Genomic DNA, 57,671 nt, shown 5'->3' with positions numbered 1-57,671 from the left:
CACCATGGACAGGGCCATCATGACGGTCTGGTTCAGACCGAGGAAGAGCTGCGGCCGCGCCATGGGCAGGCGCGCCGACCACAGCCGCTGCAGGCCGGTCGCCCCGAGGGACCGGGACGCCTCCAGGACGGCCGGGTCCGCGCCGCGCAGGCCCAGCGTGGTCATCCGGACCATCGGGGGCGCGGCGTAGATCACGGTGGTGATGAGCGCCGACGGGGTGCCGATGCCGAAGACCAGGACGAGCGGGAGCAGGTAGGCGAAGGACGGCAGCACCTGCATGGTGTCGAGTACCGGGCGCAGGATCCGCTGGGCGGTGTCGGAGAGCCCGCCGGCCAGGCCGAGCAGCAGTCCGGCCACGCAGGCGACGGCGACGGACACCAGCATCAGGGCGAGGGTCTCGGTCGCCTGCTCCCACAGGCCGAGGAGTCCGCAGCCGGCCAGCGAGCCGAGCGCGACGAGGGCCGGGCCGGCGCCCCTGCGGCCCGCGCCGCCCGCGTACCAGGCGAGCGCGGTCGCGACGGTGAGCACGCCGGCCCAGCCGGTCGCGGTGAGCAGGTCGTGGACCCAGGCGACCGAGTCGGTGGCCGCGTTGGACAGGTGCAGCAGGAAGTACAGGAAGACGGGATGGGTCTCGCGGTTGTCGACCACCCAGTCGGCGAAGGTGTCGAGTCCGGGAGCCAGGTCGAGGCTCAGTGCCTGCGGCCAGCCGCCGTCGGCGAGCAGCGCGGCGGTGGGCAGCAGCGCCGCCAGGACCAGCAGCACGAGAGGCGTGGCGGGCCGGGTCGGCCGCCAGGCAGGGCGGCGGCCCGTCACCGCGGCCGGCGCGCGGGTGCTGTCGCCGCCGACGGGCGGGCGGGACGTCGTGGCGGCGCTCATGCGGTCACCGGGTCCGTGTCGGTACCGGTGCCGGCGTTGGTGTCGGCTTTGGTGTCGGCGTCGGCGTCGGCGTTGGTGTCGGCGTTGGTGGGCGCGGCCGCGCCTTCGGCGGTGGGCGCGCTCGGTTCCTTACGCGCGGCGGGGACGGCGGGTGCGCCGGTTCCGCTGCCTGCGGCCGTACGTGCGACGGGGCGGGCGGGGCGGCTCGCGGCGGCAGGGCGGCTTGTGCCGGCATCGCTGCCCGCGGCCGCGGGCGGCGCGGTGCGCGGACCGGCCTGCGGGGCGGCGTCCGGGTCGGCCTCCGGCGTCGTGTCCGGGGCCGCGTGGTCCGGTTCCAGGCCCGCCACCACGGCCAGGAGCCGTGCGTGGTCCACGACTCCGAGCAGTTCGCCGTCCGCCTCGATCCGGGCCGGTACGCCGTCCCGGGCGACGGCGGCGATGCCGTCGGCGACCGTCGTGTCCGGAGCGAGCACCGCGCCCCGGTCCGCCTCGTCGCCGACGGCCGGGCGCATCGCCCGGGACACCGGGACGATCTGCTCGCGCGGCACGTCGCGGACGAAGTCGCGGACGTAGTCGTCGGCGGGCCGGGTGACGATCTCCTCGGGCGTGCCGAGCTGCACGATGGCGCCGTCCCGCATGAGGGCGATGCGGTCGCCGAGCTTCAGCGCCTCCGCGAGGTCGTGGGTGATGAACACCATCGTGCGGCCCTCCTCCTGGTGGAGCCGGGCCACCTCCTCCTGCATGTCGCGGCGGATCAGCGGGTCGAGGGCGCTGAACGGCTCGTCGAACAGCAGGACTTCGGGGTCGGTCGCGAGCGCGCGGGCCAGGCCCACCCGCTGCTGCTGGCCGCCGGAGAGCTGGTGCGGGCGGCGGTCCTCGAGGCCGGCCAGGCCGACCTTGGCGACGACCTCGCGGGCCTTCGCCCGCCGCTCGGCCTTCGCCACGCCCTGGATCTCCAGACCGTAGGCGACGTTGTCGAGGACGGTGCGGTGCGGCAGCAGGCCGAAGTGCTGGAAGACCATCGCGGCGCGGTGCCGACGCAGTTCGCGCAGCCGGGTCGCGTCCATGGCCAGGACGTCCTCGCCGTCCATGGCGAGCTCGCCCGAGGTGGGTTCGACGAGCCGGGTCAGGCAGCGCACCAGGGTCGACTTGCCGGAGCCGGAGAGGCCCATGACGACGAACACCTCGCCGCGGCGGACGTCGAAGGAGACGTCCCGGACGGCGGCCGTGCAACCGGTCCGTTCGCGGATCTCGGCGGTCGACAGGGCGGTCAGGGCAGGGTCGCCGGGCACGCGGGCGGCCTTGGGACCGAAGACCTTCCAGAGGCCGCGTACGGAGAAGACGGGATGGTGATCGTGACCGTCCATCAGGCGGCCTCCTTCGGGTTGCCGTCGCTGACGAGGAGGTCGGCGCACTTCTCCCCCACCATCAGGACGGCGATCATCGGGTTGACGGCGGGAATGGTGGGGAAGACGGAGGCGTCGGCGATCCGTATGCCCTCCAGACCGCGCACGGTCAGGTCGGGGGCCACGACGGCGAGGGCGTCGTCCTCGGCGCCGATCCGGCAGGTGCCGGCCGGGTGGTACACGGTGTGCGCCACCTTGCGGGCGTACTCGCTCAGTTCCTCGTCGCCGGTGACCTCGGGGCCGGGGCAGACCTCGCGGCCGAGCCAGGACGCCAGCGGCTCGGTCGCGGCGATCTTCCGGGCGATCCTGATGCCGTCGACGAGGGTGCGGGCGTCGTGGTCGTCCTCGTCGGTGAAGTAGCGGAAGTCCAGGGCCGGTTTGACCTCGGGGTCGGCGCTGGTCAGGTACAGCCGGCCGCGGCTGCGCGGCTTGGGGATGTTCGGCGTCATCGACACGCCGTGCGCGGGCCGTTCGTAGCCCAGCCGCTCCGGGTTGTCGGTGAACGGGATCTGGTAGAAGTGGAACATCAGGTCGGGTCCGGCCGACGCGGGGTCGCGGCGCACGAACAGTCCGGCGTCGCTGTCCATCGCGGAGTTCTCGGGAATCGGGCCGTGGGTCTCCCAGACGATCACCGATTCCGGGTGGTCGAGCAGGTTCTCGCCGACGCCCGGAAGGTCGTGGCGGACCTCGATGCCGAGTCCGGCCAGCTGCTCGCGCGGGCCTATGCCGGAGTGGAGCAGCAGCCGCGGGGTGTCCACCGCTCCGGCGCAGACGACCACCTCGCGTGAGGCCCGGACGACGAGTTCCCCGCCGTCCTTGGTGCGCACCCGTACGCCGGTGGCGCGGGCGCCGTCGAACTCCAGCCGGTGGGCCCAGGTCTCGAGCAGCAGGTGGAGGTTGGGTCGGTCGAGGAAGGGGTGCAGGTACGCCACGGAGGCGGAGGAGCGCTTGTTGTCCTCCGGGTGGTACGCGAGGTCGAAGAAGCCGACGCCCTCGTGGAAGGGTTCGCGGTTGAAGCCCTCGACCCGGGGCACGCCGAGGGCGTCCTGCGCCGCGTCCACGAAGTCGCGGGCGATGGCGTTGCGGTCCTTCTCGTCCACCGGGACGATGTTGTTCAGGAGCTTGCCGAAGTACGGGTCCATCGACGCGGCGTCCCAGCCGGCGGCGCCGCGCCCGGCCCATTCGTCCCAGTCGGACGGCAGCGGCTTGAACGCGATCAGCGTGTTGTGCGAGGAGCAGCCGCCGAGGACGCGGGCCCGGCTGTGCCGGATGTGGGAGTTGCCGCGGGGCTGTTCGGTGGTGGGGTAGTCGTAGTCCAGTTCGCCGCCGAGCAGGCCCATCCAGCGGCGCAGGGTGAGGACGTCGGGGCGGTCGACGTCGGAGGGACCGCCCTCGATGACGGCGACGGTGACGTCCGGGTCCTCGGTGAGGCGGGAGGCGATCACCGAACCGGCGGTGCCTCCGCCGACGATGACGTAGTCGTAGAGGTGGCCGTCGTCGCGCATGTGGTCGTCGTCGCGCATGTGGTCGTCTTCGTGGACGTGGTCGTCGATGTGGTCGGTCATGCGGGTGTTCACTCCAAGGGGCGTTGGCTCGTGCGGGGGCCGCGGGTCCGCGTGGTGGTGCGGGCGAGCACGTCGCGGCCGGAGTCCGCCGGGGCGGCCGGGTCGTCCAGGTGTGCCGGTCGGCCGGTCAGCCGGAGAACCACCGCACCGGGCGGGGCGCCAGGTTCTGGTAGACGTGCTTGGTCTCGCGGTACTCGGCGAGGCCGGAGGGGCCGAGCTCGCGTCCCACGCCCGACTTGCCGAACCCGCCCCATTCGGCCTGCGGGAGGTAGGGGTGGAAGTCGTTGATCCACACGGTGCCGTGACGCAGCCGACCGGCCACCCGGCGGGCGCGGGCCGCGTCCGCGGTCCAGACGGCTCCCGCGAGCCCGTACTCGGTGTCGTTGGCGAGCGCGACCGCCTCCTCCTCGGTGCGGAAGGTCTCCACGGTCAGCACGGGCCCGAAGATCTCCTCGCGGATCACGCGCATGCCGCGGTGGCAGCGGTCGAGGACGGTGGGCTCGTAGAAGTACCCGCCGGCGGGCCTGGTGGCGGAGGGCTCGGGGCGGCGGCCGCCGTTGCGGAGCACGGCTCCCTCGGCGAGCGCGGACGCGACGTACTCCTCGGTGCGCTCCAGCTGGGCCCGCGAGACCAGGGGTCCGCACTCGACGCCCTTCTCCGTGCCGCGGCCCAGCCTGATCCGGGCGGCGCGGCGGCCGAGTTCGGCGACGAAGCGTTCCCGTACCGACTCCTCGACGATCAGCCGGGAACCGGCCGAGCAGACCTGACCGCTGTGGATGAACGCGGCGTTGAGGGCCTGGTCGACGGCGGTGTCGAAGCCCTCGGCCGTCCTGCAGGCGTCGGCGAAGACCACGTTCGGGTTCTTTCCGCCGAGTTCGAGGGCGACCTTCTTCACGCCGGGCGCCGCGGCCTGCGCCACCTTCACTCCGCTGGTGAGACCACCGGTGAAGGAGACCAGGTCGACGTCGGGGTGTTCGGCGAGCCGGGCACCGACCGTGTGGCCGGGGCCGGTCACCAGGTTCGCGACACCGTTCGGGAGTCCGGCCTCGACGAGCAGCGCGATCAGCGCGACGGTGCTGAGCGGGGTGATCTCGCTCGGCTTGAGCACGAAGGTGTTGCCGGCGGCCAGGGCCGGTGCGATCTTCCAACTCGCCTGGAGCAGGGGGTAGTTCCAGGGAGTGATCATCGCGCACACGCCCACCGGTTCGTGCACGACGACACTGTGCACGGTGTCGCTGCCGGCGTCGACGACACGGCCCTGCCCCTCGGCCACCGCCAGGTCGGCGAAGTAGCGGAAGGCGTCCGCGACGCAGTCGACGTCGATGCGTCCCTCTTCGAGGGTCTTGCCCGCGTCGCGGCTCTCCAGCAGGGCGAGTTCTTCACGGTCGCGAACCAGAAGCCCGGCGGCGCGGCGCAGCAGCGCGGCCCGCTCGGCCACGGGCGTACCGGGCCAGGCGCCCGAGTCGAAGGCGGTGCGGGCGGCGGCGACGGCGGCGTCGGCATCCGCCGCGCCACCCTCGGCCACCACGGCGAAGGGGCGCCCGTCCGCCGGGTCGAGGACTTCCCGCGTCTCGCCGCTCAGCGCACCGCGCCACGTGCCGTCCGCGTGAATGGTCGTTCGTGTCAACAACAGTCAAGGCTTTCTTCTTCGGGCGGATCCGTTCCGCCGACCCGGCGTTCCCCCGTCCGGGCTTCCGCGTGCCGTTCACACCGCCGGGGCCCCTCGGTCGCCATCAGCGGTCGGCCGGAGGGTAGTTACTGGTCATGCGGGCCGAAGTTACCCACCAGAAAGCGAAATCGCATGACCCGAAAGCCTTGCGCGGGGCACACCGGGCTGTTATCGCCGCGGGCGCCTCCGACCCCCGCAAAGTGACAAGCTCAACAAGATGTTTGAGCAAATGCGGACAAAGGATCGGAAATGGCCAGTTAATAACGAACACATAACACCTTTGCATGATGCCAGGTTCGCAATCGGAACGTTATGCCATCGACGGCAACCCGTGGGTTTGACCGCACGGGAAGTGGACATGACGACGGCGCCGAAGGAACGTCGTCCTCCGGCGCCGCCGTCGGGAGACGGCGCCTACGCGTGCGCGGTCTGGGTAGCGAGCCCGGCGGACCGCGGCCGCGCGCGGCGCGAGGTACCTCCCAGGCACACGCACGGCCGGGCCGAGGCGGTTCCGCGCCCGGGCCGTGCGGGCGGTACCAGGGTCCGTATGCGAGAGCAGGACGAGCGCACCTGCCCGGCGGCGGGCCCTCGTGGACGCGCTCGCCGCCTTCTCCGCGGCCGGCGGCGAACCGGCCCCCGCCGAGGACGGCCTCGGCCCGCACCCGCCGGGAGGGTCGGATCCCGTGGAAGGCGTGCGGTAGACCGTACGACCCGCGGCCGGCATGCCGGGAAGCCCGGCTCCGGCGGAGCCGGCGCCGCCCCCTTACGTGCCGCCAACGTTTCGCTAACGCCGTTGTCCTTAGCGGGGGTTGCTACGGTCGCTGACCTCAACCAGCAACCCGCTTGTCACGTGCCCGGTCCCGCTTCCACGGGCGGGGCCGGGAGGTCAGCCGCGTGTCACGTCAGATGCTCACCGTCCGCGCCGACGGCGCAGGAGACTGCCGCACCATCGGGGAGGCCGTCGCCCGGGCACGTACCGGTGCCGTCGTCAGCATCCAGCCCGGACGGTACGAGGAGGCCCTGGTCGTGTCGGCCGCCATCACCCTCGTCGCGGCGGAGGGGCGCGGGACGGTCGAGGTCGCTCCGCGGCGCGGTGTCGCGCTGACCTTCACCGGGGACGCGCTGATGGTCAGCGGGCTCGTGCTGCGCGGCCACGACGACGAGCTGCCCGTGGTGGACGCGCCGCGCGGGCAGGTCGCCATGGACCGGTGCGACGTCCGCGGCTCGGCCTGGGCGGCGCTGTTCGCGCGGGGCAGTGGTTCGCTGGCGCTGCGGCAGTGCCACGTCGGCAATCCGGCGGGGGCCGGCGTGGTGTCCACCTCCGCGGCGGAGAGCTTCCTGGAGGACTGCACCGTCGAGCACGTGGGCACCTCGGCGGTGGTGGCCGGTGAGCAGGGACGCGTCAGACTGCGCGGCTGCCGGCTGCGTGACGCCCGCGGGAACGGCGTGCTGACGAACGGGGCGGCCTCCGTGCGGCTGGAGGACTGCGAGATCACGGGGACCGACAAGCCGGGTGTGGCCGTCGAGGAGGACAGCACGGTCGCCTTCACGCGGGGAACCGTCCGCGAAGCGGTCGTGGGGGTGCTCGTGCACAGCACCAGGGCCGCCGTCCTGGAGGACGTCACCGTCGTGGAGACCAGCGGTCACGGGTTCGTCGTGGGCGCGGGCAGCGCACCCACGCTGACCCGGTGCCGCACCGAACGGACCGCAGGTCACGGCCTGCTGGTGACCGAACGGGGGCGCGGCACCTTCGGCGACTGCGAGTTCACCGGGGCGAAGGACTCCGCGATCCGCGTCACCGGTTACGCGTCGCCGTCCTTCCACGGGACCCTCGTGCGCGACGGGCAGGGCATCGGCGTGCTCGTGGAGGAGGATTCCACGCCGGAGTTCGACCGGCTCCGGGTCCTCGACACCAAGGGCGACGGCGTCGTGGTGCGTGCGGGAGCCCGCCCCGTGGTGCGGCGGGCGACCGTGGCGCGCGCCGGGGAGCGCGGCGTGGTGGTCGCCAAGGACGCGCGCGGGCGTCTGGAGGACTGTGTCGTCGAGGAGTCCGGCGGTTCCGCGGTGCACGTGTCCGGGCACGGCACGCTGTTCGTGGGCGGCGGGCGGCTGCGTGCCTCCGGTGCCACGGCGGCCCACGTCGGCCCCCTGGGCACGCTCATGCTGCGTGACACCGAGGTGGAGAAGCCGGGTGGTGCGGGCGTCCACGTCGAAGGGGACGGCGAGCTGTCGGCCACGCGGACCCGGGTCACCGGGGCGGCCGAGCACGGCGTCCTCCTCGCTTCCGGGGCCAGGGCGGCGCTGAACGGCTGTGAGGTCACGGGCTCCGGTGGTGACGGCGTCCGCGTCGAGGGGGCCGACGGCGTCTCGCTGGCCGGATGTGCCGTCCGGGACAACCAGGGCAGTGGTCTGCGCCACACGGTGCCCGGTGAGGGACTGTCCGTCGACGGTCTGACGAGTACGGACAACGGCGCCGCGGACGCGTGGGGAAGCGCCGAGGCGGCCCAGGAGGCGGGCGGCCGGCGGCTGCCCGCGGGCGCCGTGCCGCAGCCCGACGAGAACACCGGTCCGGTCGACGAGCTGCGGTCCCTGATCGGCCTCGAGGACGTGAAGCAGCAGGTACTGACCCTGATCAACCTGAACCGGCTCGCCCAGCAGCGCGCCCGGCTCGGCATGCCCGCCCCGCCCACCAGCCGCCATCTGGTCTTCGCGGGCCCTCCGGGCACGGGCAAGACGACCGTGGCCCGTCTGTACGGCTCGATCCTGGCCCAGCTCGGGGTGCTGCGCTCGGGCCACCTGGTGGAGGTCTCGCGTGCCGATCTGGTGGCGCAGATCGTCGGCGGAACGGCCATCAAGACCACGGAGACGTTCACCAGGGCGCTGGGCGGCGTGCTGTTCGTCGACGAGGCGTACACGCTCCTGTCGGACGGTGGCGGTTCGGGCGCGGACTTCGGACGCGAGGCCATCGACACCCTGGTGAAGCTGATGGAGGACCACCGCGAGGACGTCGTGGTCATCGCGGCCGGCTATCCCGCCGAGATGGACGGCTTCCTCGCCTCCAACCCGGGCCTCGCCTCGCGCTTCACCCGCACCGTCCGGTTCACCGACTACACCTCCGAGGAACTGGTCACGATCGTCGAGCGGATGTGCGCCGGCCACCGCTACGAGCTCGACGCCGCCGCCCGCACCGCGCTGCGCGCGCGCTTCGAGGCCATTCCCCGCGACGCCGTGTTCGGCAACGGCCGGACCGCGCGCAAGGTCTTCGAGGAGATGGTCGACCGGCAGGCTTCCCGCCTCGCCACGCTCGCGGACGTGCGCGAGCAGGACCTGTCCCTGTTCGTCCCCGACGACGTCGGCGCCCCGGCCGCGGCCGCCGGCGAGGGCACCGAAGGAGACCCGCTCCAGCGGCTGGAGTCACTGGTGGGCCTGGCGAACGTCAAGCGCGAGGTGGGCGATCTGGTCAACCTGCTCGCCGCCGCCCGCCGCAGGGCCGCTGCGGGACTGCCCGCCCCGCGCCTGGGCAACCACCTCGTCTTCGCCGGCCCGCCCGGCACCGGCAAGACGACCGTGGCCCGCCTGTACGGGGAGTTGCTGGCCTCGCTCGGTGTGCTGCCCCGCGGTCAGCTGGTGGAGGTGTCGCGCGCGGATCTGGTGGGCCGGTACATCGGCCACACGGCGCGGCTCACCAAGGAGGTCTTCGAACGGGCCCTGGGTGGGGTGCTGTTCATCGACGAGGCGTACACCCTGACGCCTCCCGGCGGCGGTGCGTCGTCCGACTTCGGGCAGGAGGCGGTGGACACGCTGCTGAAGCTCATGGAGGATCACCGCGACGACGTGGTGGTGATCGCCGCCGGCTACACCGACGAGATGAACCGGTTCCTCGGGTCCAATCCCGGACTGGAGTCCCGCTTCGCCCGCCATGTGGAGTTTCCCGACTACTCCTCCGCCGAGCTGGTCACCATCGTCCGCCGGCATGCCGCCGACAACGGGTACGACTGTGCCGAGGGCACCGAGGAGGCGCTCCTGGCGCACTTCGACGCGCTGCCGCGCGGCCGGGCCTTCGGCAACGCCCGCCTGGCCCGCCAGACCCTGGAGCGGATGATGACCCGGCAGGCCGGCCGGCTGAGCACGGTGGCCGCGCCGAGTCTGGACGACCTGCGGCTGCTGCTGCCGCAGGACCTGTCCGTCTGATTTGGGACCCGCGACCGGCAGGTCGCGGCCGGTTCCCCGCCCCTTCCACGGAACGAGGTGCGCCGTCCATGCGCCGCCGTACACCCCTCTTCGTCTGCGCCCTGGCAGTGGCCGCGGCGACGGTCGTGCCCGCGCAGGCCGCCGGCGCCGCGGACCCGCCCGTCGCGCTGCCGGGCATGCCCGAGCGGCTGGCTCCCGACCAGAAGTGCACGTCGTTCGCCGGCCGTCCGCTCGCGGACGCGCCGTGGACACGGCGGGCCCTGGGGCTCGACCAGGTGTGGCAGCTGTCGCAGGGGCAGGGCGTGACGGTCGCCGTGGTCGCCACCGGCGTCAGCGAGACGGTCTCCGTGCTCAAGGGGCGCGTCCGCGCACTGGGCGACGCCCGCGGCGACTGCGTCGGCAGGGGCTCCTTCCTCGCGGGCATCGCCGCCGGGGCCACCGCACCGGGGCAGGGCTTCTCCGGTGTCGCGCCGCAGGCACGGATCCTGGCCGTACGCGGCACGGGAACCCGGGGCGAGGCGGATCCCGGCCGGATGGCCGACGGGGTCCGGGCGGCGGCGCAGGGCGGCGCGGACGTCATCGTCGCCGGCGCGCCCCTCGACGGGGCCGACCCGCGGGTACGGTCGGCGATGGCCGCCGCGGCGCGGGCGGACGCGCTCGTCGTCGTACCGGCGGCCGCGGACGGCGGCGGGGCGGCTCCGCCCGCTCCCGCACCGCCGCCGCAGGCCCTGGCCGTGGTGGCCACCGGTCCCGACGGTGCCCTCGCCGACCGTGCGCCCGGCTTCACCCGGGCCGATCTGAGCGCCCCGGGCGTCGCCCTGGTGGGCCCGGGTCCGCACGGCGACGGCAAGTGGACGGGCTCGGGTGCCTCGTTGGCCGCCTCCGTCACGGCGGGAACGGCGGCCCTGGTGCGCGCCTACCACCCGGAGCTCGACGCGCGGCAGGTACGGGAGCGCTTGCTGAGGACGGCGTATCCCGGCGACCTTCCCGCCCTGGACCCGTACGGGGCGGTCGCGGGCAGCGCACCGGAAGCCGGGCCGGCGCCCGCGGTGGAGACCCGAGCGGTACGCCTGCGCGGGGCCGACGCCACCGGCGCGGCAGCCCGGACCGCGGCGCTGCTCGTCGCGGTCGGATCGGCGGGGGCGGTTCTCGCGGTGGCCTTCCTGGCAGCGGTCGTCCCGCGCGGCCGGCGGCGGGGCTGGCGCGCGGGGCGGTTCGGGGACCAGGCGGCGGGCGGGTCCTGAGGACCGCTCCGGGGCGGACCGCTCCCGGGCGGACCACTCCGGCGCTGAGCACTCCGGGCGCGGGACCGCACCGGCCGCCGGGCACGGGACCGCACCGGACGCCTGGCGGGACGGGCCCGGCACGGTGGCCGGGACCCGGCCGGCGCCGGTTGCCCGGGCCGGCCGGTCGCGGCCTGTCGGGAGAACCGGCGCCGGCCACTGTCTAGAGGGTGTCGTCCGTCTCGGTCTCCCTCTCCGTCGGCAGCGCGAGCTGCATCAGCGAGGCCTTGCGCCGGGCGATGCGCAGGGCGCGGCCCGGCGGCAGGATGCGCGGGCGGACGCCGTCGAAGACGAAACCTTCGGAGCTCGGGCAGGACATGAGCAGGCCGGCCGCGTTGACCTCCTGGAGCTTGCGGGTCAGCGGATCCTGGCGGGAGGCGCCGGTCGCCGCCCGCGCCAGCACCAGGTGCAGACCGATCTCGTAGCCGAGCGGCAGGTGCGGGATCAGCGGGTCGAAGGGCCCGTCGAAGGGCGAGCCGACCATCTCGTAGTCGTCGACCAGGATGAACAGCCGCGGTCCCGTCCACCAGTCGGCGCGGCGCATCCGGGCCGGCGAGATGTCCTCGGAGGGTGTGCGGACGGCCATGGCGCGGGTGACGCCGTCGAGGAGTTCCCGCAGCGGGTCGGCCGCGACGGCGTGCCCGAGGCGGTACTCCTCGGGCACGGCCTCGATCAGTTCGCGCCGGTAGTCGACGACCAGGATGCGTGCCTCCTGAGGGGTGTGGTGGGCGACGATCTGCTCGGCGATCAGGCGCAGGGCGCTGGTCTTGCCGCTCTCGGTGTCGCCGACGATCAGCAGGTGCGGGCTCTGTGCGAAGTCGTGGACGACGGGCGCGAGTGCCGCTTCGTCGACACCCATGGGAAGCCGCAACGGGGCCTCGGCTGCCGGCAGTTCCCGGACGCCGAAGCGGGTGGGCAGCATCCGTACCGGCGGGGCGGGCGGCGCGTCCCAGTGCGCGGCGATCCGTTCGGCGAGCTCGGCGAGGGCTTCGCTGAGGTCCTCGGTGTCCTCGCACCCGTCGATCCGCGGCAGGGCCGTGAGGAAGTGCAGCTTGTCGGGGCTGAGGCCGCGCCCGGGCCGTACGGGCACGGTGGCCGCCTTCCGGGTGTCGATCGCCGAGTCCATCGAGTCGCCCATGCGCAGTTCGAGACGGTTGCCGATCTGGTCGCGCAGGGCGCTGGACAGGTCCAGCCACCGGGCGGTGCTGACCATCAGGTGGACGCCGTAGTTGAGGCCACGGGTGGCGAGGCCGCTGAAGACGGCCAGGTCGTCGAACATGTCGCTGCGGACCGTCGACCAGCCGTCCACGACCAGGAACACGTCCCCGAAGGGCTCGTCGGGGTACCGGCCGGCCGCGCGCCGCTTGCGGTAGGTGGCCATGGAGTCGATGCCCTCCTCCTGGAAGAACGCCTCGCGCCGGTCGAGCAGCGCGGTGACCTCGGCCAGGGTGCGGGAGATCTTCTCGGCGTCCAGCCGGCCGGCGACCCCGCCCACGTGCGGGATCCCCGCCAGGCCGAGGAGGGCGCCGCCGCCGAAGTCCAGGCAGTAGAACTGGACTTCGCGGGGGGTGTGGGTGAGGGCGAGCCCGGTGATGAGGGTGCGCAGCACGGTCGACTTGCCGCTCTGCGGGCCGCCGGCGACGGCGAAGTGCCCGCCCGCGCCGGAGAAGTCGACCATGAGCAGCTCGCGTACCTGCTCGAAGGGCTTGTCGACGATGCCGGCGGGCACCCGCAGCCGGCCCCGGTCGGGGGAGCCGGTGGTGGTCAGCCCGAGGTCCGGGTCGACGTCCAGCGGCGGCAGGAGGGTGTCCAGCGCGGGCGGCGTGTCCAGCGGCGGCAGCCATACCTGGTGGGCCGGCGGACCGCTGTCCTGGAGCCTGTCCAGGGCGAGGCCGAGGAGGGTCTCGTCGCCGTCGGGCTCGGGTGTGACCGGGTCGGGCACGGCGGGCAGGGCGCGTGGTACCACCCAGGCGGTGGACCAGGGCACCACCTGGCGGGCGATCCGGGCCTGCTGGACGCTGCGGCGCTTGACCTTGTAGGTGCCGGACACGTAGGCGGCGCGGAACCGGGTGAGCGCCTCGACCCCGCTCTTGAGGTAGCCGCTGCCCGGGGTGGGCGGGAGGTGGTAGGCGTCGGGTACGCCGAGGACGCCGCGTGACTCCATCGCGGAGAAGGTGCGCAGCCCGATGCGGTACGACAGATGGGACTCCAGCTGGTGCATGCGGCCCTCCTCCAGCCGCTGGGACGCGAGCAGCAGGTGGACGCCGAGGGAGCGTCCGAGGCGGCCGATCATCACGAAGAGATCCATGAAGTCGCGGTGCGCGGCCAGGAGTTCGGAGAACTCGTCGACGACGACGAACAGCGACGGCAGCGGGGCCAGCGGGGTCCCGGCGGCGCGGGCCTTCTCGTACTCGAGGACCGAGGAGTAGTTCCCTGCGCGGCGCAGCAGCTCCTGACGCCTGATCAGTTCGCCGTGCAGGGCGTCCTGCATGCGCGCGACGAGCGGGAGCTCGTCGGCGAGGTTGGTGATGACGGCCGAGGTGTGCGGCAGGCCGTCCATGCCGAGGAAGGTGGCGCCGCCCTTGAAGTCGACGAGGACGAAGTTGAGGGTCTCGGAGGAGTGGGTGAGGGCGAGGCCGAGGACGAGTGTGCGCAGGAGTTCGGACTTGCCCGAGCCGGTGGCGCCGATGAGCATGCCGTGCGGGCCCATGCCGCCCTGGGCGGACTCCTTGATGTCCAGTTCGACGGGCAGGCCGTCCTCGCCGACGGCGATGGGCACCCGGAGCCGCTCGCGGCCCTCCAGCGGGCGGTCGAAGAGGGTATGCGGGACGTGCCGGCGCAGGTCCGATATGCCCAGCAGGGAGGTCAGTTCGGTGTCGGAGGCGAAGGGTTCGGCGGCGACCGCTCCGCCGCCCAGACGGTACGGGGAGAGCCGTGCCGCCAGTGCGCGGGCGGCGAGCGGACCCAGGGTGTCGGGTCGGCCCAGGAGTCGGCTCTGTTCCTGACGGTCGCGGTCGGTGCGTACCAGATGGAGGCCGTCGTCGCTCAGGCGCAGGCGCAGTGTGCCGCGGGCGGGCTTCCAAGCGAAGTTCCCGGACAGGTCGACCACCACGGTGTTGCGGTAGCCGGGTCCGGAGAGCCGGTGTCCGCCGGGGACGGCGCCGCCGTCCACCACGATCACCGTGAACGGCTCCTCACGGCTGGGTGCGGTGTCCGGGTCGAACGGCGGGCGTTCGGTGAAGTCGGCGCCGAGCAGCTCCTCCAGCTCGACCAGTCCGGCGGCGACGGTGCGGGCGGCTCCCGCGCCGTCCCGCTGGTAGGCGTGCTGGGCGTGCGGCAGCCACTTGACCCACTCCCAGTCGGCGCGCCGCTCGTCGGACAGGCAGAGCGCCACGGTCAGTTCCTCCGGCGCGTGGAACGTGGTGAGCTGCGCCACGAGCGCGCGGACCATCGCCCGGCCGCGCTCCTCGTCTCCCTGGACGAGCACCTTCGACCAGGCACGCAGGTACAGCGCGATCGGCTGGTCGGGCAGGGTGCCGTACGCCCGGATGAAGCTGCGCAGAGCGTGCGCGGACAGCGGTTCGAGGTCCTCGACGGGCTTGGTCGACAGCGGGGCCAGCCGGGTGCCGAGCTTTTGATCGCCCCTCGCGACGCGCACCTCGGCGAAGTCCTCGTCGGAGCACCGGCGCTCCCACTGCCGGCTGGTGCCCACGAGCGCCCAGAGCGCGGCGGGGCCGGGGTGGCGCCAGGCGAGCGCCTTCTGCTGCTCGGCCACGGTGCTCCGGATCCTGCGCCGGGTCTGTGCCAGGTAGCGGAGGTAGTCGCGGCGTTCTCCCTTGAGCTTGCGCTTGCGCTCCCCCGCGCTGCGCAGGAACTGGCCGACGATCATCACCACCGACGACAGCAGCATCATGCCGATGGCGAAGTAGCTGAAGGCGGTGACCTGCCCGGGCCTGACGAACATCATCAGCATCGCGAGGGAGGTGAGTCCCATCGGCAGGTACATCCACACGGCGGAGGAGTTCGGTTCCGCCTCGGGCAGGGTGGGCGGCTCTTGGAGGCTCAGTTCGCCGTCCGGCATGTCGGGGCCGCGCCGGCGGGCAGGGCGGCGGAACAGGACAGTGCTCAACCGGATTCTCCTCGGTCGCTCGCGCGTGAGGTCCGCGCGCGGGGCGCGCTCGGGACGGCGCGCACGGGAAACAGGGGGGCGGGGTGACCGCTGCGCCAGAGGGCGCACCCGTCATGCGTACCAGGGGTCGCTAAAGAACGGGCGCCAGCCCGACGTTAGCCGTGCCTGCTCTACTGCGGCCTCCCGACCCCGGCGAAGAGGTGCTGGCCCCTGCCATGACTGACACATCGACCACCGGCCTGTGCCGGCTCACGGTCCACACCCCGCGAAGGCTCGTCGAGCTCGCCGTGCCCGCGGACGTACCGGTCGCCGACCTGCTCCCCATCCTCCTCGACCACGCCGGCGAAGGCCTCGCCGAGGAGGGCATCGAGCACGACGGCTGGGTCCTGCAGCGGCTCGGCGGCCAACCGCTGGACGACGAGTCCACCCTGGAGGCGCTCGCGCTGCGGGACGGCGAGACGCTGCACCTGCGGCCCCGCTCGCAGACGCTGCCACCGCTGCACTTCGACGACCTGGTCGACGCGGTCGCCACCACGATGCGGGAACGTCCCCACGGCTGGGCCGAGCGCACGAGCCGCCGGCTGCTGCGCACCGTCGCCGTCGTCCTGCCTGCCACCGGTCTGGTGGTGCTGGCCCTGCCCGGCGGCGCGGCGCCGCTCCGGGCGGCGGTGTCCGCGGTCGTCGCCCTGCTCGTCCTGTTCGCGGCCGGCTCGGCGAGCCGCGCCGTCGGGGACTCGGCCGCCGGTGCGGCGCTCGGTGTCCTCGCACCGCCCTACCTGGCCCTGGCGGGGGCTCTGATCCCGGTGGGCGAGCCGAGCCCGCAGGTGGTCGGCGCGCGTCTGCTGGCCGGGTCGGCCGCCGCCGCCGGAGGCGCCGTCCTCGCGGTGGCCGCGGTCGCCGCCTTCGTGCCCCTGCTGGTCGGCTCCGCCGTCGTCGCGCTCATGGGTGTCGTGTGGGGCAGTCTGATGCTGCTGCTCGACGTGCCGGCCGCGCACGCGGCGAGCATCGTCGCGGTGCCGGCGGTGGCGTTCGGCGGCCTGGTCCCCGGAATGTCGTTCCGTCTCTCCGGGCTCCGGCTCCCGGCCCTGCCGTCCAACGCCGAGCAGCTGCAGGAGGGCATCGAGCCGCATCCCCACCGGCACGTCGTGGACCGCACGGCACTCGCCGAGGAGTGGATGACCGCCCTGTACGCGGCGACCGGCCTGGTGTGCGCGGCGGTCGTGACCGGTCTCGTCGTCGACCGTCCGACCACGGCCTCGCTGATCACCACGGCCGTGCTCAGCGTGCTCCTGCTCCTGCACTCACGCGGCGTCGGCCACGCGTGGCAGCGCCCGGCGCTTCTCCTGCCGGGCCTCTACGGGCTGGTGCTGCTGTCCGTACGCCTGGCCGCGGGACTCGAGGTGGAGCAGCGTCCGGCCCTCGTCGCCGTCCTGCTCGCGTGCGCCGCGTCGGCCGCGATCGCCTCGTGGACGGTGCCGGGCCGGCGTGTGCTGCCGCACTGGGGCAGGGCGGCCGACATCCTGCACACGCTGTGCGCCGTCGCGCTGATCCCGCTGTCCCTGTGGGTCCTCGGCCTGTACGCGACGCTCCGCGGCGTCGGCGGATAGGGGCGCGGGCATGCAGTCGAAGCGAGACCAGGTCCAGGCCCACATGTTCCTGATGGGCCGGCTGACCAGTGGCATGCTGCGGGGTGATCCGGACGCGCCCGAGTCGCCCGTGGGGCGCACCAACCGCGGGCTGGTGTGGGGCATCGCCATGGGTGTCGTGCTGGTCGTGGGGTTCCTGCTGTTCGGGATGATCTCCCCGGCGGGTACGAAGACGTGGCGCCAGGACGGGGCTCTCATCGTCCAGAAGGACACCGGGACCCGCTATCTGTACCTGGGCGGCACCCTGCGCCCGATCCGCAACTACGCCTCGGCGAGGCTGCTGGCCGCGGGCCGGCTCACCCCGGTGCAGGTGTCCGCCGCCTCGCTCGCGGGCGAACGGCACGGCCCCCCGGTCGGCATACCCGGCGCGCCCGATGCCCTGCCCGCCCGCTCCGACCTGGAGCAGGGCGCCTGGCAGGTGTGCGCGGGCGAACCGGTGCGCACCGGCTCCGACGGCTCCGGACGGCGTCCGGTGACGTCACTGCGTCTGGGCGCCGACACACCCGGCCAGGCACCCGGGGCGAGCCACGGGATCCTGGTCCAGGCCCCGGACGGCACGCGGTCGTTGCTCTGGGACGACCGCCGGCTGCGCCTGGGCGGGCACGGCGCGGTGCAGGCGCTCGGGTACGGGGACAAGGCGCCGCTTCCGGTGTCGGCCGCGTTCCTGGACAGCGTCCCGGCGGGTCCCGACCTCACGCCCCCCGAGGTGCCCGGACGCGGCACGCCCGGCCCCGCGATCGGCGGCGGCCCGAGCCGTACGGGCCAGGTCTACGCCCTGACGTCGCCGGGCGCGGCACCTCAGCACTACCTGCTCGAACGCACCGGTCTGCGCCCGCTGAGCGAGCTCGGGGCGGCTCTGGTCCTGGGTGACGACCGCACGGCGAAGCTGGCCTATGCCGGGGCGACGCCGACCGTACTTCCCCTCGCCGCCGCGGAGTTGACGCGGAACCTGTCGCCACGGACGGGCGGCGATCCGGCGAACTGGCCGCGCCGGGTGCCGGCGGTACGCGTGCCCGGACCGGGCACGTCGGTGTGCGCGCGGATCCAGCCGGAGGGCACGGCTCCCCGGGTGGGCATCGTCCTCGTGCCGACGGGTACGCCCCTGCCGGCGCCCCCGCAGGGGCCGGACATCGCACCGGCGTGCCTGGCGGTGGACGGGCTGTCGGTGCGGCCGGGTGGCGGAGCGCTCGTCCAGGCGCTCGGAGCCGGCGGGTCGCCGATCGGCACCACGACGTATCTGGTGACGGACGTGGGCGTGAAGTACCGGCTGCCCGACGCCACTTCGCTGGAGCGACTGGGCCTGAAGGGCGGCCGCGCGCAGGCCGTGCCGTCGCGACTGCTCGACATGCTGGCGACGGGACCGTCGCTGGACGTACGGGTGGCGCGCGGCGAAGTGGCGGCGCGGCCCGCCGAGGCGGCGTGCCGCTGAGGGCTCGCCGACGGGCCCGTCGCGCGAGGTGTGACCCATGTCACGGAGCCGCACGGCGGACGTGCCCGCGGGCCGACAGCGCTTCGTTAGCCGGGTGTTAGGCCGAACCCGGAGACTCGGTGACCACGATGCCAGGCGGGCGCGGGCAGGTGAGCGCGCCCGCATCCCCTCTCCTCCGTCTCCGCAGGAAGGACCTCGTTCATGGCCACCCCGCCCGGGAACCTCCAGAGTTCGTCCCAGTCCGAGAACCAGAAGGGCAACACCGCCCTCACCCAGGCCAGGACGCAGATCCTGCAGTCGCAGGACCACGTGAAGACCACGATGGGTTCGCTGACGCGGACCTACGGCGGTGCGGACGGCACCGCCTACCGGCAGCTGCTCTCCGACTGGAGCGGTCAGGTGGACCTGATCGTCCGCAACATCGACCAGATGATCCAGAAGCTCCAGGAGACGAGCGCCCACCAGGCCAGCCTGCAGACGAACACCGGCGACCAGATCAGGACTGCGGGCGCCAAGAACAACGTGTTCGACCAGCTGATGGGCTGACCGGCACCGGCCCCCTCCGTACCCGTTCCCGTTCTCGTCCCGCTCCACCGAAGGAGGACCGATGTCCACTCCCGCCGGCTACGACCACGGCAACAAGACCGACGGCCAGATCTACGTCGAGTACAAGTCCGTCGACCAGGCCGCCGAGGACATGCGCCTGCAGACGGACCGCATCAAACAGTTGGTGACCGCGCTCAACGAGGAGCTGGCGGGCCTGTACGGCGCCTGGCAGGGCGCGGACGCCGCGGCGTACACCGCGATCCAGAACCAGTGGAACAGCGCGGCGAACGCACTGGGCACGATTCTGCAGAGCCACAGCGCGACCCTGAACGACATCACGGACCAGTACCGCCGGCACGAGGCCCGGACGAAGGAGAACTGGGAAGGCGTACGGATCGGCCGCTGAGCCGTCCCGCACCCCACCCCCCGACGCTCCGGACGATTGCGAGAGACCGTGGCCGACAAAGATCCCGGAACCACGCCCACGGGTGACACGAAGCTCACCCGACTGGACACGAAGACCCTGCGCCGCTTCATCGACCACGACGTCGAGACGTTCGTCCTGTGGCTGTGGACCCTCCAGGAAGCGGGCGGGCGATACCTCAAGACCGGCGACCACTACTACACCCTGGACTGGACGGGTGTCCCGTCCATGAGCGGTCTTTCCGCGCAGCTCGAGAATCCCACGCAGTACAACAGCAAGGTGACGCTGCTCCTCGGGAAGCTCACCGCTCCGGGCAAGGGCGACGGACCGATGTCGGCCCATGACTTCCTCACGTTCGTCAAGAGCGCAGCGTCGGAGCTCGCCGTCGTCGTGGACGACCAGAAGGACTTCTTCGACGACGTGAAGAGGAACCTCGAGAGCGTGATCACCACCATGACCGGCGCCCAGCAGAAGAACCTCGACCAGATCGACAGTCAGAAGTTCCTCGACCTCTTCCGGGACGTGGAGACGGACCTCACCCGGTCACGCAAGACCTGACGCCCGCCCGGACCGCGCACACCCACCCGGACCCGACCCCACCGACGAAGGAGACCGCTGCTCCATGGCCGATGCCCCCACGAACGGAAACGTCTCGGCCCAGCCTGTCTGGGAGGACATCATCAAGCAGTTCACGGGCTTCGACGGCGGAACGCGGGCCCAGGTCGCAGCCGTCGGAGGTGCCGACACCAAACAGGGAGACGGCAGCGAGTGGATGCGCATCAAGATCGAGAAGGGGACCACTTCCCGGGCCACCACGACGTGGATCCCGTACGGCGGCTTCGACGGGCGGGTGATCAAACTTTACGCGGGCGGGAAACTGAGCAAAAACGTCCTCGTGTACACGATCACGCTGACCGTGCCCTGGTCCGGGCCCGACGGTTCGCACTGGCACAACCACGGAGTCGCGAGCGCGTTCGACTGGGGCTACCGGGAGGCCATCGACCGGCTGCTCACGACGTACACGACCGCCGGCTTCGGGGGAAAATACGAACCGTCGCGGGTGGTGGCCTTCGCGGACGCACCCGACCTCACCACGCTCCCGCCCATAGCCATGGCCTTCGACCGCGTGAGCCGGTTCTTCCGGGAGCACAGTCCCAAACTGGAGCGATGGGTGAAGGACCTCGGCGGAGAGGACGCCGCCTACCGCGGCTCCGGTGCGGACGTCTTCCGTGACCTCATCAGCGGGACGAGTACGGGCTACAAGGACTTCCTGAACCTCATCGCGCTTCCCGCACCCCGGTCGGGAAGGTCCTCGCGGATCGACCCGGACTTCCGTGCCGACTCCCTGGTCGCGGACCGCATCATGGAGGCGGAGGATGCCTTCCTGTCCACCGCCCAGCGGTTGAAGGAGATCCACGAGGGGTGGATCGCCACGAATCAGTGGCTGGGAACGGCGCTCCTGGACAAGCACATCGACATCGCCGCGACCTGGCTGAACGAGAACAACATCGCGAAGATGCGGCAGACGGCCGCGGGAGTCTCCCAGGCCGGCGAAGGGTTCAGCACCCAGCATCCGCTCTACGGCGACCTCTCCGACGCGTCCGGGTGGAAGGGCGTGTCCAGGGAGGCGTGTGCGGAATGGCTCGCCGCGATCGGGACACACCTCGACGTACCCGCCAGAACCGCGGTCATCGAGTTCAACAGCAAGATGCGCGGGTTCCAGCGGCGCGCCCCCTTCGTCTTCACGGCGGGCATCACGAGTCTCACGGACGCCAACACCGCCGACAAGGCGAAGGCGGACGCGGACAAGGCGAAGGCGGACGCCGAGAAGGAGAAGGCGGCCGCGGAGAAGGAGCTGGACACGTACAAGAAGGAAGGCGGAGCCGGCGGCGGCGACATTCCGCCACTGGGCCCGAACCCCACCGGCGGTGGCATCGGCGACGGCAAGGGCGGACCGGGCGTCGGAGGCGGGAACGGCGGGCCGGGTCCCGGCGGCGGGAAGGGCGCTCCTCTCCCGCTCAAGGTCCCGCCGCTCGGCCCCAATCCCCTCGCCGGCAACGGCTCCGGCGGACTCACCGGCGCAGGCCCGGGCAGCGTCGTCCGCAACCCCGACGGCTCGACCACCGTCACGACCCCGGACGGCCGGCAGAACACGTACCCGGCCGGTGTGATCCCTCCGCCGCTCCCCCCGAACGGCATCGGCGGCAGCCTCACCCCCGGCGGCTCCCCGACGGTCGTCAAGTCCACCAAGGGACCGGACGGGTCCACCACCTCGTACAACAGCGACGGATCCCGCACGACCACCCACAAGGACGGGACCACCACCACGGTCCGTCCCGACGGGACGACGGAGACGCACAACCCGGACGGTTCCCGGACCGTCCTCAACAAGGACGGCAGCCAGACGACCACCTACCAGGACGGCACGAAGGCCACGGTCAAGCCCGACGGCACGACCACGACCCGCTACAACGACGGCACCGTCACCGTGCACAAGCCCGACGGCACGCTCACCACCACCGACGCCGAGGGCCGCAGCACCACCAGTCACCCGCAGCCCGGCCAGACCGTCCGCAATCCCGACGGCTCCAGCACGGTCTACGGCGCGGACGGCACCAGCACGACGACGTACCCCAACGGCACGAAGACCACGGTCACCGCGAACGGCACCGTCACCACCCTCGACCCGGACGGCACCAAGACCGTCTCGCACCTCGGCAAGGGCACGTCCACGGTCCAGTACGCGGACGGGGCCGTCGCCCGGGTGGAGCGTGACGGCACCGTCTCGACCACGTACAAGGACGGCAGCACCACCAAGCTGGGCCCGGACGGCACCTACACGAAGGTGGACACGAGCGGGCACCGGACGACCGAGCACCTGAACGTGACGGGCGGCGGGGGCGGGCCGCAGACCACGCACCACGCCGACGGCTCGTCGACGACGAAGTACCCGGACGGCACCGTCGACCGGCGGCTCAAGGACGGCGGCCACCAGATCACGTTCCCGGACGGCCGCACGGTGACCACCGACGCGTACGGGCGCACCACCGGAGGCAGCGGCGCGCTGCCGCCCAACAGGCCGGGCTCCACCGCCCCCGACCACACCTACGACGGCTTCCCTCATCGCGGGAAGGGCGGCGACTCGCTCCTCACGGACTACAAGGGAGGAGGTGCGGGCGCCGGCAGCCGGATTCCGCTCCTTCCGTTGAACCAGATCGGCGGGCCGGGTCTCACCTCCGGCGGGCCGGGGAACGCCGGCCTCTCCACGGGCAGCGAGCGTCGATCCCTGGCCGTGACCGAGGTCGCGGCGGCGCGCAGCAGGGCGGTGCCTCTCGCACAGGTCGAGACGGCGGTACCGATGCGTCAGCCCCACACCATGTCGAGCGGAGCGCCGATGATGCCGTACATGGGGGGCGGCATGGGCGGGGGCATGGGCGGCGCGGGCGGCAACACCCAGAGCGACGAGCGCGAGCGCTCGACCTGGGTGAGCGAGGACGAGGAGACCTGGGGCACGGACGGGGCGGGCGTGTCCGGCGCCATCGGCCGCTGAGCCCTCCGTCAGCCGGCACCACGCACGAACCACCACCCCACGAGCACCAGCACCAGCACCAGCACCAGCACCTCACACGACCACGACCACGACCACGACCACGACCACGATCCCGGCACGACCACGGACGAGGACGGCAGGACCACGGCATGAACATGGGCATGGAAGAACGACTCGCCGAGGCGCTGGCGGAGTTCGAGGAGACACGCGCCAGGCTGGCGGACGCGGCGGCGGCGGCCTCGCGCATCTCCGCCACGGTGACGGCGAAGGACCGGTCGGTGACGGTGACCATGGGCCCGCAGGGCGAGCTGACGCAGATCCGCTTCCCGACGAACGCCTACCGCGGCATGCCGCCGGCCCGGCTCTCCGCCGTCCTGATGTCCACCATCAGTCTGGCGCGCAAGCAGGCGGCGGAGCAACTTGCCGACATTTACCGTCCGTTCGGCCCGATTCCGGTCCTGTCACCGGACGCTCAGGACGGCGTCACGGAGCCGGACTGGGAGGCGATGTTCGCTCCGGCCCGCGAAGAGGGCATCCCCACGCCACCGGTCAAGCCTCCCCACCGGGGCTCGGGTGCGCTCCTCGACGAACTCGTGGAGGACGAGGAGACGGCCGCTGCCGTGCGAGAGGAGGACGACCGGCCGTGAGTGACGACGCCCTCGACGTCGACCCGGACGGCCTGGACAAGAGCGGCCGGAACATGGGCGACGTGGCCGACAAGATCAAACTCATTCGGGACGAGTACCTGGACAAGCTGACGTCGTACCACGGGTGCTGGGGCGACGGGGAGTTCGGGGAGGCGTTCGCGAAGAAGTACGTGCCCGCCGAGAAGGACCTCAAGGCGGGCGTGACCGGACTGGCCGACGGGCTGTCGGGGAGCGGCCGGAGTCAGCAGGACGCCGGCAAGAAGTTCCGGGGGCTGTCGGACGACATCGGCACCCATCTTCGGCACGGAAGGTAGAACCGCACGGTGTCCCTGGAGTTCCCGCCCGAGTGCGCCTGGCTGTTCGCGGCCCTCACCGGGGAGGTACCCCCGAACGGCGACGAGGACAAGCTGTTCGCGCTGGCCGAGGTGCACAAGGACCTCCACGGCAAGCTGACGAACGACCTGAAGCAGCAGATCTCGGAGGCGCTGGGCTACACCCATGACGCCTTCAAGGGCAACGCAGCCGAGATGTACCAGGCGGCGATGAAGAGCTTCATCGGCGAGGAGGGACTCAACTACTTCGACGCGGTCGCCGACCAGGCCAAGCTCCTCGCGGACTTCAGCCGCAAGGGCGGGACGCAGCTCCAGTACACCAAGTACATGATCATCGCCCAGCTGGTGGAACTGCTGGTGGAGGCGATCGTCGCGGCCGCCACCGCCTTCTTCTTCGGGGCCTCGCTCCAGGCGTACTTCGCCAAGGTGGCGTTCGTCAGGTGGCTGATCAAGTTCCGGCTCGGCCGGCTGGTCCTGATGCTGATCACCCATCAGATCATCAACGTCGGGATGGGCGTCGCGATGGACGTGCTCGTTCAGTGGGCCCAGCTCAACCAGGGCACCCGTGACGAGTTCGACACGAACCTCACCAAGCAGGCTGCGCTCTCCGGCATGGTCCAGGGCCTGCTCGCGGGCCCGTTCCAGTTCCTCGGCAACAAGTTCGGCCGTGGGCTGGCCAACCTGTTCGGCAAGAACAGCGGCAAGAACATCGGCAACCGGCTCGACGAGGTGTTCAAGCCCAGGAAGCCGGACCTCCCGGGTCCGAGGAAGCCGGATCTCGCCGGCCCGAAGAAGCCGTCGCCGCCCGATCCGGACGCACCCAGGACCTTCGGCGACGACATCGCGAAGAACTTCGGCGACCACCTCCCGAAGACCGCGGGTCCGAAGCGGGTCTCGGACAAGGCGGCCAAGGACTTCGTCACGTCCGTCGGCGACACGTTCGACAGGCACCTCAAGCGGGACGGCGCGCGCGAGGCCGGCGAGAACTGGGCCCGGACCCTGCTCAGGGACACCGGCAAGAAGGACCTGCCGCTCAACCTGGAGAAGAGCCTCGGACCGCTGGGCAAGGACCTGGGCCCGGACGTCACCAAGGTGCTCACCCGCGGCACCGCCGACGCCATGGGCCAGAGCATGCTCCGCCACTGGTCGCAGCTCGGCGTCCTCCACCTGGGCAAGGGCGTGTTCGACGGTGCCCACGCCGCCGTGTCCGAGGGCATGTACAACCTGATCTTCTCCGACGAGCACACCTTCAAGACCTCCGGCCTCACCTTCGGCTCCGGCATGGTCGAAGGCCGCCTCAGCCACGGCCTGGAGCTGGGCGGCGAGCGCCTGGGCAACACCATGCGCCACCAGCTCCTCAACGGCGGCATGGACACGTCGGGCGGACTGGTGTCCGGCGGTACGGACGGCTCCTCCGGGTCCGCCGCATCCGGCGGGTCCGCCGGGTCGGGCGATTCCGGCGCGTCCGCGGGGTCGGCACCGTCCGGCGCGTCCGACGGCACGCCGCGGCCCGAGACCGTCTCCGAAGACCGCTCGGACGTCGGGGATGCCGGAGACCTCGGGTCCGTCGGAGACTTCGGGGACGTCGACCTCGACGAAAGCACCACACCTGCGGGCGGCGACACGAAGGACGCGCCGACCCACGTCAACCTGCGCATGGAGTCGGACGACCTCGGCTCCGACAGCCGTACGGAGACTCCGGCCTCGGCCCCCATCGGCCCGGCGCCGATGGCGCCCGCCTCGCAGCCCGGCGGATCGCCCACCACCGCGCCGAACTCCTCGGCCTCGGCCTCGACGTCCCCGCCGGCGAGTTCCTCCGCTCCGAACCAGGCGAACTCGCCGAACGCGAGCCCGTCGAAGGCCGAGCAGCCCTCCGGCGCCCGCAAGGAAGCGTCCGCTCCCGACACCCAGGCCCCGGCCGGGCAGCCTTCCCAGAGCATCGCGACGACCAGCGGCGCGGACGGCGCTTCCTCCGGCTCCTCCTTCTCTTCCTCGCCGGTCCAGGACCTCGTCGAGCCGCCGGTCCAGCCACAGGAGAACTCCGGGCCGGAGTTCTCCACGGTGACCGAGGAGGAAGAGCTCGCCTCCCCGGCACCGGACCGGACAGCCCTCGCCACGGTCAGCGAGGGCGTCGGCGTCGACGGCAACGACTACGGCGACGACACCGACGAGGACGGTGATCTTCAGTACCTCGAGCCGTGGAACGGCGACGAGCCGCCTCTGTCGCCCCGGGAACAGGGCACGACATCCGGGGTCCACGATCCGGCGGGCGGTGAGGCCGCCTCACCGCGCACGGCCCAGGAGCACGCCCACGCGACCCCGGCCGACGAACCCGGCGCCGAGACGCGACTGGCCCCCGGCGGCCCCCTCGTCGGCCCGTCGAGCAAGGCGCCCCTCGTTACGGCCGGAACATCCGAGACGACCGAGACATCCGCAACGACCGAGACGACTGGGGTGCCCGAAACGACGGAGGTGCCCGAGAATTCCTCCCGAGTGAACCTTCTGTCGCTGCACCTGCTCCGGGACCAGTGGACGGCTCTGCTGTCCGATCCCGCGACCGCGGCGGACCTGCTCGCAGAAGTGGCCGACACCCGGCATTCCCCGGGTGGCACCTGGCACACCATGGACGTGCACACCTACCGGGAACTCCGGAGCCGACTGCCCGAGCAGGAGAGGAGCGACCTCCCGGCCGAGAGCGTCGAGGAAGCCTTCTCCGGCTACTCACGACAGAAGACCGACCAGCGTCATGACCGCGTGGAAGCCGTCGCGGCCCTTGTCCAGGACCTCCACACAGACGCGCAGAAGGGGCCGCTGAGGTCGGACGTCCAGATCCTGCTGCAGCGCCTGCTCCTGGACCACGGCCTCCCCCCGGCCCGGCTGCCCGACGCGGCCCGTACCACGACGTTCTGGACGGGCAACAAGTTGCACGTCCTGGCGGCCGAACTCGCCCTCGGCATGGCCGACGTCACGCACGTCGGAGACGCTCGCCTCACCGGCACGCTCACGGTCGCACCGGCGGCTACGCCGACCGACGCGACCCTGTCGGCACTGTTCCCGGACGCGCAGGAGAACCAGAGGACCCTGCTCCGCGAGCTTCTCGACGGCCCGCACCGCCCCGAGAGCCCCTGGCACGTCCTGGACGGCGACGCGTACCTCGCCCTGCGCACCCGCTTCGGCGGCGGCGAGTCCGGCGAGGACGATCCGAACGTGAGGACGTCCGTCAACGACGTCTTCGAGGCGCACCGGAAGGCCCTGGAGACCGCCACCACCCGGGTGGACCAGCTGAAGGCCGTCGCCGACACGGTGCTCAAGCTCCACGTGACCGGCGGCCTTCCCGGGTCTCCGGAGAGCGCGCTCACCGTCCACTCCCGGTTCGTGGTGCCCCGCATGCTCCTGGACCTCGGCATCGCTCCGGTACGCCTGCCGGACAAGCTGCACCGCGAGTCGTCCTGGCAGGCGGCGCGGAACGCCGCCATGAGGCAGAACCGCGTCCTGACCTTCGCGACCTCCGTCGCCGATGCCTTCCTGGGCACCCTTCCCCCCCAGCACAACCTGCTCGCCTCGGCCTCCTCCCAGGCCGATGCAGCAGAGGCCACCCCGACCGGCGTCCAGGGTGCCGACGACGGCGTCGGCACCCCCACGGCCGTCGCGACCGTCGACACGGCGACGCCCGCTCCGCAGGACGGGGGGCCTCGCGGCAGGGGCGGGGACGAGCCCCCCGCACCGAGGGACTGGCGCGCGGAACTGGACGCCCTCGGCACGCGCACGCACGAGGAGACCACCGCCTATCTGGTGCTCCCCGAATCACCCCCCGGACTGGTGGGCCGGGCCGACCGACTGCTGCGCACCGACGGCCGGCCGTACTCGACCCTCGTCAGGCGACTGCCGCCCGGCACGGAGCACTGGCTGGAGGTACGGGTCCCCGCCGGGCAGGCCGTCGACACCGGGACCGGCCAGCTGCTGGTCGGCAAGGACCGGCTGACGACGGTGATGCTCACCGGTCCGGCGGACGCGATCGACGCCGTCCAGCGTCTCGAACAAGGACTTCAGCCCCCGGGCTCGTCCCGGCGGCCCCTGCCGCTCGCCGTGCTGAGCCGCGTCGGGCAGGCGCTGTACGCCAATCCGGACCTCGACGAGGACCATTCCGTCGTCCGGACGGCCGTCCGCCTGGCGTACGCGGAGGCGTCGCGCGACGCCGAGCGCGCCCTCGGCGAATACCTCACCCGCCACCCGGACGTCCAGGAACAGGTGCGCACCCTGGTCCGGGCGGCCTGGGACCGGCTGCCGGCCGACAAGCGCGCCGAGCTCGGCACCGAGCGGAACACCGGCAGCGGGTCCGTCGGCGACGACCCGCGAACGCTGCAGGAGGTCGTCGAGCACGGGAACATCCGCGAGCGGATGCACCTCCTCGTCACCGGCGTCCACGGCCCTCTCATGAAGCGATTGGTGGGGCCGAAACCCACGCCGGCCATCCTCACGCGTGAGCGGAGCGGGCCGGGGGTACCGGCGAACCAGCGGATCCAGCAGGACGCCGATGTCGTCCAGAACATCCGGCGGGCACAGGAACGGTTGCGGAGGGAGCAGGCGGACAACCCCGGCCTGGAAGCGCTGCTGGCCGCCCAGGAGCACGACAGACGTACTCCGTTGCGGCCCGAGGACGCCGTTCCGCCTCTCAGCACGCGCGAGCGCGCCCACGTGGTGGAGAACGGCCGGCTGACCTGGGAACCCGGTGAGCGGCACCGGCAGATCTTGCTGATGAGCGTGAGCCAGGTGACGGCCGAGGCGACCGGTGGACTGATGAGCGCGGGCACGTCCAACACCGCGTACTTCACGCTGAAGGTCGTCCACAAGATGGCCACGACGTGGAACGTGCCCGTGGACTTCCAGCTCGTACGGCTCGCTCTGATGGCGGACATGCTGCCGGTCGGACACCACACCTTCCACGAGATCATGACGGCGTCCGAGGCGTTCGAGCAGGACGTGCTGGTCCCACCGAAACCGCCCCGTGGCGCCCCGTCGTACGTCCCCGTCCTGTCGTACACCGACAACTGGGGCAGGTTCCGTTCGCTGCCGCCGCTCACGGAGAGCCAGCTGCGAGAGGCCATGCCCGACGGAAGGTTCCCGGACGAGGTCGCCCTGGGCCTCGAAGCCCACGAACGGACGCCGGACACGGACCGCTTCCCGCTGGTCGAGCCGCCGGCCCGGCGCTCCCCCCGGCCGGACGAGCCCGCCCGGCGTGAAGAAGCCGACCGACCCGTCCGGCCGGACGAGCCCGCCCAGCCGGACGAGCCGGATGAGTCCGCCCAACCTGACCGCAGGACAGACCAGCCTGCCCAGTCCCACGGTCCTGAGCGGGACTGGGAGCACGGCGTGTGGGACGACATCGACCTCGTCATGCAACGCCTGCTCGACCGTCCCGAGGCCGTCGCCGGCACCGACCCCTCCCCCAAAGCCGACGCCTCCTCCGATCCGGCACCGGCGGCTTCCTCCCGCGCCCCCGGCACGCCGCTCCCCGGCCGCTCCGCCGGGCCCATGCGTACCCCGGGCGAGCGGGTGCCGAGGCCGGTGCGCACCGAGGAGCTGCGGGTGTTCCGTGGCACGCGCACGGCCGGGGTGAACACCGAACGCTTCGACCCGAAGGCGGGACAGAAGGGGCGCGACGGACGGTTGGTGGGCGCCGACGGAAAACTGAACGGTTCGTGGACTCAGATCCGTCACCATGTGCGCCGGGGCCGGCTTCCCGATGGCCGCACGGTGCGGCAGTTCTTCGTGACACTGCCGTTCAGGCTGATGGACGGCCTGTCGGAGGCCGACCTCGCCCAGCTGCAAGCGCGAGTCCAGACGGCTCTGGACAGCCATGTCAACGTCGGCTACCGACTCCCCGACTCGGGTGACCAGTTGCACGTCACCGTCGAGTTCCTGGAACGTCCCGACCACGGCGAGAAGGTCACGCTCACGCGTACGGCGCCCGCGGACGGCACCGACCAGGACCACTGGGGCGTCCACGACGACGACGGCGTCCTGGTCCACGAGGTCCTGCACTACCTGGGGCTTCCGGACGAGTATTCCGACGTCGGCAAGCCGATGGAGGACCGGCACCTGTTCCGCCGCCACGACGACGCGAGCGGAGTCCGCACCGACGGTCTGATGGTGGACGCGCGCCTGAGCGAACCGGCGAACCTGCCGAAGGACCATCTGTCCGTGATCGAGCGGGTGAGCGAGAACGCGGTCGTCCCCCTGCACCACGCTCCGCAGTCCACGGCGACTCCGGTCGTGGGCGAGCGCCGCGCCTCCGTGGCCGACCGGCTTCCGTCGGGCGAAGGCCGGGACCGCCAGGTCCCCACGAGCGCCGTCGGGGAGTCCAAGCCCAAGTGGGCCAAGCCACTGCCGGCCGGGGCGAAGCTGCTCAAGCACCCGAGCCACGCTTCCGGTGACATGTTCTCGGTCGCCGCGTTCCTGATCGGCGATCCGGACCTGACCGTCTTCATCACCCACGACGACGAGGGCAGGAGCCTGTCGCTCGCGAAGAACATCCAGCGATTCTACGTGACCGCCGGAATAGCCGAAGACCGCGTACCGATCGTCCGTTCCGACGAATTCAAGAGCCGGCAGAAGGAGTTCTTCGATGCCAAGAAAATCTCCGGTAAGGGACTTCTGGGGCTGAACGACGCCACCTACTTCGTGGCTCGGGATTTCACATCGGACATCCGCCGGAAGATACGCGACCACTGGCAGGTGAACTGGGACGAGTCCACCGACGAGACTCCTTCCGGCCAGGATGGATCGGGTTTCAAGACCTGGAGCCCCCGTCAAATAGAAGAGTGGCTCTCCTCCCGGAATCTGGAGCTGTCCCCCGACGACAAGGTCGCGGTTCTCTGGACACGTTTCAGCGGAAAGAACGGCGAAGTCCATATCGAGCACGACACCAGCTACTTCGGAATAGCCCAGATCGTCGAAAGGCTCGGCGACTTCAAGGCCGTGCTGATCGTCGGCGACGCCGGGTACCGCAGGGAAGGGCCGGACCGCCCGAACGACAAACTCGATTCGATCGCCGAATTCTTCGACAAGGGTACGGGTGACCTGTCCCGGTACGGCATGCAGCAGAGGCCTGACGGGTTCGCGGCGCGCGTGGTGAACCTCACCGAGTTCTGGCGGGACGAACAAGTCGTACGTCTCGGAGGCAGCGACCGTCTCGCCCAGTTCCGCCTGTTCGAGTATCTGCATCGCGCTTCCACCGTCCGCCACATCGGATTCCGCAGCGGAAATCTGGAAGCGATGGCTCTGATGGGGTACGAGGTCAGGTACCTCGAGGAGCCCGGGAGCGGGACCGCCGACCGCATGGCGTCCTGGCACGACACCGCCCACACCAGGGATTCACGACCGAAGGACTGGCTTGCTCCCGGATACGAACGGATCATCGCCAGTCGCCCGCCGACACGGTCGGGTCAGTACCAGACGTCCCTCCCGGTCGACCAGAGGAGGAAAGAAGAGAAGCACGCGGCCTGGCACAGGGGCGCCGACAAGAACGATCTCAAGAAGGCGCACGTCAAGGGTTTCGAAGAGGAGGATCTCACCTCGATCACGGAGTTCCTGAGGACCGGCTCCCCGGGGTCCTCTCTCCCTCCGCCTCTGGTGGAGAAGATGACCGACCTCGACGACAAGACGCGCCGGCATCTGCACACGGTGAATCCAGGTGATAAAGAGTCAAGTGTCCTACCCCTCAAGGACGCCCTGAGCAAGTTCCGCAAACTGTTCCGGCCGAATCAGGGGTACACGTACGAACAGATCATGCGCGCCCGGAATCTGTACGCCCAGCCCGCCGCACATTTCCTCACCCCGCCGTCACCCATGGGCGTCGAAGCGCCGACGGAAGGCCAGCTTTCCGGCAGCAGCTCCTTCACGGGTCCGAGCAGCGGATCGCCCTCGACCCGCTCCGTCGCCGACGATGTCATGCAGCAGCTCCTCGGCGGCCCTGAAGCCACGGAACTGGCGGGGCGCCTCATGGAGACCGTCGAATCGAGCACCGTCCCCGGCCAGGTGAAACAGTCCGGGCGCGGCACCGAGGAAGTGAACCTCGGCTTCAGCAGGTCTCACGCCGGCGAGCGCACCCAGCAGTCGCTCCGGCATCTCTCGATCCGCATCATGAACTGCATCGAACATCTGCAAGGGCGACTCGCCGAGCAGAGCGAACCGACGCCCGCGCTCCCGGACGACGCGGCGCAGGAGAACGCGAACGAGAACGCCCAGGGATACGAAAAGGGCAACGAGAACGAGAAGCAGGACGAACTCACCGACTCGTCGTCGCGGAAGAAGCCACAGAAGCGCGAGCAGGAGGTGCAGGGGGCGGTGCTGAACAACCGGCTGGTCTTCGCCACGAACCACAACCGGTCGGTCGAACTGCTCATGCAGTTCATCGAAGGCGCCGACCGGCAAGGAGTGCGTCGCGATCTCGGCGACGTACTGAACCTGCAGACCATCGACAGGATCCCGTACGAGAATCTCCACGACGGCCTGGGGTCGGACAGAGAGCGCCTGTACCGCAGCGAGAACGCCCGGCTCAAAACCAATGCCAGGCTGGCCGAGCCGGACCCGGACAACCGCACCGTTCTCGCACTGGCCGACCACCTCGGCCGGAACACGCCCGTCGTCAAGGTCGATCTAAGAACCACGTCCCCCGACGACCTCAAGGCCCTGCTCACCTCGACGGACGGGCGGGGATCAGTGATCCTCCTGCAGAACACGGAGGGCGACAACCCTTCACTGGACCGTCCCATCCATGCCGAGCAGAAGATTCTCCAGCTGCTCCACAAGGCGGACCTGCGGCCCTCCGACGTCGTCGACGGACCGGTCACCATCCGCGGGAAGAAGCGACCGTGCTTCTCGTGCTGGATGGCCCTCCACACCTTCGGCGCCGTCCCGCTGTCGTACAACGATCACCCCGGACGCTTCTGGAAGGAACCGACCGAGACCATCGCCAAGCACCTGCCCCATCTCTTCCGGGAGATCTACCCCGTCAACGCGGGCACGCCGGTGCTCCGTGACAGCATCGCGCGGAAGCTCGCCGACAACATGTACGCCACCGTGCCCTCCACGGTGCGGGACTCCGGCGGGACGCCGTCCGACGCGAGCACGCCCCGGCCGCCGACCACGTCCGGCTGGGAAACCGGTTCGGACAGCGATTCCGGCAGCGGGGACGAACTCACCTCGCCCATGGCTAAGATCACTCTCAGGGATCCGAGGCGGCCGGAAGCCGTTCCTTCGGATGCCTCGGTCCACGACGCGGCCGACGGTGGACGGCCTGCCCTGCCCAGGGATCTCACACCCGACCAGCAGAACGCCTTCCTGCGGATGATGCCGGAGGGAGACCGGGAAATCAGGGCCGTGCGCGTCGAGAACAGGAAGGGCAACGCGGGCTACGGCCACGTCACGGTGAGCCACGCCTTGGGACTCGTCAACTCCGGCCAGGCGAGTCAGGCAGCGGTCGCCCGTTTCCTGGGAGTCAGCGAGGTCGCCGTCGGGAAGTACAGAAAGCGCGTCGGCGACGACGAGGAGACACCCGTCCCGGCCCCGCCCACCGACGGACGGAGCGTGAGAACCGTACTCGTCGAGGCGAAGGACGCGTTCCTGCGCCACCTCGAGGACCATCCCGCGCCGAAGAAACGCAGGACGGGCGCGCCCCCCTCGGCGAGCGAACAGGGCCCCCGGCTTCCCGGGCCGAACTCGAGCGCCGGCGACGCGTTCTGGACCCCGGACGTCAGGGCTGCCTTCCTGCGCGCCCCGGAACAGGGCTGGAAGCTCAAGGACCTTGCCGCATGGCTCGGCGTGCCGGAGAAGACCGTCAGCAACTGGAAGAAGAACCTGACCGAGACTGCCCGGCCATGACGACCGCCGCCCACGAGCCGGGCCCGGCGCCGGGGCCGCCCCGTCCCCCGCCCCACCCACCCCGTAGCCACGGCCGTTCGCGCATCGGCCCTCCTCGCCTCGCTTTTCCCACCCTCGCTCTCCCCACCCTCGGAAGGTCACCCATGGCAACCAACAAGGCGAACCGCACGGCATCCGGCACCCCTTCGGGCGCGACGTCGGAGCCCACGGTCGCACGGGCGGTCGCGGCCACGGCCCTCGTCGAGGAAGCCACGTCCAAGGCGCTTCCCGAGCCCGAGGAGGAGGCTCGGGTGACAGGGAAGCCGGGCGGGCCGGAGGAGGCCGAGGAAAACCGGACGAAGCCTGCGGCCGTGCCCGTCACCGCCCCCGCCACCAGCGCCGACGGCGAGGCGCCGGCTTCGGCGGCACGGCCCGGGACGGGATGCGGGGCCGCGTCGGGGACGGAATCCACGACCGGGACCGCCCGGGCCGAGACCTCGACCGCGGCGCTCCCCCTGGCGGCAGTGCGGGCCGGGACGGCGACCGCGACCGCGGCTACGGCTACGGCTACGGCTACGGAGTCCACAGCACCGGACACCTCGACGGGCACGGGCGGCCGGGCCGGGAACGTCCTGGCCCGGCCCCTCGGCCGTCCCACCAGGCCGATGATGGCCGCCGCCGTCGTCGGCGGGCTCCTCCTCGTCGGCATCCCCTTCCTCGTCTCCGGCCCGTCCGGGCCGGACGACACGTCGCCGTCGGCCTCCGGTCAGGGACCGGTGGGCAGCCTGATCGGACCGGACGGGACCGGGCCGGGCGTGGTGCCCGGGCAGCAGAACGCGCCCGACAGCGGCCGTGTCGGCGCGCCCACCACCGGAACGCCCGGCAAGCCGGGCGTGGCCGGCGCAGGGGGTCCGGCGGTTCCGAAGGGCGGTCCGGCCGGCGGGCTGCACGAAAGCGGCACGGCTCCGCACGAAGCGTCCGGCGACAACCGGGCCGTGCCGAGCCGTTCGGGAGCCCCGGCCAAGGGCGGCACGCCGGCGGGTACCGGGACCACCGTCCCCACGAAGCGTCCGTCCGGCAGCGGCGGAACCTCGGGCGGCACCGGGGACACCGGGAACCACGCCGTCCGGCCGGCCGCCCCCGTCACGTACCAGCACTTCATAGGTCCCGGCTGCGACACCCCCGGCTTCGCCACCTCCGACCGGTACACGGACGGCTCCAAGGGCTGGCGCGGCAGCTGGAACAGCCAGAAGGGCTACGGCTGCAACGGCCTCTTCTACAGCCTCCCGCTGTCCGGCAGCACGTCCAAGCCCAGCGGAGCCTACGCCCATTGGCGCTTCCCCACCGGCAAGGTCACGAAGGGAACCTGCGCGGTCGAGGTCTTCATCCCGAACGTGAAGGACGTCTCGTACGTCGGCGGCAGTCCCGCGCACTACACCGTGTACCGCTCGTTCCAGCCCCAGTCGAGCACGAAGGTCGGCACCTTCGCGATCAACCAGACGGCACACCTGGGGCAGTGGGTGGCCGCCGGCAGCTTCCGCGTGGACCAGGGCCGGTTGTCCGTCGTCCTCGACAACCGCGGCAAGGCCTCCGGCAACCGGCACGCCGCGGCGGCGCCGGTACGGATCACCTGTTCCGCGTAGGATCCGGCACCGTTCACCACACCCCCTCTTCCCCTCCCACTCGTCCGGCACCGGTCATCCGGACGTGCACCCCGGCGGACAGGCAAGGCGCCGGCCCGGACGCCGGGGTGCGGCCAGGCGCCGTGTGCGGCCGCACGCTGGGGTGCGGCGGGACGTAGGATGCGCCCGCACCCCGGGGCGGCCCGGCGCCGGTCACGTCATCGCGCGACCCGCCCAGCGGGCCCGCTGCTCCTTCCCCCGCCTGATGCCGTCCTTGTAGCCGAGGCGCTCCGCGTCCGCCAGTGCCGCCCCGGCGCAGACCGCGGCCGCGGCCCGGTCGCCGCGGACGTGCAGCGCCTCGCCCCGGGTCAGGCGGACCATGACGTGGCGCATCGCCGGGAGTCCCGGACGGCCGGCCAGGACCGTGAGCGCGTGCTCCGTGCACCGCAGCACGTCGTCCACGTCGCCGTTGGCGAGGTACAGGCGCGCCTCGAGTTCGAGTGCGAGGAGTTCGGTCAGCGGGTCGTCCGCCTTGCGTGTCAGCTCGACGGCGCGGGTGGCGTGGGCGAGGGCCGTCCCCACGTCGCCGTCGCGTTCCAGCGCGAGCGCCAGGTTGACGAGGGCCGTCGCCTCGCTGGACGCGTCCCCGGTCCGCGCCGCGAGCGCGGGAGCCGGCTCCAGTTGCCGGAGGGCCTCCGGCAGGCGTCCCTCCTCCAGGAGCACCCAGCCCAGGAGGGCCCGTACGCGGGTCTCGGCGTCCGGGTCGTCGAGCTGCACGGCCGCGTCCAGGGCCTGTTCGAGCAGGGGCACCCAGCCGTCGCGGACGTTCCAGGTGATGTACGGCCACTGCAGGACGACCAGGCGCCATGCCCGGTCGTCGTGACCGGCGGCGCGGGCCGCCGTGACGGCGGCGGCGAGGTTCTCCCGCTCCGCCACGTACCACCGCAGGGCGTCCTGGCGGTCGCCGAACTCGCGCCCGGGGGGTGGTGCGTAGGCGCCGTCGGGCAGCGTGCAGCACGGCTGGTCCTCCGGCGCCGAGGCGGCCGTGGCCCTGAGCGCCGTCGCGATGTGGTGGTCGAGCACCCGCACCAGGGCGTTCCGGTCGCCCGGCAGGCCGCGTGCGTAGAGGCGGACCAGCTCGTGCAACGCGTAGCGGCCGGGGACGTACTCGGTGACCAGGTGCGCACCGGCCAGCCGGTCGAGTGCCCGGCCCGCCGTCACCGGGTCGCCGTCGGACAGCGCGGCCGCCGTGTAGCGGTCCAGGTCGGTGCCGGGCAGGCTGCCGAGGAGGGCGAAGAGCCGTGCCGTCCCGGGCGGCAGGCCCTGCACGGTGAGTCCCAGTGCCGCCGCCACGCCCGCGTCGCCGCTGTCGTCGAGGGAGAGCAGGGACAGCCTCCGCTGCTCGTCGGCGAGTTCGGCCGCCAGGTCGGCGAGGCGCCAGTTCGGCTGGGTGACGAGCTGGGCGGCGGTGATGCGCAGCGCGAGCGGCAGTCCGTCGCAGAGCCTGACGAGCCTGGCGGCGGCGTCGGGCTCCGCCGCGACGCGTTCCGCGCCGACCGCCGAGGCCAGGAGTCCGACGGCGTCGTCCGGGCCGAGGAGGCCGAGCGGCACGGGCCGGGCGAGTCCTTCGACGATCAGCCCGCTGAGCCGCAGCCGCGAGGTCACCAGGACGGCCGACCGGGGCCCGGAGGGCAGCAGTCGCCGGACCTGATCGGCGTTGCGGACGTCGTCGAGGACGACCAGCAGCTCGCGGTCCGCCGTCAGTTCCCGGTACAGCGCGGCAGCACGGGCGGCGGACTCGGGCAGGGCGCGCGGCCTGACACCCAGGGCCATGAGGAACTCCCTTAGCACCTCGTCCGGTTGGACGGGGTCCTCGCCGAAGCCACGCAGGTCCGCGAAGAGCGTTCCGTCCGGGAAGCGGTGCTGGTGCCGGTGCGCCCAGTGCAGTGCAAGGGCGGACTTGCCGACGCCGGCGGCGCCGGTGACCAGCGCGACGGCTCCTTCGCCGGTGGCCGCGTCGATTCCGGCGAGTTCCCCGGCCCGTCCGTGGAAGCCGCGGGCGCCACGGGGCAGCAGGCGCGGGATGGGGTGGCCGTCGCGTTCGGCATCGGGTGCGGGGCGGGGCGGGGCGGACCGCCCGGCGGGCCCGCCCGTCGACGCCTCCTCCGGCCGCGCCGGCTCATCGTGCGCGTCCGCCCGCCGGGTCGGTTCCTCGTACGCCTCCACCAGGCGGGGTGACTCGTCGTGCGCGCTCGCCCGCCCGCTCGGTCCGTGGTGCGCCTCCGTCCGCCGGCCCGGTTCGTCGTGCGGCACCGGCCGCCGCGCCGGCTCGTCGTGCGGCATCGTCGGGCGGGTGCGACGGGAGGCGTCCGGGCGGACGGGGCCCGGCGACCGGACGGCCTCCGCCGTACGTGTCGCTCGTATGACCGGGGCCTCGGTTCCGGTACCGCCCGTGCTCCGGAGTCCGTGCCCGCTCGTCCGCACGTGGGTGGACCGGCCTCGGTGCGGCTCCTCCCGCGAGGACTCGACGACGAGGCCGCGGGGCATCGCGGCCGGCGGCCGGTCGCCGAGGAGATCGCCTCGGAGGATGCCCTCGTACGCCGCTCGCATGGCGGGACCGGGGCTGACGCCGAGTTCCTCGGCGAGCAGGCACCGGGTGCGGTCGTACCGTTCGAGGGCGTCCGACTGCCGGCCCGCCCGGTACAGCATGACCATCAGGGCCGTCGTCAGGGACTCGCGGAGCGGATACGCCGCCACCTCGGCCTTCAGCAGCGCGACGCCCTGCGAGAGGTCGCCGAGCAGGCCGTACGACTCGGCGAGCTGTTCCACGGTGGCCAGCCGGGTCTCCTCGAGGGCCTGTGCGGCGGCGGTCAGCGACGTGCTCGGCACGGTCCCCGTCAGGGCGGGCCCCCGCCACAGACCGAGGGCGTCGCGTAACCGGGCCGCCCGTTGCCCGGGCGTCTCCTCCTGCTGTCCGCGCCGGACCAGTTCCTCGAAGCGATGGGCGTCGAGGAGCCCGTTCGGCATCTCCATCACGTAGGCGGAGCCTCGCGTGGTCAGGCGTACGTCGTGCTCCTCCGCGCAGGCCTCGGCGAACAGCACGCGCAGCCGCGAGACGTGTCCCTGGACGACGGTGCGGGCGTGGGCCGGGGGCTCCTCCTCCCAGACCGCGTCGATCAGTTGCGCCATCGGCACGGCCGTGTTGGAGCGCAGCAGCAGTGTGGCCAGCACACTGCGCCTCTTGGCGGGTCCGAGTGCCAGCTCCCCCAAGCCGGTCGCCACTCCGACCCCACCGAGCAGCCGAAATTCCACGAGGCCTCCCCATCTCGCGTCAACGGTCCCCGTCGGGTTCCGCGGTCCGGCCCGGGCATGACGTGCGCTTCCCCCTCGCCTCGGGCCTTGCGTGCGGCTCGCCCCGGGGGCGACGGCCGGGCCGTCCGCCTCCGGGCCGGGCCCGCGACGTGAAGGATGCCGACATCGCGGATCCCGTTCCACTTGTGAGGGAGAAATGCGGATCCGTGAGGACCGACCGCGTGCACGGCCGCTCGGCGGAGATCGCCGCTCCGGGCCCGCTGCGCGACAGGGATCACCGCAGCGCTCCGGCGGGCGTCGCCGCGTTCCGGCCCTCCGCACGCTTCCGGCATCAAGAGCGCGTGAAGACTGCCGGGGTCCGGCAGTGAACGCACGTACGGTTCACTGCCACCATCGGCGGGCGACGGAGGAGGCTCTCGACGGCTGGTCGAGATCGCCGGCCGGGACATCACGGCGGACGGGCGGAGTGCGGCGGTGCGGAAGAGCTTCACGGTGCACGCGAGACTGCAACTGGCCCTCGCTGCGGCGGCTTTGTGCGCGTCCGCCTACACCGCCGTCCCGCTGCTTCCTCCCTTCGCTCACGAGGGGATCCTGCTCGGGATCGGGTTCGCGTCGCTCCTCCCGCTCCACGCCGCGACCATCTTCCGCGGCATCGCCCTGGAGTACCGGGTCAGGGGCCACGCGAGCGACCGGAAGAACCAGTGGCGTGCGCTGAAGGCCCTGCCGCACCGGGTGCGCGTCCTGCTCGTCGCGCTGGGCCTGGCCGGAGGCGTGCTGCTCTCCGGCGTGTTCTCGGAGGACTCGGGACTCCAGGCCACGGACGCCTACCGGGGACGGTACTACGCCGTCGACACCACCGATCCGCAGCGCCCGAACATCCAGGTCACGAGGACCGAGTACGAGGCGCTGAGCAAGCAGGGCCAGCGCACGATGTTCGCGATCTACGGCCTCATCGCGACCGCCGGCGGCGCCGTGACGCTCGTCTACGGGAAGCTGGACACCTGGGCTGTCCGGTCGTGAGCGACCGTCTCACGCCGCAGGCCCGGTCGGCAGGAGCTGGCTCGCCAGGGCGTGCTCGGCCCACGCCAGCCACTCCTCGTGGGGCCAGTGGCGTTCGGTCACCAGCAGCGTGTACGTCTCCGGTGACAGCGTCGCCAGGGCGAGGTCCGCGGCTGTGCTCGGGGTGAGTCCGCCCCTGAGGGCGGTCTTGCGGACCAGCGCCTCGGTGAAGGTGCGCTGAACCGTCAGCCGCTGCTCCAGGTTGGTGTGCCACAGCCGCTTCAGGTCGGGATCGGTGGGGGCGGCGCTGCGTACGACGTCCAGCAGGGGCGCCGCGCGGCCGAGGATGTCGCCGGCTCCCGCGGCCTGGAGGGCCAGTTGCCGGCGCGGGTCGGGCTCGTCGATCACCGCCTTCGCCCAGGAGCGCTCCAGGGTGGGAACGGGCTGGTCGTCGCCCGCGACGGCCTGATCGAGCGCGACGGCCAGAACGGCCTTCTTGGTCTTGAAGGCGTAGTAGACGGTCTGTTCGCCGACTCCGGCCGCGGCGGCGATCGCACCGATGCTGGTGGCCGTGTAGCCGTGGTCGGTGAACAGGCCGGTGGCGGCGGCCACGATGCGGGCCCGGGTTGCCCGCGACCGAGCGGCACGGCCGTCGGTCGCGCCCTCGTTGCCGACCGCGGGCTTCCTCTTCTGTGACTCAGCTCTCACGCCCTTGATTATAGCGGCACTACACATATCTTCTTGTAGCGTGACTACGAAAACTTCGGGATCGGGCAGCCTGCCCGTCCTGCTCCTGCTCACCTCCGTCGAACTGCTGGTGTTCCTGGAGGTGTCGATCGTCAATGTCGCCCTGCCCGCACTGGGCGCCGCGCTGACACTTGGCCCCGCCGGTCTGGCCTGGGTGGTCAACGCTTATCAACTCACCTTCGGCGGGTTTCAGTTGATCGCCGGCCGAGTCGTCGACGTACTGGGCCGCCGCCGGATGTTCCGGGCCGGGGTCGCCCTGTTCACCGGCGCCTCCCTGCTCGCCGGGCTGGCTCCGGACGCCGGGACGCTCCTGACCGCCCGCGCCCTCCAGGGGATCGCCGCGGCCGTCGTCGTGCCGGCCGAACTGGCCCTGTTGACCGCGCTGTTCACGGATCCTGCCGCCCACCGCCGGGCCTTCGCGGTATGGAGCTCGATGGCCGCCGCGGGCGCGGGCGCCGGAGTCGCACTGGGAGGGGTGCTCACCCAGGCGGTCGGCTGGCCGTGGATCTTCCTGATCAACGTGCCGATCGGTGTCGCCGCCCTGATCGCCGCGCCGCGGATCCTGCCCGCCGACCCGGCGGTCGACCGCGCGTCCGTGCTCCCTCGACTGAACGTCACCGGCGCCCTGACCGGTACCGGTTTCCTGCTGGCGTCGGTCCTGCTCGCCGCCGAACTGCCGGGCCGCGGGATGGACGCGATCACCGCGACCGCCGGCGTCGCGGCCGTGCTCCTGGGAGCCGCGTTCGCGGCCGATCAGCGCCGGCACCGTGCGCCGATCCTGCCGCCACAGCTGCTCGCCCTGCCCGGGATGCGCGCAGGAGCGGTGGCCAACGCCCTGGTCGGAGCGTCCCACGTGCCCGCGTTCGTGCTGGTGTCGATGCTGCTCCAGGAAGGCATGGGCTACTCGGCCATGGCCGCCGGATTCGCCGTCCTGCCGATCGCCGCGATCAACATGACCGTCGCGCGCACCGCACTGCCGCACGCGGTACGCCGGTTCGGGCACCGTGCGGTCCTCGCCGCCGGCATGGCGCTGGTGGCCGCGGGCACGGCGGGACTCGCCCTCGGACTCCACCCCGGTGCTTCCTACGCCTCCGCCGTCCTGCCCGCGAGCATCCTGTTCGCCGCCGGACTGCCCGCCGTCTTCGTCAGCGCGACCGCCCCCGCGCTCACGGCCGTGCCCGGTGAACACACCGGCTCCGCCTCCGGCGTCCTCAACACCGCCCAGCGCCTCGGTGCGGCCTTGGGGCTGACCGCCCTGACCCTCCTCGCGACCCACTGGACCGCACGGCACGGCGGACCCGCCGACCCGCGCGCACTCTCCGACGGCCTGCGCCTCGGACTCGCCGGAGCCGCGGCCTTGGCAGCGGTGGGCGTGATCGCCGCTTTGATCATGTTGCCGCGCGCGGGGGCCGGCGCGGCCGGCGCCGGCCCGGACCGGCGGACCACCGCACCGGCGACCGGACGGCAGCACACGAGCGCCGGCCCCGCCGCCGGCACCGAGACCACCGACGGAGAGACCCGATGACCACCGTCCTCGTCATCGGAGGCCACGGAGCCGTGGGCCGGCACACGGCCACGGCGCTCACCGGCCTCCTGCCCGACGCCACCGTCCTGACCGCCGGGCGCCACCCCGAACACGCAGCCCCCGTCACCGGCACCATCGCCCTGCGCCTGGACACGACCGACCCCTCCGCCATGGACGCCGTGCCTCCGGAGGTCGACACCGTCGTGATGTGCGCGGCCCGAGGCAACGTCCGGATCGCCCGGGCCTGCCTGGAGCGCGGCATCCACTACCTGGACGTCTCGGCCTCCCACCCCGTACTCGCCGCGATCGAACCGCTGGATCCGACCGCCCGCCGCACCGGCGCCACCGCCGTGCTCAGCGTCGGGCTCCTGCCCGGAGTCAGCAACCTGCTGGCCCGCCACCTCGCCGACCGGCGTCCCGGCGCCGGCCTGCGCATCAGCGCGCTCCTCGGATCCGGTGACCGGCACGGTCCGGCCGCACTGGAGTGGACCCTCGACGGCCTGGGAAGCCTGCACGGCTCCTGGACCGCCGGCTTCCCGGCCCCCTACGGCCCGCGGACGGTCCACCGCTTCCCCTTCTCCGACCAGTACACCCTGCCCGCCACGACCGGCGCCGCCTCCGCGTCCACCGGCCTCTGCCTGGACTCGCGCCTGGTCACCGGACTCCTCCGTGCCGCCGGACGACCCGCCGTGGCCCGGATCCTGCGCCGCCCCGGCGTCCGGCGCCTGCTGCTCGCGGCCCTCGACGCGACCCACGTCGGGGGAGACGGGTTCGCCGTCACCGTTCACACCGAGGACGCGGCCGTCGCCTTCAGCGGCCGCGACCAGAGCCGCGCCACCGGACTGGCCACCGCCCTGGCCGTCACGCGCCTCCCGAGCCTGCGCCCGGGCGTGTTCCACCTCGACCAGGCGGTGGAGCCCCTGGCCTTCCTCGGCGAACTGGCCGCGCACGGCTCGTTCACCCTCCACCCCCTCCACCCCCTCCGCCCGGTGCGTCCGTCCGCCAAGCAACCACCCATGTACTAAGCGTAAGCATTCAACCCGCGCTTGCAAACATCACGCGTCTGCAATTATTGTTTGAGCACGTAAGCAGCTCACTCAAGCAAGCTCGGAAGGAATCGGGTCATGCCGCTCGCACTCCTCGCTCTGGCAGTCGGGGCCTTCGGAATCGGGACGACCGAATTCGTGATCATGGGACTGCTGCCCGGGATCGCCGCCGACTACGGCGTCTCCATTCCCACCGCCGGTCTGCTGGTCACCGGCTACGCGCTCGGCGTCGTCGTGGGTGCGCCGCTGCTGACCGTCCTCGGCAACAAGGTCAGCCGCAAGCGGATGCTCATGGTCCTGATGGGCCTGTTCGTGGCCGGGAACCTGCTCTCCGCCCTCGCCCCGAGCTTCGGGATGATGCTGACCGGGCGGATCATCGCCTCGCTCGCCCACGGCTCGTTCTTCGGCATCGGGTCCGTCGTCGCCGCCGACCTGGTCGCGCCGGACAAGAAGGCCGGCGCCATCGCCACCATGTTCACCGGCCTGACCGTCGCCAACATCGTCGGCGTGCCGCTCGGCACCTTCATCGGGCAGGCCGTCGGCTGGCGCACCACCTTCGCGGTCGTCGCCGCGCTCGGCGTCGTCGGACTGCTCGGCATCGCCCGCCTCGTGCCCGCCATGCCCCGCCCCGAGGGCGCCCGCCTGGGCCGGGAACTGAAGGCCTTCCGCAACCCGCAGGTCCTGCTCGCGATGGCGATGACCGTGCTCGGCTTCGGCGGCGTCTTCGCCGCGATCACCTACATCGCCCCGATGATGACCGAGGTCGCCGGCTACTCCGAAGGCGCCGTCACCTGGCTCCTCGTCCTCTTCGGCATCGGCATGTTCCTCGGCAACCTCCTCGGCGGCCGGTTCGCCGACCGCGCGCTGATGCCCCTCCTGTACGTCACCCTCAGCGGGCTCGCGATCGTCCTCGCGCTGCTCACCGTGGCCGCGCACAGCAAGATCCTCGCCGCGGTCGCCATCCTCCTCGTCGGGGCGCTCGGCTTCGCCACCGTGCCCCCGCTGCAGAAGCGCGTCCTCGACCAGGCACACGGCGCGCCGACCCTGGCCTCCGCCGTCAACATCGGCGCCTTCAACCTCGGCAACGCGCTCGCCGCCTGGCTCGGCGGCGTCGTCATCGCCGCCGGCTTCGGCTACACCGCCCCGAACTGGGTCGGTGCCGTCCTCGCCGCCGCCGCGCTCGGCCTCGCCTTCTGGTCCGCCGCGCTGGAGCGCCGGGCCCCGGCACCCGCACCGGCCGAGGCAGCCGTCACGCCGGCCGCTGCCCCCGCCCGTACCCCCGTCCACCACTGACCGACCGCACCACGTCCCCACCCGTCAAGGAGAAGCGCCATGAGCACCACCCTCAGCACCACCGTCACCCCGCTGACCACCGCCGATGCCGAGATCCTCGTCGACACCGCCCGCCGCGCCGCCGAGGCCGCCGGAGTCACCGTCAGCGTCACCGTGCTCGACGCCGGCGGGCACCTGCTCGCCTTCCGCCGGGACGACCGGGCCGTACTGATCTCCGGCGAGACCAGCACCCGCAAGGCGTACACCGCACTCCAGCTCGACTCCGCCACGGCCGACCTGGTCGACCTCGTCAAGCCCGAGGGCCCGTTCCACTCGCTGCCCACCGCCCTCGACCGCCCGCTGCTCTTCATCGCCGGCGGCGTGCCGGTCCACCGCGACGGCCGTCTCATCGGTGCCGTCGGCGTGGGCGGAGGCGCCCCCGAGCAGGACCACGGCTTCGCCACCGCCGCGGTCGAGGCACTCTCCCGCTGACCCCGCGCCCCGATGCGGGGCGCGCCGAAGGGGCGGCACCGGAAGCCCAGAGGCTCCGGTGCCGCCCTTCGGCGCGTGCGGATCGGCGCTCCGCGTACGTCGGTTCACCGGCGCGGTGAGCAACGCCGGTGTCACCGGCGTCAGTTCACGAACACCACCGGGCTGCCGGCCTGGCTGGTGTCGAGGACCGGCCCGTACTTCGCGCTGAACCAGCCACTGGCCGGACAGGTGCCGGGACCGCTGTACTTGGTGAACCGCTGGTCGGTGAAGGTGAGCGAGTTGTCCGTGTTGGACGGGGTCGCCGTGAGGCTGCTCGCCCGGTAGACGCAGGTCGTGGTGCCGAGGATGGTGCTGATCTTCAGGGTCGTCTGGATCGGGCCCGCGGCGCCCGCGGTGACCGTGAGGGACCCGCCGGAGGTGACGGCCGCGGCGAACGGCAGGTTGTTGACGGTGATGCTCTGCACGCCGGTGGCGCCGAGGATGTTGGTGGTGCAGCTGCCGAGGGTGTGCGCCGTGACCGTCTCCGTCGCGGTGCCGGGGGCGGCCGGGTTGCCGTCCACGGTGGCGGTGAAGGCGGAGTTGCCGCAGGTGATGCCGGTGCTGCCGCCCTGGGTGGTGGCGATCCTCGCCTTCGTACCGGAGACGAGGGAGGCGGACAGGACGTCGCCGGCCGCGACGGCGGGGCCGCCGGAGCTGCCGGTGGTCAGCACCTCGCCGGCGGAGGCGGTCGCGGAGGCGGAGGCGGTCACCGCGAGCACCGCGGCGACGGCGGCGCCGAAGGCCGCGGAGAGAGCACGCTTGTCCATGGGGGTTCCTTTCGCACGAAGGCGGAGGGTGGAAGAACTCTGTGGTCGGCGTGGGTGGTTGCGCGGGAACTGCGCACGGGGGACGTGCGCACGGAGGAGGTGCGGAGGCGCGCACCGCGCGGGGATCACGTCTCGCACCCGCGGGCCCGGCACGCGTCCGGGCACGGCGTACGGGCACCGGGTGCGGCGTACGGAGTGCGGGGACACGGGTGCCTGGGCACGGTGAGGCGGTGCGTGGTGACGCGGCGGCGCCATGACGGCGACGGCCGCCACCGGAAGGTTCCGGCGCCACGGATCTCCGGCAGCGGTGTCGCGATACGGGGTGGAGCGTAATACTCGGTGTGCGGTGCGCGGCGGCGGCGCAACCCGTCCCACTGGGGTGCGGCCCGCCGGTGCTCGCCCGGAACACCGAGAGGAAAACCCACGAGGGTTGTAATCCTGTCGAGTATGTGACGTCAACAACCGCAGAAGGATGTGGCCGATGACGAGCGTTCGCGGCGCCGAGGAGGATCTGGTCCTGCCGGGGGCCCGCACGGGCCGCGAGCCCGAGCGCTCGCTGCGCCCCGGACCGCGCCGGCTGAGCCCCGAACAGGTGGCCTCGCGGCAGCGGGAGAGGCTGCTCGACGGGGTGGCCCGCACGGTCGCGGCGAACGGCTACACGGGAGCCCGGATCAGCGACATCTGCCGGGCCGCCGGAGTGACCCGCCCGGTCTTCTACGAGCTGTTCTCCGGTAAGGAGGACGCGGTGCTCGCGGCCTTCCGGGGCGGCACGGAGACGGTGGTACGGGCTATGCAGCGGGCCTACGAGCAGCGGGGCGGGGCCGTGGCCTGGCCGGCCGCGGTGAGGTCGGGCCTGGAGGCGCTGCTGACCCTGCTCGCACAGAATCCGGTCTTCGCCACCATGGTGGCGGAAATCGAGTCGGTGGGTCCCGCCGGGCGCCGCGCGCGCTCCGAACTTCTGGCCAGTTTTCGCCGGTTCTTCGCGGACGCGCCGCCCGGCCCGCCGGACGTGGCGCGGGCCGAGCTGGTGGACGCGGTGGTGGGCGCCGTCCACGCGGCGGTGCTCCGGGCGGTGGACGAGGGCCGGTTCACGGGGGCGGCGGGGGTGGCGGGGACGCCTGGTGCGGCAGGGACCGTGGAGGTCGCCGCGGCGGCCGAGGCGGGCGAGGAGGGCGAGGAGGGCGACTGGCTGCGTGGTCTCCTGGACGTGCTGGTGCACGTCGTGGTCTCGCCCTTCGGCTGTCCGGGCGAAGCCGCGAGGCCGGCGGGCTGACCGACCACGGAACCGGCGCGACGGGCCGGACGGGCCTGCGGGCCTGCGGGCCGGACGGGCCTGCGGGCCGCAGGGCCCCGAGGCCTGCGGCAGTGCCGTGCTCGACTCCTGACGGAGCCTCGATCGCCATTTGTTACTGACCGGTTGACGCGCTCTGTTACCGCGCGTACGGTCCGTTTTGGTTCCCTGCGGCACCGCTGCCTCCGCACGAGTCCGGGAAGACCCAGGTGGATGGGGAACCGTCCGCGCCAGGACGTCGTCGCCGCGCTCCGTTACCCCCGTCATGTCAGGAGCGACGCATGACCCTGCCCGAAGGCACCACGGAACCCGAGTCGACGCCCGGCCGGGCCGACTCCGCACGACGCGGCGGTGTCCGCTACCGCCGCGCCGCCCTGATGGGCGTCCCCGCACTCCTCGCCGCCTCGACCCTGGTGGTGCTCACCGCCCAGGGCGCCATCGCCGCCCAGTTCGCCATCTCCGGCATGCCGTTCACCGTGACCGCCGACTCCCTCGAGGGCAGCGGCTTCGGTCAGTTCGGCGCGCTGGACCAGATGGCCGAGGGCAGCCCGAACGAAGGCGACACCGGCGGCCAGGTGCTCGTCATCGTGACCGCGTTCCGCGAGGCGAAGCTGACCAACCTCTGCCAGAGCGTGGAGCTCGGCGGCACGCACCTGCTGATCACCGCCGGCAACAAGGGCACCCCGGTCAAGGCCGCCGGTCTGACCACCGACTCGACCGAAATGGCCGCGAAACTGGCCGAGTTCGACAACATCGAGATCGGCGGGGACGCCAGCACCTTCGACAAGCCTCCGGTCAAGGGCCCGCTGGGCTCGTTCGGCCAGCAGGCCGACACCGTCACCATCAAGAACGTGCGGCAGCACAACTACGCCACCACCGCGACCCGGTTCACCCTGCCCGATCTCCACATGGGCTTCAGCTCGAAGGGCTGCTGAGGATGACGTCGGGCACGGACGAGACCGCGCCGCCGGCCGGGCAGGACTCCCGGCCGGCGGCGGAGCCGGACGGCCGCCGCCACCCCTGGCGGGCGTTCCGGCGCTGGCGCCACCGGCGGCCCTTCGGCGCGGGCATCGCCCTCGCGCTCGGCGGCGCGGAGATCCTGCTGACCCAGCGGGCCAGCGTCTCCGTGATCCTCACGGCCGGCGCCGACAGCCTCGCGGGCTACGTGCTGCCGATCATCATGCTGGTCTGCGGGCTGCTCATCGTGTTCAACCCCCGCCAGCGGCTGTTCTATTCGGTGATCGGCGTGCTCGCCTCGCTCGCCAGCTGGGTCACGTCCAACCTCGGCGGCTTCTTCGTCGGCATGCTCCTGGGTCTCGCCGGCAGCTCCCTGGCCTTCGGCTGGATCCCGGACCGGCCCCGCCGGCGCCGTCGTTGGCGCCGGGGCCACCGTCCCGCGGAGAACGCCTAGGAGACGTGCGGCACTTCCGCGGTCCGCCGCCGGCACACCCACTTTTTTGTGGGTACTTGTCGCGCGGCGGGCCACGGGAGAGCCTTGTGGTGGCCGGGGGAACGGGACAGGACGGGACCGGAAGGAGGATGACGAGGCGTCAGTCGCCTCAGGAGGCGGCCTGCTCCGCGGCCAGCCGGTCGAGCCGGCGATGGCCCCACTCCGAGACCGCAGCCAGCGCCACGGAGAGCTCGCGGCCCTCGTCGGTCAGCGAGTAGACGGTCTTCGGCGGCACGACGTCGAACGCCTCGCGGTGCACCAGACCGTCCGACTCCATCTCCCGCAGGGCCTGGGTCAGCACCTTCTCGCTGATCGCCGGGACCTTCCGGCGCAGTTCGCCGGGTCGGTGCGGGCCGGACTCCAGCAGCCAGAGCAGCAGGGTCTTCCACTTGCCGTCGATCACCGCGACGGCCGCGGTGACCCCGCACACGTCCGTGTCCCTGGCTCGCACTCGCCCCATCGTCCTCGTCCTTTCCCTCCTCCGGCATGCCCGTCGTCCCGGCGTGCCGGTGTTCCCCGCGCCATCTCGATCACTTACGTACGTCATTACAAGGGAGTTCCCCCATGTCTTCTTCCCCGCAGTCCCCCGCCGCCGTCACCGTGATCGGTCTCGGTCCCATGGGACGGGCGCTGGCCGGGGCGTTCGTGGCCGCCGGGGTGCGCACCACCGTGTGGAACCGCACGCCCGGGCGGGACCGCGAGCTGGTGGAGCGCGGCGCGACCGGAGCCGCGAGCGCCGCGGAGGCGGTCGCCGCGAGTCCGCTGACCGTGGTCAGCCTGGTCAACTACGACGCCTCGGACGCCGTGTTGCGGCAGGACGCGGTCACGGCCGCGCTCAAGGGTCGCACACTGGTGAACCTGTCGGCCGACACCCCGGAGCGGTCCCGGGACACCGGGCGCTGGGCCGCCGAGCACGGCATCGCCTACCTGGACGGGGCGGTCATGACGCCGACGCCGACCATCGGCACGCCGCAGGCGGTGTTCCTCCACAGCGGCCCGGAGGAGCTGTACCGGGAGCACCGGCCGGTGCTCGACGCGCTCGGCGGCACGCACACCCACCTCGGCGAGGACGTCGGCCGGGCCGCCGCCTACGACATCGCGCTCCTCGACATCTTCTGGACGTCCATGACGGGGTACGTGCACGCGCTGGCCGTGGCGGGCGCGGAGGGCGTCTCGCCGCGTGAACTGGCGCCGTTCGCCCAGGGCATCGGTGCGATCCTGCCGCCGCTGTTCCAGGAGCTGGCCGAGGACGTGGAGGGCGGCGGGTTCTCGGGCGAGGGCAACCCGCTGACGTCCGCGGTGTCGTCGATGGCCCACATCGTGCACGCGTCCGAGGCCCACGGCATCGACGCGGGCGTGATGCGCGCCGCGGAGGGGCTGGCCCGCAGGACGGTGGGGCTGGGCCACGGAGCGGACGGCTTCTCGCGCATCGCCGAGGTCCTCGCCCGGCGCTGACCCCGCCCCGCTGCCGCGCCCGCTGCCGCCGCCCCGCCGGCCCCGACCCGCCTGCCCCGCCCGGCTCGTCCCGTCCGCCGTTCGCCGTTCGCGGCGCCGCGCTCAGAGTCGGCGCAGCGCGCCCTCCGCGCGCAGGTCGGCGAGGGTCGGGTAGCCGTCGACGGCCATGATCAGGTCGGCTTCGGCGAGCAGCGAGCGCAGCACGTGGACGATGCCGTCGGTGCCGTCGAGGGCCAGGCCGTAGGCGTAGGGCCGGCCGACGGCGACGGCGGTGGCGCCGAGCGCCAGCGCCTTGACGAGGTCGGCACCGCCGCGGACGCCCGAGTCGAAGAGCACGGGCAGTCCGTCGGCGGCGGCGACCACCTCCGGCAGTGCGTCGAGGGCGGGCAGGCCGCCGTTGGCCTGCCGGCCTCCGTGGTTGGAGCAGTAGATCGCGTCGACGCCGCCGTCCCTGGCCCGGCGGACGTCCTCAGGGTGGCAGATGCCCTTGAGGATCAGGGGCAGTTCGGTGAGCGAGCGCAGCCACGGCAGGTCGGCCCAGGTCAGCGGATTGCCGAAGATGCCGGTCCACTCCAGGACGGCGGCCTGGGGGTCCTCCTCGGGCGCCTTGGCGAGCCGGGCCCTGAAGACCGGATCGGAGGTGTAGTTGGCCAGGCAGTGACCGCGCAGCTGGGGGAAGTTGCCGGTGGCGAGGTCGCGGGGGCGCCAGCCGGTGACCCAGGTGTCGAGGGTGACGACGATGCCGCGGTAGCCGGCCGTCTCGGCGCGGCGCACCAGGCTCTCGGCGAGGGCGCGGTCGGTCGGCGTGTAGAGCTGGAAGAGTCCCGGGGTGTCGCCGAGCCCCGCGGCGACGTCCTCCAGCGGGTCGACGCTCAGGGTGGAGGCGATCATCGGGACGCCGGTGCGGGCGGCGGCGCGCGCGGTGGCGAGGTCGCCGTGCCCGTCCTGGCCGCACAGGCCGATGACGCCGATGGGCGCCATGAGCAGCGGGGTGGGCAGGTGGAGTCCGCACAGCTCGACGGAGAGGTCGCGCCGGTCGGCGCCGGCCATCATCCGGGGGATCAGGCCCCAGCGCCGGAAGGCCTCGACGTTGGCCCGCTGGGTGCTCTCGTCGCCCGCGCCGCCGGCGACGTACGACCATATGGAGGGCGGCAGAGCGGCCCCGGCGCGTCGTTCGAGCTCGGCGAAGTCCATCGGGAGCCGGGGCAGGGTGCCGAAGAGTCCGTTGAGGTAGATCTCGTTCTGGTAGTCGCCGAACCGCTGGTTCACCGTGCTCCCGCCTTCGCCCTCGCGCTCGCCCGTGCACTCGCCCGGCGCGCGCGTCGCGCGCCCTCGCCGGGCCCGGCGGGCCCGCGGCACGGACGCTACCTCCCGGTGGGGCTGTTGACCACGGCCCGGGACGGCGGGCCTGGCGGTCGCGGAAGGTCAGGCGGTGGCGAGGGCGAGGTCCTGGCGGACCACGATCGCGTTGAGCCGGATCGCGAACGGCACCGTGTCGGTCATCCCCAGCGTGCCGACGCGGGCCTTGTCGGCGTGGATGGTGACGTCGATGCAGAAGGCGACGGCGTAGAGGTACGCGCCCGTCTCCTCGTCCTGGAGCGCGAAGAACACGTCACGGTAGTAGCGCGTACGGTCGGGGCCGTCGTCGTAGTACGAGAGACCCGGCATGCCCTCCTGGTCGGCGAGGCCCGTGAACGCGCCGACGAGCTCACGCTCGATCGTCTCCCAGAACGCGGCCTCCGCCGCCTCGGGCGGCAGCGCCTGGCGCACGGCCTCCTTGAGGGAGAGGACCATCACCAGGACGGGGGCCTCGTCCTGGAGGCCCCAGCCGCGGACCATCCTGACGATGTCGCAGTCGGGGATCGCGGCGGCGGCGTCGCGGATGTGGTCGAAGTCGAAGTTGACGGTGGCGGGGGCGATCGCCTCCTGGAAGGCACGGGCCAGGGCCTCCGCCTGGCCGAGGTGGGCCGGACCCACCTCGACGACCGTCTTGAAACTGGCAGCCAAGACTCCTCCTTAAACATTTTGTTGATCGAGGGGGCGTCAGTATGCCGCAGCGCCGCCGGGCGGGTGCGGCCGGGTCGTACGAGGAACCGACGGACGGGTCAGCCGAACGGTCGATACGGGCGGGCGGAAACGGGCCGAGCATGGAAGACGGGAGGCGGAGCCCCGGCCCACCCCAGGCCGCCGGCACCCCGGCCCCACCACCGGCCGCCCGCGGTCCGCCGCCGGCCACCCACCCCCAGACGCCGGCCGCCGGCCACCCGCACCACCCGGCACCCGCCGCCCGCCGCCCGCCGCCCGCCGCCCGACCGCTCATGCCCCTGGGAGCCCGCCGATGAACCGATTCCGTGCCCTCGCCGTGCCGGCCGTCGCCGTCGCCCTGCTCGCGGGCTGCGCGCGGGGCGACGGCGGTACGGCCGGGCCCGCCGAACCCCGCCCGGCCACCGGCACGGCCAGGGCCTCGGTGACCGCCGTGCCCTCACCCGTCGGCCCGGAAGCCGGCGCCGTGACGACGAGCGGCAGCACTCCCCCGGGCACCCTCCTCGTCGCCGACTTCGGCTCCGACACCGTCACCTTCGTGGACCCGGCCCGCGGCGCGTTCGCGTCCGTCGAGGTGGGCACCGCCCCGTACGGACTCGTGGTCGGTGCCGACGGCCGCGCCTGGGTCGCCACCGCCGAGGGCGTCGCCGTCGTGGACACCAGGACCCGCACGCGCCTCGCCCTCGTGCCGTACCTGACCGCGACCGGTCCCGCGACGACGGGCGAGTACCGGGGCGGCGGCATGGGCATCGCGCTCTCCCCCGACGGACGACGGGTGTACGTCGGCGTCAACGTGCCGGGCGGGAACGGCACCCTGGAGGTGATCGACACCGCGGCCCTGAAGGTCACCGGCCGGGTCCCGGTCGGCCGGCGCCCCTTCGACGTGGACGTCTCACGCGACGGCTCCGAGGTGTACGCGACGAACCACGACTCCTTCGACGTCACCGTCGTACGGGCCGACAGCCTGCGCACCCGCCGGATCGAGGTGGCCCCGTACGACACCGAGGGCGGTCTCAGCTCCTGGCTGAAGCCGCACTACACGGCCGTACGCCCCGCCGACGGCCGACTGCTGCTGCCGTTCGAGGGCGAGCGGCTCGTGGTGGTCGACCCGGCCACCGGCCGCTCGGAAGTGCGGCGGATGACGGCGAACACCCACCAGCACGGCGCCGCGGTCACACCCGACGGCACCCTGCTCGTCGTCGGCACGGGCCCGATCGACCCGTCCTCCGACCGCGGCCCCTCGCTCACCGTCCGGGCGCCGGACGGGACCGAGCGGGTCTTCCCGCTGGACGGCCCGCACGAGGACGTCGCCGTCTCCGACGACGGCCGCACCGCCTACGTGACGGGCGGCTTCACCCGCGACGGGTACGCGGACGGCCTGACCGTCGTCGACCTGACCGACGGATCCGCGCGGCGCCTGCCGGCCGGAGTGCGCCCGCTGGGCATCGCGGTGCTGTAGTCCGTCCCTTCCGGATCTTTCCCCCGGGGACCGGTCGGGTCGTCGGTGCCATGGTGTTGGGCGGGAGGCGCACCGGCCCCGTACGAGGAGACACCATGACCGACCCCGCCCACCACTACGTCCGGCCGCCCGCCGATCAGGCCTCCCTGGGCGCGGGTGTCGTGGTGACGGACGCGGCCGGCCGCGTCCTGCTCGGGCTGCACCGCTCCGGAGTCTGGGAGCCTGCCTCGACGACTGCCGAACCACCGTGGGTTCCGAACTCCACGTTGGCCTCCGAGAACAGTCGTGGCGAGCCGCGCTCACACTGCCCGAGCCCCCCGGACCTCACGTGTGGCGCCACGGCGACCTCAAGCCGACCAACCTCTTGGCACGGGAAGGCAGACTCCACGCAGTCATCGACTCCGGAGGACTCTCCATCGGCTTCCCGACGCCGAGCACTCCACGATGGGGGACCTGCCGCCACAAGCCCGGCAAGGCTACTGGGACACCTTGACCCTCGACGATGCGACCTGAGCTCGCGCCCGCGCCTGGGCCATCGCGGTGGGCGTCAGCGGGATCTCCTCCTACGGGCACACCTTCCCCGCCTTCGTCGACGAGTGTCGGGCACGACTTCACGCGATCGTCATCGACGCCGCTGCGCGTCGAGTCGCCACCCCGGTCCTAGCTGTATTGCCCTGTGAGGTTGGGGACGCGGCTGGCGGGTGGTTTGCCCTTCAGCGCGGTGTGTCCGCGGTGGTGATTGTAGGTGTGCAGCCAGCCGGGGAACGTGTCGCGTCGTTCCTGCTCTGAGTGGTAGGGGCGGGCGTAGGCCCACTCGTCGAGCAGGGTGCGATTGAAGCGTTCGACCTTGCCGTTGGTCTGCGGCCGGTAGGGCCGGGTGCGTTTGTGGGTGATCCCGGCCGCGGTGAGCAGGTCGCGCCAGTCGCGGGAGCGGTAGCAGGAGCCGTTGTCGGTCAGGACGCGTTCGACCGTGATCCCGGCCTGGGCGAAGAACGCCTGGGCCCGGGTCCAGAAGGCGGTGGCGGTCTCCTTCTTCTCGTCGGTGTGGATCTCGCTGTAGGCGAGGCGGGAGTGGTCGTCGACGGCGGTGTGCAGGTAGCTGTAGCCGGCGCCTGCGCGGGTCTTGCGGCCGGCTTGGCGGCCCAGGGTCTTGTGTCCGCCGTCGTCGGGGATGTTGCCGAGTTTCTTGATGTCCACGTGGACCAGTTCGCCGGGGCGTTCACGTTCGTAGCGGCGGATGATGTGGCCGGTGGCCCGGTCCAGGTGGGCCAGGCGCGCCCAGGCCGAAGCGGGTCAGCACCCGGTGCACGGTCGAGGGCAGCAGGTGCAGCAGGTGCGCGATGCGGGCCGGTCCCCAGCGGCGCAGGGGACGGACCTTGATGATCCGGCGCTCGGTGCGGGTCGGGGTGCGCCGCGGGCTGGTGTGCGGGCGGGATGAGCGGTCGCGCATGCCGGCTTCGCCGAGCTGCCGGTAGCGGTCGGCCCATCGCCGGGCGGTGGTGGGCGAGACCTGGAAGCGTTCCGCGGCACGCCGAAGGGGCCAGTTGTCCTCGACCACGCAGCGGGCCAGGCGCAGCCGTCCGGTTTCGGTCAGGGGTGCATTACGGTGGGGCACGAGGGCCTTTCGGTCAGGTGTAGACGTCGCAATCCACACCGAGCCGGAAGGCCCTCACCCGTTCAAGATCCCTCAGCCGAGACCTGGCTCACCCGTCCACAACCTCCCGGGACAGAACACCTAGCGGACGGCCGTCGGGTGCCACTCGCGGCGGAGGAGGCCGAAGACCCAGGAGTCGGAGACGTCGCCGTTGACGACGCAGTCCTCGCGGAGGGTGCCTTCCCGGACGAAGCCGAGCTTCTCCAAGACCCGGGCGGACGCCACGTTGCGGGTGTCGGCCTCGGCCTGGACGCGGTTCAGGTCCAGGGTGTCGAACGCCCACCGCAGAACGGCGTGCGCGGTCTCCGTGGCGTAGCCCTGGCCCCATGCGGCGGCGTCGAAGACGTAGCCCAGCGACGCGCTGCGGAAGTCCGGGTTCCAGCTGGTCAGGCCGCACCAGCCGATGAACGCGCCGTCGGAGACGCGGTCGACGGCCACCCGCGCTCCCGTGCCTTCCTCCGCGATCGTCCGGCAGGTCGCGATGAAGCGCTGGGCGCGGGTTGGTTCCGTCCACGGCGGGGAGTCCCAGTAACGCAGCACGTCGGCGCTGCTGTGCAGCGCGTAGAGCGGCGCCGCGTCGGCGTCGGTGAACGGCCGCAGTCGCAGGCGGTCGGTGTGCAGCTCGGGGGTAGGCAAGATCATGCGGCGCATTCTGCCGCGTGACGCTCGCCCCCGACCATCCGTTTATCCGGACGGCCGGGGCGCTGGGCACCAGACCCCGACGGCGCCGACCATCGCACCCAGCAGCAGCCTCTCCGTGCCAGTGCTGCTGTCGAAACCCGGGTTCTGGCTCAGCTTCTGTGGTGCGGCCACGTTGAGTGAGCGGATCACCTCGCGGTTGGCGGATCCTGATGGCGAGAACGAGCCCCGGGTTAGGCCGTTTCCTTCGGATCATCTGATCGTTGGTTGATGTGTGTCGTTGACTGATGCCCAGGGGGCACGCATTGAGCCGTTGCTGCCGGATCGGACGCCGAAGCGGGGTGGGCGGTGGCGTGATCACCGGCAGGTGATCGACGCGATCGCGTTCAAGTACCGCACCGGGACCCCGTGGATGGACCTGCCCGAGCACTTCGGGTCGTGGAAGGGGGCCCACAACCGGCTGCGGAAGTGGGCGGCCGACGGGACCTGGGAGAAGGTCTTTACCGCTCTGCTCGCCCAGGCCGACGCCGAAGGCGACCTCGACTGGGTCGTTTCGGTCGACTCTACGATCGTCCGGGCTCATCAGCACGCCGCCGGGGCTCGTCAAAAGGGGCCCCGGCCGGCGAGCCGGACCATCATGCCCTCGGGCGGTCCCGCGGCGGACTGACCACCAAGATCCACCTCGCCGCCGACAGCCGCTGCCGCCCGCTCGCGTTCGTCCTCACGCCCGGCCAGGCCGGCGACGCACCGGCATTCCCCGAGGTCATGGCCCGCTTACGGGTGCCGCGGCCGATCGGCCGGCCCAGGACCAAACCGGAGGCGGTCCTGGCCGACAAGGCCTACTCGTCCCGCGCGATCCGGACCCATCTCCGACGGCGCGGAATCCGGGCGGTGATCCCGCAGCCCGCCGACCAGGCCACGAACCGCAAGCGACTTGGCAGGCTCGGTGGCCGTCCGCCGGCCTTCGACCGCGAGGCCTACAAGCAGCGCAACACGGTCGAGCGGTGCATCAACAAGCTCAAGCAGTGGCGCGGCCTGGCCACCCGATACGACAAGACCGCCACCGTCTACCTCGCCGGACTCCACGTCGCCTCCATCTTCATCTGGTCGGCGAGGTGATCCGTAAGAAGCGGCCCTACTGAGGTTGAACTCGTGGTGTCGTGCTGCTGATCAGGCGGGCCTGATGACCAGACCGGTCTCGGCGAGGCAGCCGTCTATGAGGTGGCTGCGGTACTGGATGTGCCGTAGGCCGCGTCGGATGCGTTGGACGAGGTGTTCGGGGGTACTGAAGGCGACGTTGGAGAGCCAGCCGCGCCGTAGCAGTGACCAGATCCCTTCGACGGGGTTGAGGTCGGGTGCGTAAGGCGGCAGGTAGTGGATGGTCAGCCAGTCCTGGGCTGCCGCCCATTCCCGCAGGTCGGCGGCTTTGTGGACGTTGAGGTTGTCCCAGACGAGCACGATCGGGCCGCCGAGCTGCTGGTGGGCGGCGATCAGCAGGTCTCGGTAGTCGCGCCAGGAGAAGCTCTTGCGTCCGTCGCGTCGGCCGTCGTCCCGGCGGGGCCGGTAGATCAGCCGGGACCGGTGCCCGGGTTTGTAGCAGGTCAGCGCGGCGATCGATACTCGTCTACGGGACCGGCCGCGGACCCGCACCACCGGGGTCCGGCCGCGCTGGGACCAGGTCTTCGCATGCGGCGGCGTCATGGAGAATCCGGCTTCGTCCTCGAAGACGAGCCAGGCTCCGCGCGCCGCCGCGAGTCTTCCGCGCAGGGCCACACCTCCTTGACCCATCCGGCCACCGCCGCGTCGTCCCGCTCCATCGCGCGTCGGGCCGGCACCTGACAGGACCAGCCGTTACGCACCAGCAGCTTGCGCACACCCTGAATCGTGTAGGTCAGGTGGAAACGCCTGCCGATCACCGTCTTGACCCGCGCCAGCGTCCACCGCTGGTCCTCCCAGCCATGCGAGGCTGGCCCCTTGGCAAGCTCCGCCTCCAGCTGAGCGAACTGCTTCTCGCTTAGCCTCGGCAGCGACGCCGGCCCCTGCGACCGCAGAGCCCGCGGACCGCCCTCATCCCACGTCCGCCGCCACCGCTGCACAGAGCGGACGCTGACCCGCAGGTCCTTGGCGATCACCGCACTCGCCTCGCCCTGGGCGAACCGCTCTGCGGCCTTGAGCCGTAACCCCTCGCGGAACTGCTGCCGTTCGGCGGTCAGCCCGCCCCCTTGTGGATACCGCATGCCTCCGGTGATACCGCAGCAGACGACCAGCCGTCAGCCCCTGCGACACCACGAGTTCAGCCTCAGTA

At 72.4% G+C, this 57,671-nt stretch carries 35 protein-coding genes and 3 pseudogenes (1 of these 38 running past the window's edge); 24 read left to right on the top strand and 14 right to left on the bottom strand.

Annotation, left to right across the window (positions count from 1 at the left end):
* From ESG85_RS31135 to ESG85_RS31120, 4 genes and pseudogenes are all read right to left on the bottom strand, one after another.
* Window positions 1-876: the 5' end (the start) of an ABC transporter permease gene (locus tag ESG85_RS31135; protein WP_128984521.1), read on the bottom strand. The gene continues 1,110 nt to the left of window position 1, outside the view; the window shows 876 of its 1,986 coding nt (coding positions 1-876); it begins with the start codon at window positions 874-876; its stop codon lies off the left edge, out of view.
* Window positions 877-1,190: 314 nt separating this feature from the next.
* Window positions 1,191-2,243 (bottom strand): annotated as a pseudogene (locus tag ESG85_RS31130) (quaternary amine ABC transporter ATP-binding protein); the annotation flags it as partial.
* Entirely contained in the window at window positions 2,243-3,787 is a 1,545-nt protein-coding gene (locus tag ESG85_RS31125; RefSeq protein ID WP_128984588.1) for a GMC family oxidoreductase, read from the bottom strand. The pseudogene ESG85_RS31130 and the gene ESG85_RS31125, both read right to left, overlap by 1 nt.
* 187 nt (window positions 3,788-3,974) lie before the next feature.
* Complete coding sequence (locus ESG85_RS31120; protein WP_128984519.1) at window positions 3,975-5,477, bottom strand: aldehyde dehydrogenase family protein; 1,503 nt, start codon at window positions 5,475-5,477, stop codon at window positions 3,975-3,977.
* 945 nt (window positions 5,478-6,422) lie between these two features.
* On the opposite strand from ESG85_RS31120, the gene ESG85_RS31110 reads away from it, so the two are divergent.
* Complete coding sequence (locus tag ESG85_RS31110) at window positions 6,423-9,707, top strand: right-handed parallel beta-helix repeat-containing protein (protein ID WP_128984587.1); 3,285 nt, start codon at window positions 6,423-6,425, stop codon at window positions 9,705-9,707.
* A gap of 68 nt (window positions 9,708-9,775) precedes the next feature.
* Complete coding sequence (locus tag ESG85_RS31105) at window positions 9,776-10,951, top strand: S8 family serine peptidase (RefSeq protein WP_128984518.1); 1,176 nt, start codon at window positions 9,776-9,778, stop codon at window positions 10,949-10,951.
* 202 nt (window positions 10,952-11,153) lie between these two features.
* Here the strand turns inward: ESG85_RS31105 and eccCa are convergent, their stop codons facing one another.
* Window positions 11,154-15,119 carry a type VII secretion protein EccCa gene (gene eccCa, locus ESG85_RS31100; RefSeq protein WP_128984517.1) on the bottom strand — a complete coding sequence of 1,322 codons (3,966 nt, stop codon included), beginning with the start codon at window positions 15,117-15,119 and terminating at the stop codon, window positions 11,154-11,156.
* 215 nt (window positions 15,120-15,334) lie between these two features.
* Between eccCa and eccD the strand changes: the two genes are divergently transcribed.
* The 10 genes from eccD to ESG85_RS31045 all read left to right on the top strand — a co-directional run bounded on the left by eccD (window position 15,335) and on the right by ESG85_RS31045 (window position 35,197).
* Window positions 15,335-16,726: a type VII secretion integral membrane protein EccD gene (eccD, locus tag ESG85_RS31095; protein WP_128984516.1), complete on the top strand. Its 1,392-nt coding sequence runs from the start codon at window positions 15,335-15,337 to the stop codon at window positions 16,724-16,726.
* A gap of 10 nt (window positions 16,727-16,736) precedes the next feature.
* Window positions 16,737-18,194 (top strand): type VII secretion protein EccB, encoded by a 1,458-nt coding sequence (gene eccB, locus ESG85_RS31090; protein ID WP_128984515.1) that lies wholly within the window; start codon window positions 16,737-16,739, stop codon window positions 18,192-18,194.
* Between the two features lie 201 nt (window positions 18,195-18,395).
* Complete coding sequence (locus ESG85_RS31085; protein WP_128984514.1) at window positions 18,396-18,740, top strand: hypothetical protein; 345 nt, start codon at window positions 18,396-18,398, stop codon at window positions 18,738-18,740.
* 61 nt (window positions 18,741-18,801) lie between these two features.
* Window positions 18,802-19,146, top strand: a complete 345-nt coding sequence (locus tag ESG85_RS31080) for a WXG100 family type VII secretion target (RefSeq protein ID WP_128984513.1) — start codon at window positions 18,802-18,804, stop codon at window positions 19,144-19,146.
* A 36-nt stretch (window positions 19,147-19,182) separates the two neighbouring features.
* Complete coding sequence (locus ESG85_RS31075) at window positions 19,183-19,722, top strand: type VII secretion system-associated protein (RefSeq protein WP_128984512.1); 540 nt, start codon at window positions 19,183-19,185, stop codon at window positions 19,720-19,722.
* A gap of 64 nt (window positions 19,723-19,786) precedes the next feature.
* A complete protein-coding gene (locus ESG85_RS31070) occupies window positions 19,787-22,714 on the top strand; it encodes an AAWKG family protein (RefSeq protein ID WP_128984511.1) in 2,928 nt (975 codons plus the stop codon).
* 149 nt (window positions 22,715-22,863) lie between these two features.
* Window positions 22,864-23,361, top strand: coding sequence for a YbaB/EbfC family nucleoid-associated protein (locus tag ESG85_RS31060; protein WP_128984510.1), 498 nt, complete (start codon window positions 22,864-22,866; stop codon window positions 23,359-23,361).
* Window positions 23,358-23,675, top strand: a complete 318-nt coding sequence (locus ESG85_RS31055) for a WXG100 family type VII secretion target (RefSeq protein ID WP_128984509.1) — start codon at window positions 23,358-23,360, stop codon at window positions 23,673-23,675. The genes ESG85_RS31060 and ESG85_RS31055 overlap by 4 nt, the downstream gene beginning before the upstream one ends.
* A 9-nt stretch (window positions 23,676-23,684) precedes the next feature.
* The gene (locus tag ESG85_RS31050; protein ID WP_128984508.1) at window positions 23,685-33,575 is read left to right on the top strand and encodes a helix-turn-helix domain-containing protein; all 9,891 of its coding nucleotides are present in this window, start codon (window positions 23,685-23,687) and stop codon (window positions 33,573-33,575) included.
* Window positions 33,576-33,718: 143 nt separating this feature from the next.
* Entirely contained in the window at window positions 33,719-35,197 is a 1,479-nt protein-coding gene (locus ESG85_RS31045; RefSeq protein WP_246095451.1) for a carbohydrate-binding protein, read from the top strand.
* A 192-nt stretch (window positions 35,198-35,389) separates the two neighbouring features.
* On the opposite strand, the gene ESG85_RS31040 is transcribed toward ESG85_RS31045, so the two are convergent.
* Entirely contained in the window at window positions 35,390-38,458 is a 3,069-nt protein-coding gene (locus tag ESG85_RS31040) for an AfsR/SARP family transcriptional regulator (RefSeq protein WP_281288100.1), read from the bottom strand.
* A 522-nt stretch (window positions 38,459-38,980) separates the two neighbouring features.
* Here ESG85_RS31040 and ESG85_RS31035 point away from each other — a divergent pair.
* Window positions 38,981-39,508 carry a hypothetical protein gene (locus ESG85_RS31035; RefSeq protein WP_128984506.1) on the top strand — a complete coding sequence of 176 codons (528 nt, stop codon included), beginning with the start codon at window positions 38,981-38,983 and terminating at the stop codon, window positions 39,506-39,508.
* Between the two features lie 9 nt (window positions 39,509-39,517).
* Here ESG85_RS31035 and ESG85_RS31030 read toward each other — a convergent pair whose 3' ends face one another.
* On the bottom strand, window positions 39,518-40,195 hold the full coding sequence (locus ESG85_RS31030; protein WP_181019168.1) for a TetR/AcrR family transcriptional regulator: 678 nt from the start codon (window positions 40,193-40,195) through the stop codon (window positions 39,518-39,520).
* Window positions 40,196-40,235: 40 nt separating this feature from the next.
* On the opposite strand from ESG85_RS31030, the gene ESG85_RS31025 reads away from it, so the two are divergent.
* The 4 genes from ESG85_RS31025 (at window position 40,236) to ESG85_RS31010 (ending at window position 44,569) form a co-directional block, all read left to right on the top strand.
* Entirely contained in the window at window positions 40,236-41,759 is a 1,524-nt protein-coding gene (locus tag ESG85_RS31025; protein WP_219825233.1) for an MFS transporter, read from the top strand.
* The gene (locus ESG85_RS31020) at window positions 41,756-42,784 is read left to right on the top strand and encodes a saccharopine dehydrogenase NADP-binding domain-containing protein (RefSeq protein ID WP_128984503.1); all 1,029 of its coding nucleotides are present in this window, start codon (window positions 41,756-41,758) and stop codon (window positions 42,782-42,784) included. The genes ESG85_RS31025 and ESG85_RS31020 overlap by 4 nt, the downstream gene beginning before the upstream one ends.
* A 99-nt stretch (window positions 42,785-42,883) precedes the next feature.
* Window positions 42,884-44,098 carry an MFS transporter gene (locus ESG85_RS31015; protein WP_128984502.1) on the top strand — a complete coding sequence of 405 codons (1,215 nt, stop codon included), beginning with the start codon at window positions 42,884-42,886 and terminating at the stop codon, window positions 44,096-44,098.
* Window positions 44,099-44,137: 39 nt separating this feature from the next.
* Window positions 44,138-44,569 (top strand): GlcG/HbpS family heme-binding protein, encoded by a 432-nt coding sequence (locus ESG85_RS31010; RefSeq protein ID WP_128984501.1) that lies wholly within the window; start codon window positions 44,138-44,140, stop codon window positions 44,567-44,569.
* 140 nt (window positions 44,570-44,709) lie between these two features.
* Here the strand turns inward: ESG85_RS31010 and ESG85_RS31005 are convergent, their stop codons facing one another.
* Window positions 44,710-45,375 carry a Tat pathway signal sequence domain protein gene (locus ESG85_RS31005; RefSeq protein ID WP_128984500.1) on the bottom strand — a complete coding sequence of 222 codons (666 nt, stop codon included), beginning with the start codon at window positions 45,373-45,375 and terminating at the stop codon, window positions 44,710-44,712.
* 481 nt (window positions 45,376-45,856) lie between these two features.
* Here ESG85_RS31005 and ESG85_RS31000 point away from each other — a divergent pair, with 481 nt between their 5' ends.
* The 3 genes from ESG85_RS31000 (at window position 45,857) to ESG85_RS30990 (ending at window position 48,077) form a co-directional block, all read left to right on the top strand.
* A complete protein-coding gene (locus tag ESG85_RS31000; protein WP_128984499.1) occupies window positions 45,857-46,648 on the top strand; it encodes a TetR/AcrR family transcriptional regulator in 792 nt (263 codons plus the stop codon).
* Window positions 46,649-46,947: 299 nt separating this feature from the next.
* Window positions 46,948-47,601: a DUF6230 family protein gene (locus ESG85_RS30995; RefSeq protein ID WP_128984498.1), complete on the top strand. Its 654-nt coding sequence runs from the start codon at window positions 46,948-46,950 to the stop codon at window positions 47,599-47,601.
* 2 nt (window positions 47,602-47,603) lie between these two features.
* The gene (locus ESG85_RS30990; RefSeq protein WP_219825232.1) at window positions 47,604-48,077 is read left to right on the top strand and encodes a DUF6114 domain-containing protein; all 474 of its coding nucleotides are present in this window, start codon (window positions 47,604-47,606) and stop codon (window positions 48,075-48,077) included.
* Between the two features lie 148 nt (window positions 48,078-48,225).
* On the opposite strand, the gene ESG85_RS30985 is transcribed toward ESG85_RS30990, so the two are convergent.
* Window positions 48,226-48,576, bottom strand: a complete 351-nt coding sequence (locus ESG85_RS30985) for a winged helix-turn-helix transcriptional regulator (RefSeq protein WP_128984497.1) — start codon at window positions 48,574-48,576, stop codon at window positions 48,226-48,228.
* 104 nt (window positions 48,577-48,680) lie between these two features.
* Between ESG85_RS30985 and ESG85_RS30980 the strand changes: the two genes are divergently transcribed.
* Entirely contained in the window at window positions 48,681-49,571 is an 891-nt protein-coding gene (locus ESG85_RS30980) for an NAD(P)-dependent oxidoreductase (protein ID WP_128984496.1), read from the top strand.
* A gap of 102 nt (window positions 49,572-49,673) precedes the next feature.
* Here the strand turns inward: ESG85_RS30980 and ESG85_RS30975 are convergent, their stop codons facing one another.
* Together ESG85_RS30975 and ESG85_RS30970 are read right to left on the bottom strand one after the other, a co-directional pair.
* Window positions 49,674-50,840, bottom strand: coding sequence for an alpha-hydroxy-acid oxidizing protein (locus ESG85_RS30975; protein WP_128984495.1), 1,167 nt, complete (start codon window positions 50,838-50,840; stop codon window positions 49,674-49,676).
* A gap of 156 nt (window positions 50,841-50,996) precedes the next feature.
* A complete protein-coding gene (locus tag ESG85_RS30970; protein ID WP_128984494.1) occupies window positions 50,997-51,578 on the bottom strand; it encodes a Type-2Aa cytolytic delta-endotoxin in 582 nt (193 codons plus the stop codon).
* 331 nt (window positions 51,579-51,909) lie between these two features.
* Here ESG85_RS30970 and ESG85_RS30965 point away from each other — a divergent pair, with 331 nt between their 5' ends.
* Together ESG85_RS30965 and ESG85_RS36385 are read left to right on the top strand one after the other, a co-directional pair.
* Complete coding sequence (locus ESG85_RS30965) at window positions 51,910-53,073, top strand: YncE family protein (protein ID WP_128984493.1); 1,164 nt, start codon at window positions 51,910-51,912, stop codon at window positions 53,071-53,073.
* Between the two features lie 202 nt (window positions 53,074-53,275).
* Window positions 53,276-53,566 (top strand): annotated as a pseudogene (locus ESG85_RS36385) (phosphotransferase); the annotation flags it as partial.
* 167 nt (window positions 53,567-53,733) lie between these two features.
* On the opposite strand, the pseudogene ESG85_RS30955 reads toward ESG85_RS36385, so the two are convergent.
* Window positions 53,734-54,688 (bottom strand): annotated as a pseudogene (locus ESG85_RS30955) (IS481 family transposase).
* Window positions 54,689-54,808: 120 nt separating this feature from the next.
* Window positions 54,809-55,369, bottom strand: a complete 561-nt coding sequence (locus ESG85_RS30950) for a GNAT family N-acetyltransferase (protein ID WP_128984492.1) — start codon at window positions 55,367-55,369, stop codon at window positions 54,809-54,811.
* A 271-nt stretch (window positions 55,370-55,640) separates the two neighbouring features.
* Between ESG85_RS30950 and ESG85_RS30945 the strand changes: the two genes are divergently transcribed.
* Window positions 55,641-56,485, top strand: a protein-coding gene (locus ESG85_RS30945; protein WP_425471304.1) for an IS5 family transposase whose coding sequence is annotated in 2 segments (ribosomal slippage) — window positions 55,641-55,971 and window positions 55,971-56,485 — 846 coding nt in all. Because the reading frame shifts where the segments join, the coding sequence is not laid out codon by codon here.
* A gap of 51 nt (window positions 56,486-56,536) precedes the next feature.
* Here ESG85_RS30945 and ESG85_RS37080 read toward each other — a convergent pair.
* A protein-coding gene (locus ESG85_RS37080; protein ID WP_425471196.1) for an IS630 family transposase occupies window positions 56,537-57,603 on the bottom strand; the annotation gives its coding sequence in 2 pieces (ribosomal slippage) (window positions 56,537-57,157 and window positions 57,160-57,603; 1,065 coding nt in all).
* Window positions 57,604-57,671 lie beyond the last annotated feature (68 nt).

This window comes from Streptomyces roseicoloratus (assembly GCF_004117935.1).
Taxonomy (GTDB): Bacteria; Actinomycetota; Actinomycetes; order Streptomycetales; family Streptomycetaceae; genus Streptomyces; species Streptomyces roseicoloratus.
The sequence above is the reverse complement of the archived record's forward strand: the minus strand, read 5'-3'. Positions and strand labels throughout refer to the sequence as shown.

Excerpts from the sequence above, each read along its gene's own strand:
- ESG85_RS31105 (WP_128984518.1), top strand. The coding sequence starts at position 9,776 with ATGCGCCGCCGTACACCCCTCTTCGTCTGCGCCCTGGCAGTGGCCGCG.
- ESG85_RS30995 (WP_128984498.1), top strand. The coding sequence starts at position 46,948 with ATGACCCTGCCCGAAGGCACCACGGAACCCGAGTCGACGCCCGGCCGG.
- ESG85_RS30965 (WP_128984493.1), top strand. The coding sequence starts at position 51,910 with ATGAACCGATTCCGTGCCCTCGCCGTGCCGGCCGTCGCCGTCGCCCTG.
- ESG85_RS30985 (WP_128984497.1), bottom strand. The coding sequence starts at position 48,576 with ATGGGGCGAGTGCGAGCCAGGGACACGGACGTGTGCGGGGTCACCGCG.
- ESG85_RS31080 (WP_128984513.1), top strand. The coding sequence starts at position 18,802 with ATGTCCACTCCCGCCGGCTACGACCACGGCAACAAGACCGACGGCCAG.
- ESG85_RS31060 (WP_128984510.1), top strand. The coding sequence starts at position 22,864 with ATGAACATGGGCATGGAAGAACGACTCGCCGAGGCGCTGGCGGAGTTC.
- ESG85_RS31110 (WP_128984587.1), top strand. The coding sequence starts at position 6,423 with ATGCTCACCGTCCGCGCCGACGGCGCAGGAGACTGCCGCACCATCGGG.
- ESG85_RS31125 (WP_128984588.1), bottom strand. The coding sequence starts at position 3,787 with ATGCGCGACGACGGCCACCTCTACGACTACGTCATCGTCGGCGGAGGC.
- ESG85_RS31005 (WP_128984500.1), bottom strand. The coding sequence starts at position 45,375 with ATGGACAAGCGTGCTCTCTCCGCGGCCTTCGGCGCCGCCGTCGCCGCG.
- ESG85_RS30990 (WP_219825232.1), top strand. The coding sequence starts at position 47,604 with ATGACGTCGGGCACGGACGAGACCGCGCCGCCGGCCGGGCAGGACTCC.
- ESG85_RS31015 (WP_128984502.1), top strand. The coding sequence starts at position 42,884 with ATGCCGCTCGCACTCCTCGCTCTGGCAGTCGGGGCCTTCGGAATCGGG.
- ESG85_RS30980 (WP_128984496.1), top strand. The coding sequence starts at position 48,681 with ATGTCTTCTTCCCCGCAGTCCCCCGCCGCCGTCACCGTGATCGGTCTC.
- eccD (WP_128984516.1), top strand. The coding sequence starts at position 15,335 with ATGACTGACACATCGACCACCGGCCTGTGCCGGCTCACGGTCCACACC.
- ESG85_RS31020 (WP_128984503.1), top strand. The coding sequence starts at position 41,756 with ATGACCACCGTCCTCGTCATCGGAGGCCACGGAGCCGTGGGCCGGCAC.
- eccB (WP_128984515.1), top strand. The coding sequence starts at position 16,737 with ATGCAGTCGAAGCGAGACCAGGTCCAGGCCCACATGTTCCTGATGGGC.
- ESG85_RS31070 (WP_128984511.1), top strand. The coding sequence starts at position 19,787 with ATGGCCGATGCCCCCACGAACGGAAACGTCTCGGCCCAGCCTGTCTGG.
- ESG85_RS31045 (WP_246095451.1), top strand. The coding sequence starts at position 33,719 with ATGGCAACCAACAAGGCGAACCGCACGGCATCCGGCACCCCTTCGGGC.
- ESG85_RS31010 (WP_128984501.1), top strand. The coding sequence starts at position 44,138 with ATGAGCACCACCCTCAGCACCACCGTCACCCCGCTGACCACCGCCGAT.
- ESG85_RS31085 (WP_128984514.1), top strand. The coding sequence starts at position 18,396 with ATGGCCACCCCGCCCGGGAACCTCCAGAGTTCGTCCCAGTCCGAGAAC.
- ESG85_RS30950 (WP_128984492.1), bottom strand. The coding sequence starts at position 55,369 with ATGATCTTGCCTACCCCCGAGCTGCACACCGACCGCCTGCGACTGCGG.
- ESG85_RS31000 (WP_128984499.1), top strand. The coding sequence starts at position 45,857 with ATGACGAGCGTTCGCGGCGCCGAGGAGGATCTGGTCCTGCCGGGGGCC.